Origin of the sequence: Kitasatospora sp. NPDC088134 (genome assembly GCF_044741705.1) — a bacterium.
Classification (GTDB): Bacteria; Actinomycetota; Actinomycetes; order Streptomycetales; family Streptomycetaceae; genus Kitasatospora.
On sequence record NZ_JBIUTD010000026.1, the window covers coordinates 1 to 56186 of the forward strand.

At 74.2% G+C, this 56186-nt stretch carries 48 protein-coding genes and 1 tRNA gene (1 of these 49 running past the window's edge); 19 read left to right on the forward strand and 30 right to left on the reverse strand.

Going from position 1 to position 56186, the window contains the following annotated elements; all coding sequences use genetic code 11:
- The first annotated feature begins 265 nt into the window (after window positions 1-265).
- Window positions 266-1240: a tyrosine-type recombinase/integrase gene (locus ACIOHG_RS29985; protein WP_400955215.1), complete on the forward strand. Its 975-nt coding sequence runs from the start codon at window positions 266-268 to the stop codon at window positions 1238-1240.
- Window positions 1241-1288: 48 nt separating this feature from the next.
- On the opposite strand, the gene ACIOHG_RS29990 is transcribed toward ACIOHG_RS29985, so the two are convergent.
- A complete protein-coding gene (locus ACIOHG_RS29990; protein WP_400955217.1) occupies window positions 1289-2425 on the reverse strand; it encodes a barstar family protein in 1137 nt (378 codons plus the stop codon).
- 654 nt (window positions 2426-3079) lie between these two features.
- On the reverse strand, window positions 3080-6136 hold the full coding sequence (locus tag ACIOHG_RS29995; protein WP_400955220.1) for a Tn3 family transposase: 3057 nt from the start codon (window positions 6134-6136) through the stop codon (window positions 3080-3082).
- A gap of 157 nt (window positions 6137-6293) precedes the next feature.
- On the opposite strand from ACIOHG_RS29995, the gene ACIOHG_RS30000 reads away from it, so the two are divergent.
- Window positions 6294-8225 carry a hypothetical protein gene (locus ACIOHG_RS30000; protein WP_400955222.1) on the forward strand — a complete coding sequence of 644 codons (1932 nt, stop codon included), beginning with the start codon at window positions 6294-6296 and terminating at the stop codon, window positions 8223-8225.
- Between the two features lie 115 nt (window positions 8226-8340).
- Window positions 8341-8700, forward strand: coding sequence for an ATP-binding protein (locus ACIOHG_RS30005; protein ID WP_400955224.1), 360 nt, complete (start codon window positions 8341-8343; stop codon window positions 8698-8700).
- A gap of 78 nt (window positions 8701-8778) precedes the next feature.
- Here the strand turns inward: ACIOHG_RS30005 and ACIOHG_RS30010 are convergent, their stop codons facing one another.
- From ACIOHG_RS30010 to ACIOHG_RS30020, 3 genes are all read right to left on the reverse strand, one after another.
- The gene (locus ACIOHG_RS30010) at window positions 8779-9174 is read right to left on the reverse strand and encodes a hypothetical protein (RefSeq protein ID WP_400955227.1); all 396 of its coding nucleotides are present in this window, start codon (window positions 9172-9174) and stop codon (window positions 8779-8781) included.
- A gap of 72 nt (window positions 9175-9246) precedes the next feature.
- Window positions 9247-10116: a DUF3592 domain-containing protein gene (locus ACIOHG_RS30015; RefSeq protein ID WP_400955371.1), complete on the reverse strand. Its 870-nt coding sequence runs from the start codon at window positions 10114-10116 to the stop codon at window positions 9247-9249.
- 2 nt (window positions 10117-10118) lie between these two features.
- Window positions 10119-11222, reverse strand: coding sequence for a hypothetical protein (locus ACIOHG_RS30020; protein WP_400955228.1), 1104 nt, complete (start codon window positions 11220-11222; stop codon window positions 10119-10121).
- Between the two features lie 191 nt (window positions 11223-11413).
- Between ACIOHG_RS30020 and ACIOHG_RS30025 the strand changes: the two genes are divergently transcribed.
- Both ACIOHG_RS30025 and ACIOHG_RS30030 read left to right on the forward strand, forming a co-directional pair.
- A complete protein-coding gene (locus ACIOHG_RS30025; RefSeq protein WP_400955230.1) occupies window positions 11414-11884 on the forward strand; it encodes a cation:proton antiporter regulatory subunit in 471 nt (156 codons plus the stop codon).
- Window positions 11885-11888: 4 nt separating this feature from the next.
- On the forward strand, window positions 11889-13109 hold the full coding sequence (locus ACIOHG_RS30030) for a cation:proton antiporter (protein WP_400955231.1): 1221 nt from the start codon (window positions 11889-11891) through the stop codon (window positions 13107-13109).
- Window positions 13110-13163: 54 nt separating this feature from the next.
- Here ACIOHG_RS30030 and ACIOHG_RS30035 read toward each other — a convergent pair whose 3' ends face one another.
- The 4 genes from ACIOHG_RS30035 to ACIOHG_RS30050 all read right to left on the reverse strand — a co-directional run bounded on the left by ACIOHG_RS30035 (window position 13164) and on the right by ACIOHG_RS30050 (window position 16175).
- Window positions 13164-14042 (reverse strand): class I SAM-dependent methyltransferase, encoded by an 879-nt coding sequence (locus tag ACIOHG_RS30035; RefSeq protein ID WP_400955233.1) that lies wholly within the window; start codon window positions 14040-14042, stop codon window positions 13164-13166.
- A gap of 91 nt (window positions 14043-14133) precedes the next feature.
- Window positions 14134-14207, reverse strand: a tRNA-Met gene (locus ACIOHG_RS30040).
- Between the two features lie 129 nt (window positions 14208-14336).
- Entirely contained in the window at window positions 14337-15878 is a 1542-nt protein-coding gene (locus tag ACIOHG_RS30045) for a hypothetical protein (RefSeq protein ID WP_400955235.1), read from the reverse strand.
- A gap of 42 nt (window positions 15879-15920) precedes the next feature.
- Window positions 15921-16175, reverse strand: a complete 255-nt coding sequence (locus ACIOHG_RS30050) for an RICIN domain-containing protein (protein ID WP_400955237.1) — start codon at window positions 16173-16175, stop codon at window positions 15921-15923.
- A gap of 210 nt (window positions 16176-16385) precedes the next feature.
- Between ACIOHG_RS30050 and ACIOHG_RS30055 the strand changes: the two genes are divergently transcribed.
- Complete coding sequence (locus ACIOHG_RS30055) at window positions 16386-17348, forward strand: site-specific integrase (RefSeq protein ID WP_400955239.1); 963 nt, start codon at window positions 16386-16388, stop codon at window positions 17346-17348.
- Between the two features lie 21 nt (window positions 17349-17369).
- On the opposite strand, the gene ACIOHG_RS30060 is transcribed toward ACIOHG_RS30055, so the two are convergent.
- From ACIOHG_RS30060 to ACIOHG_RS30070, 3 genes are all read right to left on the reverse strand, one after another.
- On the reverse strand, window positions 17370-18074 hold the full coding sequence (locus tag ACIOHG_RS30060; RefSeq protein ID WP_400955240.1) for a flavodoxin family protein: 705 nt from the start codon (window positions 18072-18074) through the stop codon (window positions 17370-17372).
- A gap of 123 nt (window positions 18075-18197) precedes the next feature.
- Window positions 18198-19886 (reverse strand): flavin monoamine oxidase family protein, encoded by a 1689-nt coding sequence (locus ACIOHG_RS30065; protein WP_400955242.1) that lies wholly within the window; start codon window positions 19884-19886, stop codon window positions 18198-18200.
- A 43-nt stretch (window positions 19887-19929) separates the two neighbouring features.
- Window positions 19930-21363, reverse strand: coding sequence for an APC family permease (locus ACIOHG_RS30070; protein WP_400955372.1), 1434 nt, complete (start codon window positions 21361-21363; stop codon window positions 19930-19932).
- Window positions 21364-21730: 367 nt separating this feature from the next.
- On the opposite strand from ACIOHG_RS30070, the gene ACIOHG_RS30075 reads away from it, so the two are divergent.
- Window positions 21731-22225, forward strand: coding sequence for a glutathione peroxidase (locus tag ACIOHG_RS30075; protein WP_400955243.1), 495 nt, complete (start codon window positions 21731-21733; stop codon window positions 22223-22225).
- 71 nt (window positions 22226-22296) lie between these two features.
- On the opposite strand, the gene ACIOHG_RS30080 is transcribed toward ACIOHG_RS30075, so the two are convergent.
- Window positions 22297-23046, reverse strand: a complete 750-nt coding sequence (locus ACIOHG_RS30080) for a GNAT family N-acetyltransferase (RefSeq protein ID WP_400955374.1) — start codon at window positions 23044-23046, stop codon at window positions 22297-22299.
- 441 nt (window positions 23047-23487) lie between these two features.
- On the opposite strand from ACIOHG_RS30080, the gene ACIOHG_RS30085 reads away from it, so the two are divergent.
- Together ACIOHG_RS30085 and ACIOHG_RS30090 are read left to right on the forward strand one after the other, a co-directional pair.
- Window positions 23488-23901 (forward strand): YkvA family protein, encoded by a 414-nt coding sequence (locus tag ACIOHG_RS30085; protein WP_400955245.1) that lies wholly within the window; start codon window positions 23488-23490, stop codon window positions 23899-23901.
- A gap of 169 nt (window positions 23902-24070) precedes the next feature.
- Complete coding sequence (locus ACIOHG_RS30090) at window positions 24071-26173, forward strand: glycosyl hydrolase family 28-related protein (protein ID WP_400955247.1); 2103 nt, start codon at window positions 24071-24073, stop codon at window positions 26171-26173.
- A gap of 67 nt (window positions 26174-26240) precedes the next feature.
- Here ACIOHG_RS30090 and ACIOHG_RS30095 read toward each other — a convergent pair whose 3' ends face one another.
- Window positions 26241-26849, reverse strand: coding sequence for a GNAT family N-acetyltransferase (locus ACIOHG_RS30095; RefSeq protein WP_400955248.1), 609 nt, complete (start codon window positions 26847-26849; stop codon window positions 26241-26243).
- Window positions 26850-27169: 320 nt separating this feature from the next.
- On the opposite strand from ACIOHG_RS30095, the gene ACIOHG_RS30100 reads away from it, so the two are divergent.
- The gene (locus ACIOHG_RS30100) at window positions 27170-27895 is read left to right on the forward strand and encodes an alpha/beta hydrolase (RefSeq protein WP_400955250.1); all 726 of its coding nucleotides are present in this window, start codon (window positions 27170-27172) and stop codon (window positions 27893-27895) included.
- A 67-nt stretch (window positions 27896-27962) separates the two neighbouring features.
- On the opposite strand, the gene ACIOHG_RS30105 is transcribed toward ACIOHG_RS30100, so the two are convergent.
- Together ACIOHG_RS30105 and ACIOHG_RS30110 are read right to left on the reverse strand one after the other, a co-directional pair.
- On the reverse strand, window positions 27963-29189 hold the full coding sequence (locus ACIOHG_RS30105) for a DNA glycosylase AlkZ-like family protein (protein ID WP_400955253.1): 1227 nt from the start codon (window positions 29187-29189) through the stop codon (window positions 27963-27965).
- An 87-nt stretch (window positions 29190-29276) separates the two neighbouring features.
- On the reverse strand, window positions 29277-30155 hold the full coding sequence (locus tag ACIOHG_RS30110; RefSeq protein ID WP_400955256.1) for a metallophosphoesterase family protein: 879 nt from the start codon (window positions 30153-30155) through the stop codon (window positions 29277-29279).
- Between the two features lie 293 nt (window positions 30156-30448).
- Here ACIOHG_RS30110 and ACIOHG_RS30115 point away from each other — a divergent pair, with 293 nt between their 5' ends.
- Window positions 30449-31330, forward strand: coding sequence for a lysozyme (locus ACIOHG_RS30115; protein ID WP_400955258.1), 882 nt, complete (start codon window positions 30449-30451; stop codon window positions 31328-31330).
- Between the two features lie 45 nt (window positions 31331-31375).
- Here the strand turns inward: ACIOHG_RS30115 and ACIOHG_RS30120 are convergent, their stop codons facing one another.
- The gene (locus ACIOHG_RS30120; RefSeq protein WP_400955260.1) at window positions 31376-31930 is read right to left on the reverse strand and encodes a GNAT family N-acetyltransferase; all 555 of its coding nucleotides are present in this window, start codon (window positions 31928-31930) and stop codon (window positions 31376-31378) included.
- Between the two features lie 229 nt (window positions 31931-32159).
- Window positions 32160-33110: a GNAT family N-acetyltransferase gene (locus ACIOHG_RS30125; protein WP_400955261.1), complete on the reverse strand. Its 951-nt coding sequence runs from the start codon at window positions 33108-33110 to the stop codon at window positions 32160-32162.
- 249 nt (window positions 33111-33359) lie between these two features.
- Here ACIOHG_RS30125 and ACIOHG_RS30130 point away from each other — a divergent pair, with 249 nt between their 5' ends.
- On the forward strand, window positions 33360-34277 hold the full coding sequence (locus tag ACIOHG_RS30130) for a hypothetical protein (protein WP_400955264.1): 918 nt from the start codon (window positions 33360-33362) through the stop codon (window positions 34275-34277).
- An 89-nt stretch (window positions 34278-34366) separates the two neighbouring features.
- Here the strand turns inward: ACIOHG_RS30130 and ACIOHG_RS30135 are convergent, their stop codons facing one another.
- The gene (locus ACIOHG_RS30135) at window positions 34367-35173 is read right to left on the reverse strand and encodes a HEAT repeat domain-containing protein (RefSeq protein ID WP_400955266.1); all 807 of its coding nucleotides are present in this window, start codon (window positions 35171-35173) and stop codon (window positions 34367-34369) included.
- A 281-nt stretch (window positions 35174-35454) separates the two neighbouring features.
- Here ACIOHG_RS30135 and ACIOHG_RS30140 point away from each other — a divergent pair, with 281 nt between their 5' ends.
- The 3 genes from ACIOHG_RS30140 (at window position 35455) to ACIOHG_RS30150 (ending at window position 38595) form a co-directional block, all read left to right on the forward strand.
- Entirely contained in the window at window positions 35455-36153 is a 699-nt protein-coding gene (locus ACIOHG_RS30140; protein WP_400955268.1) for a hypothetical protein, read from the forward strand.
- The gene (locus ACIOHG_RS30145; protein ID WP_400955270.1) at window positions 36144-37232 is read left to right on the forward strand and encodes a hypothetical protein; all 1089 of its coding nucleotides are present in this window, start codon (window positions 36144-36146) and stop codon (window positions 37230-37232) included. Before ACIOHG_RS30140 ends, ACIOHG_RS30145 begins: the two co-directional genes overlap by 10 nt.
- A 154-nt stretch (window positions 37233-37386) precedes the next feature.
- Complete coding sequence (locus ACIOHG_RS30150; RefSeq protein WP_400955273.1) at window positions 37387-38595, forward strand: methyltransferase domain-containing protein; 1209 nt, start codon at window positions 37387-37389, stop codon at window positions 38593-38595.
- Between the two features lie 27 nt (window positions 38596-38622).
- Here the strand turns inward: ACIOHG_RS30150 and ACIOHG_RS30155 are convergent, their stop codons facing one another.
- The 3 genes from ACIOHG_RS30155 to ACIOHG_RS30165 all read right to left on the reverse strand — a co-directional run bounded on the left by ACIOHG_RS30155 (window position 38623) and on the right by ACIOHG_RS30165 (window position 41071).
- Window positions 38623-39519, reverse strand: coding sequence for a Gfo/Idh/MocA family protein (locus ACIOHG_RS30155; protein ID WP_400955274.1), 897 nt, complete (start codon window positions 39517-39519; stop codon window positions 38623-38625).
- A gap of 5 nt (window positions 39520-39524) precedes the next feature.
- Window positions 39525-40208 carry an O-methyltransferase gene (locus tag ACIOHG_RS30160; protein ID WP_400955276.1) on the reverse strand — a complete coding sequence of 228 codons (684 nt, stop codon included), beginning with the start codon at window positions 40206-40208 and terminating at the stop codon, window positions 39525-39527.
- Between the two features lie 188 nt (window positions 40209-40396).
- Window positions 40397-41071 (reverse strand): DedA family protein, encoded by a 675-nt coding sequence (locus ACIOHG_RS30165; protein WP_400955278.1) that lies wholly within the window; start codon window positions 41069-41071, stop codon window positions 40397-40399.
- Window positions 41072-41446: 375 nt separating this feature from the next.
- Between ACIOHG_RS30165 and ACIOHG_RS30170 the strand changes: the two genes are divergently transcribed.
- On the forward strand, window positions 41447-42388 hold the full coding sequence (locus ACIOHG_RS30170; protein ID WP_400955280.1) for an aldo/keto reductase: 942 nt from the start codon (window positions 41447-41449) through the stop codon (window positions 42386-42388).
- 33 nt (window positions 42389-42421) lie between these two features.
- Here ACIOHG_RS30170 and ACIOHG_RS30175 read toward each other — a convergent pair whose 3' ends face one another.
- The 3 genes from ACIOHG_RS30175 to ACIOHG_RS30185 all read right to left on the reverse strand — a co-directional run bounded on the left by ACIOHG_RS30175 (window position 42422) and on the right by ACIOHG_RS30185 (window position 46977).
- Entirely contained in the window at window positions 42422-43396 is a 975-nt protein-coding gene (locus ACIOHG_RS30175; protein WP_400955283.1) for an ADP-ribosylglycohydrolase family protein, read from the reverse strand.
- Window positions 43397-43484: 88 nt separating this feature from the next.
- Complete coding sequence (locus ACIOHG_RS30180) at window positions 43485-44312, reverse strand: alpha/beta fold hydrolase (protein ID WP_400955285.1); 828 nt, start codon at window positions 44310-44312, stop codon at window positions 43485-43487.
- A gap of 217 nt (window positions 44313-44529) precedes the next feature.
- Entirely contained in the window at window positions 44530-46977 is a 2448-nt protein-coding gene (locus ACIOHG_RS30185) for a glycoside hydrolase family 2 protein (RefSeq protein WP_400955288.1), read from the reverse strand.
- A 635-nt stretch (window positions 46978-47612) separates the two neighbouring features.
- Here ACIOHG_RS30185 and ACIOHG_RS30190 point away from each other — a divergent pair.
- Window positions 47613-48668, forward strand: a complete 1056-nt coding sequence (locus ACIOHG_RS30190) for a LacI family DNA-binding transcriptional regulator (protein WP_400955290.1) — start codon at window positions 47613-47615, stop codon at window positions 48666-48668.
- A gap of 3 nt (window positions 48669-48671) precedes the next feature.
- On the opposite strand, the gene ACIOHG_RS30195 is transcribed toward ACIOHG_RS30190, so the two are convergent.
- Window positions 48672-50306 (reverse strand): serine/threonine-protein kinase, encoded by a 1635-nt coding sequence (locus ACIOHG_RS30195; protein WP_400955293.1) that lies wholly within the window; start codon window positions 50304-50306, stop codon window positions 48672-48674.
- 211 nt (window positions 50307-50517) lie between these two features.
- On the opposite strand from ACIOHG_RS30195, the gene ACIOHG_RS30200 reads away from it, so the two are divergent.
- Entirely contained in the window at window positions 50518-52347 is a 1830-nt protein-coding gene (locus ACIOHG_RS30200) for a hypothetical protein (protein WP_400955295.1), read from the forward strand.
- An 8-nt stretch (window positions 52348-52355) separates the two neighbouring features.
- Here ACIOHG_RS30200 and ACIOHG_RS30205 read toward each other — a convergent pair whose 3' ends face one another.
- Both ACIOHG_RS30205 and ACIOHG_RS30210 read right to left on the reverse strand, forming a co-directional pair.
- Complete coding sequence (locus ACIOHG_RS30205; RefSeq protein ID WP_400955298.1) at window positions 52356-52811, reverse strand: hypothetical protein; 456 nt, start codon at window positions 52809-52811, stop codon at window positions 52356-52358.
- 75 nt (window positions 52812-52886) lie between these two features.
- Complete coding sequence (locus tag ACIOHG_RS30210; RefSeq protein ID WP_400955299.1) at window positions 52887-53909, reverse strand: LacI family DNA-binding transcriptional regulator; 1023 nt, start codon at window positions 53907-53909, stop codon at window positions 52887-52889.
- 128 nt (window positions 53910-54037) lie between these two features.
- On the opposite strand from ACIOHG_RS30210, the gene ACIOHG_RS30215 reads away from it, so the two are divergent.
- Window positions 54038-54715 carry a hypothetical protein gene (locus tag ACIOHG_RS30215; protein ID WP_400955301.1) on the forward strand — a complete coding sequence of 226 codons (678 nt, stop codon included), beginning with the start codon at window positions 54038-54040 and terminating at the stop codon, window positions 54713-54715.
- Between the two features lie 7 nt (window positions 54716-54722).
- On the opposite strand, the gene ACIOHG_RS30220 is transcribed toward ACIOHG_RS30215, so the two are convergent.
- The gene (locus tag ACIOHG_RS30220) at window positions 54723-55760 is read right to left on the reverse strand and encodes a LacI family DNA-binding transcriptional regulator (RefSeq protein ID WP_400955302.1); all 1038 of its coding nucleotides are present in this window, start codon (window positions 55758-55760) and stop codon (window positions 54723-54725) included.
- Window positions 55761-55818: 58 nt separating this feature from the next.
- Window positions 55819-56186: the 3' portion of a GDSL-type esterase/lipase family protein gene (locus tag ACIOHG_RS30225; RefSeq protein ID WP_400955304.1), read on the reverse strand. Its footprint extends 361 nt past the window's final position; 368 of the gene's 729 nt are visible here — the last part of the coding sequence; its start codon lies off the right edge, out of view; the stop codon is at window positions 55819-55821.

Genomic DNA, 56186 nt, shown 5'->3' on the forward strand with positions numbered 1-56186 from the left:
GAGCTACCTCGCCGGCCTCCACCTTCGAGGCGCGATGATCTGGATCAAGGACCTCACCAGAATCGCCACTTGATCACGACCAAATACGCGCCCTAAGCCCGGATCGCTGCTGGTGGGCACCTGATGGGTCGTCGGCGCCGGCACGGTCGTGAAGTCGTTCCACAGATAACGCCCTATTATCTGCGGTGTTACTGAACGCGACCTGCGAGGACGTTCTCCGCACACTGCGTGAAGCAGCCCTGTTATCTGTGGCAAGGGGGAAGCGGTGTCGACCGTCGTCCAGCTGCCGATCGGGAAGGCGGTGACCGTCCGAACGGCGGCCGACCTGTTCCTCGACTCGCTCGGCAACCCGAACACCGTCCGGAATTACGGCATCGCCGTCTCGAAGACCGCCGAGCGCCTGGGCGAGGGTCGGCCGTTCGCCTCGGTGGAGGACGACGAGATCGGCGAGGCGCTGGAGCTGTTGTGGGGCAGCTCGGCGGTGAACACCTGGAACGCCCGCCGCGGTGCGGTGCTGTCCTGGACCGGCTGGTGCGCGGAGCGAGGGTACGACGGCCCGGTGGTCCCGGTCTGGGCGAAGCGGCTGCCGCCGCCGGACTCGGATACGCCGGTGCGCTCGAAGTTGGCGATTGACCGGCTAATCGCCCGCCGGGACGTCCACCTGCGGGAGAAGACGCTGTGGCGGATGCTCTACGAGACGTGCGCCCGCGCGGAGGAGGTCTTGGGGGTCAACATCGAGGACTTGGACTTGGCCGGCCGCCGCTGCCCGGTGAAGGCGAAGGGCCCCAAGCCGAAGGTCCGCCGCCGTGGCGGCGCCCGCGAGGACTACGTGCTGGAGACGGTCTACTGGGACGCTGGTACCGCCCGGCTGCTGCCCCGGCTGCTCAAGGGCCGCACCCGCGGGCCCGTGTTCGTCACCCACCGCCGTCCCGGCCCCGGCAAGGTGGTCAGCCCGCGCGACGTCTGCCCGGACACCGGGCTCGCCCGCCTCTCCTACGGGCAGGCCCGCGCACTGCTGGACGAGCACACGGCAGTGCGCGGGCCGGGCACGGGCTGGGACCTGCATGAGTACCGCCATTCCGGCCTGACCCATCTTGGTGAGGCTGGGGCCAGCCTGCTGATGCTTATGGCGAAGTCACGGCACAAGAAGACGGAGAACGTCCGTCGCTACTTCAAGCCGTCCCCGGAGGCGATCGCCGAGGTCACCAGCCTGCTCGCGCCCGGCAACAGCAGGCGCTGAAGTCCGCTCAGCCTGTCCCCGAGGCGCATTCGCTCGGGCGCCGGCGGCTCACCGGAGCACGACCGTGACGCCGCTCCGTTCGAGGAGCCGCACGATGTCCTCGAAGTAGGAGAGCCCGTCATCCGGATCCTCCACAACGTCCGCCAGTGCGCGGGATGCGATCTCGGAGTCGTGCCAGGTCAAGGTGAAGGGCGGGGCTACTCCGAATCCACCGCCCAGGCAGTCCTTGAACGCGTTCCACTCCCGGCCGAAGTAGCGGCCGGGCCCGAGCAGGGCCTCGGCGATCGCGCAGTGCAGTCCGGGTATGTCCGTGACGAACCGGCCGTCGAGATGGTGCTCACCTCCGGACCGATCCGGCTGGGGCGCGGGCACCCGCCAGGCACGAGTGGTGAGGTCCAACCACGCGGCCCTGCCCTGCAAGTCGTACGGCGCCCACAGGTTGGGCTCTGACGGCGGGCCCTGATGCCACTTCGCCCAGATCGGGCGGGCCGCCGGCGATGGCCGATCGTCGCCACCATCGGTGAGGGTGATGTCGAGGAGCGTGCCGCCGAGCACGGACGGGCGCGCTCCGGTGATGGCCAGGCCCACGGTGCGGGAGGCCATCACGGAACCATGGTGATCCAGAACCAGGAGGTAGGCCCAGTCCCGCTCCGACCGACGGGGTCGCCGCAGCGCCGCGAGCAGGGGCTCCGCAGGCTCGCAGCCGATCAGCTCCATCGGCACGGGGGCCGGGTCCGCTCGCGCCTCGAACAGGCCGTCGACGGCGGAGCACCGGCCTGCACTTGCCGCAGCGACCGTCGTTCCCGCGAAGAGCTCGAAGCGTGGTTCCGCAGGCAGTTCGAAGAAGCTCTCCTCGTTCTTGACGCCGGCGCCGAGCACGATGTCGTACTGTGCCGGATCGGCTGGGTGGGGCTGATGGGCCACCACGACCGCATCGACGAGAGTCCACCACTGCATGGGCTGCTCGTCGTCCCAGACCTCGACGCACACGTCGCCCAGACCCCGTAGCGAGACGTCGGGCTCAGCCAGGACCTCGCTCAGGAGACCGTCGGGGCGGCATCCGCGAAGGGTGAGGACCTCCCGTGGCGGCGGGACTGGGTCGACGAAGAATCCTTCGACGCCCGCGAACCTCCCCCAGAGCTGTTCCACGCCATCTTCGTCCTCTTGAACCAGGACGTACTTCACCGGAAAACCCCGGTCCCACGTGGCATGATCTGCGATGCGCACCCAGCCCCCGAACATGTGAGCAACCTTCACCGAGGTTACGAGCCAAAGAGTCAATCCGTGATCAAGCGCACCTGGCTGGGGTCTAGGTGCAGTTCATACGCGGTGTTGCAGTCGTTGATGAGGGTGCCTACGTGCGCGCCGCAGGGGCACTGCTGGTTCATGCCTGCCTCACCGTGGAGCCCGCAACATCCGCTGCAGTGCCTGAAGACGTCGGAGTCTTCTCGAAGACCGCGGGCGTCACCCGGATGCAGAACCACGGTGTTCCGAGGGCCTGCGGACACCAGGAACCCGTCCCCGTCCGGGTCTGAGACGCACGGGCCTCCAGGGAAGACCGCTCGACCCTCGTCGGCGGGCACGGGCACGAGTGGTGCACCCCACGGCTCGGGTTCCAGAGCGAAGAAGCCGAGCGGCATAGTCGCGGTGGCACGACGTGATCCGTCGGCTTTGGGGTAGCCCTGATCCCCTGGGCGGGCGGGCATCTCGGTCAGCTCGGTCAGCGGTCCAGTGATGGCAAGCCCGCAGGCCGAGCACACAAACACAGTCACTCCGTGTTCATAGCACTCGACCAACGGCGTACCAAACGGATTATCGAATCGCTGCCGGCGGCGCGTCTCATACCTCGTTCGTGGCATCCGGGTTGCGCAGGGGCCTCAATCCTCCGGGCATCTCGGGCAGTAGGAAGCTGTACCGGCCGAGCATGTTGACGTGGTGCCGGACAAACGGCGAGAGCCGGGCGACGTCCTCCTCGCGGACCTCGAAGCCGACGGCGCGGAGCTGGTCCAAGGCGGCGTCCATGTAGCGGGTGTTGAACAGCACCAGGGCGTTGAGGACCAGGCCGAGCGCGCCGATCTGGTCCTCCATGCCCTCCTGGTAGTGCTGGTAGAGCTGGCCGGCGCGGCCGTGGAAGATCTTCCGAGCGAGCGCGTGTCGGCCCTCCTGCAGGTTCGCCTGGGCCTTGATCTGGCGGCGGTAGGACGGCTCGTCGGCCAGGCGCAGGATGTGCAGGGTCTTGGCGATCCGGCCGTAGTGCGCGATGGCGTCGCCGAGCACGGTGGGTCGGCCGTCGCGCGAGAGCATGCGGATCACGTCGTAGGCCCGCACCGCGCCGGTGTGGATGGAGCCGATGATCCGCAGCACGTCCTCCCAGTTCCGCTCAATCCGGTCCAGGTCGACCCGGCCGCGTGCGGCGTCGTTGAACGCGCCGTAGTCGGCGGCGCGGTCGATGCGCCACAGCTTCTGGTCGGGTAGGTCGGCCAGCTGCGGCGCGTAGGCGAACCCGGCCAGGGTGAGCAGGCCGAAGACGATGTCGGAGTACGAGGCGGTGTCGGTGACCACCATCTCCGGGCGCCGCCCGCCGTCGCGGTCGTAGAGGACGTCCAGCACGTACAGGGAGTCGCGCGGGGTGCCGGCCACCACCTTCCCGCCCAGACCTGCGGCCTGGTCGTTGATCAAGTTCAGCCAGGTCGCCCCGCCCCGGCGCCCGAAGTACTTCGGGTTCGGCCTGGCGTACACCGACGGCACCGGCACGACGAACCGCATCCCGTCGACGGAGGCGACCAGACCGCCGCCCCAGGCGCGGGCGAGCGGGATCAACGCCTGAGCGTCGATCAGCGCGGCGTTCGCGGCCCGGTAGGTCTCCAGCCGCAGGTAGGTCTGATCGACGTGGGACAGCCGGCCGTACCGCAGCGCGTCCGCGCCGCCGATTACCGGGGTGTAGCCGACGTTGCAGCCGTGCGCGACCAGCAGCGCCGCGATCGTCACCGGCAGGTCCCTCAGCCGGGCCTCCCCGCCGGTCACCGAGGTGAACGCCTGGTCCGCGCCGGTCCAGGAGAACACCTCCAGCAGCACCTCCGGCAGGTCCACCCTCGGCAGCATCGCGTTCACCGCCGCCCGAAGCGCCACCAGCGAAGCGGGTTCGGCCTCCGGCTCCAGCGCCGCGAAGTGCAGCCGCCCCTCGCCGTCGGCGCTGATCTGCGCGTTCGCCGGAAGTCGCCCAGCGACCTCCCGGTAGGTGCCGTCCAGCAACGCGGCCCGCGCCGCCAGGTGCTCGGCGGCATCGGCCGGCAGACCGAGCGAGGCCAGTACGGTGGGCTTCACCTGCTCCCACGCATCACCAGCCAGCAGCTTCGCCCGCGGGTCGCTCCACTTCGAGGAGTTCACCGCGAAGACCTCCTTGCGCCGCAGCAGCCGGTGCACCTGCTCCAGCACGCAGAAGCTGTACGCCTTCCAGTCCACCTCGCCCGGCTCCAGGTGCGGCGCCGAGAGCACCAGCCGCTTCCACGACCCGGCCAGCAGCCCGGTGTCGATCTCGGCCTGACCCACCTTCTTGCGGCCCATTAGCCCCGGCAGCAACAGGAACGCCCGCAGCGCCGGCGCCCCTTCTGCGGTCGCGTCGAAGTCCACCACCTCCACCAGCAGCTTCAAGAACGGCCGCACCGTGGAGAACCGGCTGACCAGCATCCGCCGCCACGCCTCGTCGGCGTCGGAGTCCAGGGGCGGCGCCAGCTCGACCATCGCCGCGACCGCCGCGGCGAGCTCCTTTCGCGGTACGACCGCCTCGATCGCCTCCCACATCGCCGCCAGCGTCGCCACCTTCGGCGCGGTGATCTCCCCGGTGGAGGTGTCCACCTGCTCGGCGGTCTCCTCCAGCACCACCTGCAGCGCGGCGGCGAGCTTGGCGCCGGCCCGCTCGACCTTCGGCAGGGTCTTCAACTTCTCCTTCGCCGTCTCCCGCTCCGCCCGCGCCAGCAGCCTCGTTGCCACCAGCACGTCCAGCAGGTCCAGCGCGTCGTCCACCGCCCTGGTGGTCAGGTGTACCGCGGTGGCCAGCAGTGTTGCCAGGCGCCGCGCGTCGCCGTGCCGACGCAGCAGCGACGCCTTCCCGTCCACCCCGTACCGGGACAGCTCCGCCAGCCGGCGCGGCGGCACCCCGGCCACGTCCACCTCGCCCATCCCCAGCCGGGCGATCTCTTCGGCCCGCTCCAGCGCGGCCTTCATCTGCGGCCCCGACACCCGCACCGGCCCGCGCCGCAGCCGGTCCAGCTCCGAGACCCGCGCCCCGGTCGGCACCGTCAGCAGCTCGTCCAGCGCCGCCCGCTGCCCGGGCGTCAGCAGGCCGTGTAGCGTCTCCCACAGCCGCTGGTTCGCCGCCTCCCGCACCGACGCCACCAGCCGGGCCAGCGTCGTCACCCCGGGCAGCAGCACCCGCCGCTCGCGCAGCCACCCCACCGCCGCGTCGAACAGCGCCTTCGGTCCCTCCCCGGTCGTCCAGGCCCGCGCGTCCAGCCACACCACCAGCTCGTCCCGGACCTCGGCGAAGTCCCGCCAACCGCCGTCCTGCTGGATCTCTCCGGCGTGCGAGCGGGCCGTACCGTCCCGCTCGCCGTACTCCGCCAGCACCGAGACGTCCGCGATCCCCAGTTGCTCGGCCAGGTACTCCGCCACCTCCACCGGCACCTGCCGCGGGTCCGGCATGAACCGGCCCAGGAAGCGCACCGTCGTCAGCTGCACCGCGAAGCCCAGCCGGTTGTGCGCCCGCCGCTTCACCCGCACCTTCTCCCGGTCCGCGTCGTCCAGGAAGAAGAACCGCTCCAGCTCCGCCCGCGCCGGGGCGCCGTAGAACGCCCCGTACCGGGACGCCTGCTCATCCGTCAGAAACTCGACCGCCACAACGGCCCTCCGAAGATCGACAACATCGACCCGCGAAGATTCGGGCCCGCGATCAGCCCAGGTCAACGGCCTCCCACGGCCGGCCCGCCCTTAGCGCACGATCTGGCATGGATGTTCCTCAACCCCCTACGCCCGCTACACGCTGCCCCGGATCGCCGTGACCACCGGCGACCGGGTCGAGGTCGCTTTCCGCTCCGGCGACGCCTGGGTCAACGTCGACGACGTCGCACTGGCCGTCTCCGGCCCCGCCGTCACCGACCCCGGCTTCGAACTGGGCGGCGCGGGCTGGCAGTTCACCCCCCGCACCGGCACCGCCAGCAACTACCCGCACAGCGGCAGCCGCCTCGCCTACCTGGACGCGGGCGCCGGGAAGAAGGTCTCGCAGGCCCTCACCGCCGCCGGTCCCGGCCGCTACGACGTCTCCGCCTGGATCGCCACCGGCGGCCCCGGCGGCGCGTTCACCGTCCGGGTCAACGGCGCCGTGGCCGGGACGGTCGCCCTGCCCGCCCGGCCGACCTACGCCCGGTACACCGTCCCCCGGGTCGCCCTGAACGCCGGGGACCGGATGGAGATCGCCCTCGAGTCCGGCAGCGGCTGGATCAACGCCGACGACCTGATGCTCTCCCCCGCCGACCCCCGGGTCAGCTCCTCCGACCCGAAGATCGCCGCGCTCTTCGACTGGGCGAAGAACAAGGCCGGCAGCTGGGTCCAACTCCCCGGCACCACCGGCCCGTTGAACGCGGACGAACGACAGAACGGCGGCGGCGGCAGCACCACCTATGAGGCGTCCTACTGGGCGGGCTACGCGCACCGCAGCGCCTTCTACGGCCGCGACACCGCGCACCAGGTCGAGGGCGCGGCCGTGCTCGGCCTGAACGCCGAGAACCGCACCATGCTGGGCGCGTTCGCCGCCACCGCCACCGCCGAGCACGGCTACTACCCCGTCTGGTCGCTGAACTTCGACGACCGCAGCAACCTGTCCATCGACTACAACGGCCCCACCGACTTCGTCCGCGAGGTCCCGTCCACCTTCGAACTGGTCGAGAAGGCCGACAAGGCGTACCGCTGGAGCGGCGACAGCGCCTACGTCACCGACCCCGTGCTGTGGTCGTCCTACCAGCACGCCACCGGCGAGTTCGTCGCCCAGCACGACTCCGCCAGGCCCAACGGCGTCGCCGAGGGCACCGGCCTGGGCATCTTCGCCGGCTCCGCCAGCTACGACGAGACCGGCGACGACCACTTCGCCGAGGCGGGCGACTCGATCGCCGCCCAGTACCAGGCGCTGCTCGCCGCCGCCGACCTCGCCGCCGGACGCGGCGACACCGCCCGCGCCGCCCAGTGCGCGCAGCGGGCCGCCGACCTGCGCGGCTACTTCAACTCGACCTGGAGCGGCACCGGTTCGGGCGCCGCGATGGTGCGCGGCTACCGGACGGACGGCACCGCGGTCACCGGCTGGGGGAAGGAGAACAGCTGGTTCATGCCGATGAAGAAGATCCTCGACCCCGGCCCGCGCAACGACGCCTACCTCGACTACATCGACCAGCAGGCGAGCGGCGCCGACCGCCCCGCCAACATCGAGGCGTACACCTACCTCCCCGACACCTTCTTCTTCTTCGCCCACCACCGCGACGACACCGCCTGGAAGTGGATGCAGTACGTCTACGACCACCGCGACGACCAGCACGTCGTCACCCGGCAGGGCCCCAACGGCGACTACCCCGAGGTCTCCTTCACCCTGGTCTCGCAGACCGTCGAGGGCCTGCTCGGCGTCGACCCGAACGCCCCCGCGCACGCCCTCGCCACCCTCCCGCACCTGCCCACCGGCACCGGCTGGCTGCAGATCGACGACCTGGCCGTCGGCCGGAACACCTTCGCGCTCCGCCACGACGGCGCCACGAAGTCCACCCTCCGCAACACCGGCGGCACCGACACCTACAGCTGGGAGGCCCGGCTGCCCGGCAGCTACCCGTCCCTGAAGGTCAACGGCACCGCACGGCCCGCCACCACCAGGACCGTCGACGGCACCACCTACAGCTACGTCACCGTCCCGCTCGCCCCCGGCGCCACCACCACCGTCCAGGCCCCCTGAGCCCGGACCTCGGGCCGGGGACTTTTGGGGATACCCAAAGTCCCCGGCCCGCATTGTTCCCCGCACCGTTCCTGACCAGGGTGGGAGTCCACCGGCTCACCTCGGGAGTCCCCCTGTGCACAGCACCGCGCCCGCGCTCACCCTCTCGCCCCGCACCCTCAGCACCGGCGAACTCGATGCCTGGCTGACCGCCCACCTCCGCCACTGGCAGCTCGACGCCCTCGCCCCGGCCCTGCGCACCGTCGCCCGCGAACTCGCCGACAACGCCCTCCGCCACGGCGCCACCCCCGCCCGCGCCACCCTCACCCGCCTCCCCAGCGCCCGCCTCCGCCTGGCCGTCACCGACGCCGGCCCGGGCTTCGACCCCACCACCCCGGGCCCCGGCCTCCGCCGAGTGGCCGCCCGCACCACCGCCTGGGGCGTCGACCCCCTCCCACTCGGCCACCGCGTCTGGGCCGACCTGACCCTGGCCTGACGCCGGAGCAGCGCGTTCCCGCACCCGGCCGACCTGACGGCGGTGCCGCAGCGCTCCCCGCTACTGCCCTGCTCCGGCTCACGGGGCGGCGGCGGGCGGCGTTTCGTCCCGGAGTTCCGGCGTGGCCGGGTCGCGCCGGGCCAGCGTCACCGCGAGCGGGAGGCCCGTCGCCCGCGCCGCCCGCTGCCGGGCCCGCAGTTGCGCCCTGGTCCGGGGGCGGAAGGACGGGAGGTGCGTGCAGCCGCAGCCGGGGCGGTGGTCGTAGGTCAGGCCCTCGGCGAGGACGGCGGCGACCACCGACCAGGCCCGCACGTCCCGCCGCCGGGGGGCAGCGAAGTCGTAGCCCGCGAAGGCGAGTTCGCCCCGGCACTCGGGGCAGGTCCGCCGGGCCGACAACGTGCCGCCCTTGAAGGACAGCCGGCACCCGACGCACACGTAGTGTCGGAAGGCGCCGTTGAACGCGTGGTAGCACATGGCCGTCCAGCCTAGCGGGGCGTCACGTCAGCTCGCGCAGTACCACCGTCGACGGCTTTTCGGTGCTCCCCGTCAGAGCAGCAGGACGCCCGCCACCGCCGTGCCGGCCAGCAGCAGGACGGTGACGACCAGGACGGGGACGTTGGAGCTCTGGGCGCGGCGGTCGGCGTCCGGGTCGAGGGTGAAGTCGGCGGGGTCGGCGGGGTCGTGGTGGACGGTGACCTCACGGCCGCGGACGCCCTCGGCGCGGGGGAGGTGGCGGGTGCAGTGGGCGGTGACGGCCTGTCCGGCGCGGGTGGTGAAGACCAGGACGGGGGTGAGGGCGGTCATGGCCCCGCCGTCCTCCGGGTCGACGTCGACGTCGCGCAGGACGGCGGTGATTCGCCCGGGGACGGTCTCCATCCGGTCGAGGCGGCGCAGCCGTTCGCTCTTCTCCCGCACCATCACCGGGAGTTGGACCAGGCCCCAGAGCGCGAGCGGGCCGCCCGAGCCGATCAGCGCCCAGGGCCAGGCCACCTCGACCGCGACCAGGGCGACCGCGCCGGCGCAGGCGAGGAAGAGCGCGAAGGCGGCCCGGCCGAGGCCCCGGCCGGGCGGTTCGGCGGAGGTGGTGAAGCGATAGGCGTGCGGGCGGCGGGGCGGGTGGACGACGCCGAGTTCGCGGCCGACCCAGGCCGCGGTGATCGGTTCGCCGCGCTCGGCCCGGGTGCCGTCGTTGGTGACGGTGACGGGCGGGGCGTCGCCGTAGGTGACGATCACGGGGATGCCACCCTCGGCGGAGCCGCCGTGCCGGAGTTCGCCGACCCGTTCGATCCGGCCGGTGTGCCGGACGGCGCGCTGCTCCGCAGTCAGGCCGAGCAGCGACTGCAGGGTGCGGCCGAGGGCGACCGCGAGCCACAGGCCGCACCACAGCTGGAGGAACCGCTCCCAGCCCAGCTCCATGCTCAACTCCCCACCACCTGAAGGATGTTGCCCTGGGCGTCGGCGGTCAGCACGGCCGTGCCGGTGTCGCCGGTCGCCACGATCCGGAGGGTGAGCGGGCCGGTGACGGCCTCGGCGGTCAGCTGCCAACTGCGCAGTGCGCCCAGGCCGTTGGCGGCCCGCCGGACCAGGTCGGGGATGCGCTCGCAGGGCAGCGCGTCGAGTGCGAACCCGCCGACCGGCTCGCCCTCGGGGACGTACACCACGGTCAGCGTCTGCTCCTGCGCCACCACGGTGAGCGCCCGCTGCCCGCCGCCGTCCCGGGTCAACGCCTGGACGGTGAGCCGGAGTTGGCCGTCGGTGAGCATCGAGCCACCCGGGCCGAGGGTGGCCGTCCCGGTGGCCGAGACACTGGTGGTCGTGGTGCTGCTCGTGCTCGTGCTGCTCGTGCTCGTGCTCGTACTGCTCGCGTTCGGCGCCGACTCCCGCCCGGGGCCGAAGAGTTCGGCGCGGCAGAGCAGCAGCAGGGCGGCCGCGCCGAGCAGTACCCCGAGCAGGGTGAGCCAGCCGGCGGCGGCGCCCTCGTCCGCGTCGTCCTTCAGCGCCGGGCCAGGCGCGGAGTCCAACCGGGCCTCGGCGGCGCGCTGTTCCCACTCGGGGGTGGGGCGGGTGACGATCCGCACCTGCCAGGGGCGGTCCGGCGGGTACCTGACCACCACGATGTCGCGCGGCCGGTGGTCGGGGAGGGCGGAGACGTGGACGTCCTGCCGGATCTCGACCCGGCGGGCGGGGGCGTCGTCCGGGGCGACGGTGAGGACGAAGCGGACGGGCACGGCGGTGCTCCGCTCGTCGCGGCCCGGTACGGGGGCCAGCTCCTCGATCATCGCCAGCGCGGTGTGCGGGGCGATGGCCCGTTCGCGGGCCCGGCCCGGCGCGGTGGCCAGGAAGAACAGCAGCGCATAGCCGAGGGACAGTCCGAGGCCGAGGAACAGCAACCGGAAGCTCTCCACGACCCCGGCGCCGACGAACGCGGCCAGCGAGGCCCCGACCACCCCGCCGGTGAGCAGCCCGATGCCCAGCCGGGCGGGCGAGTTGGGCTTCGGTGGCAGGCCCCCGCTGATCGTCATGGTCCGATTGTGCCCGTCGCCGCCGACGGCCGACAGCCCTTCGGCGCACACCCGTCCCACGTGGGGAAAGTCACCCGACTTGCCCGATTCTTTACCTTTGATTGACCTTTACCATTCCCGCCCCGTCCTGAAAGGGTGGGGGGACCGCCCCGACCCGCGCCCCGGAGGGATGCCCCGTGCCCGTACCCCGCATGCAATCGACCCCGCTGCCCGGCATCGGCGTCCAGTACGACCTGACCACCCGAGAACGCCAACACCTCTCGGTGATCGCGCACCGGGACGGCACCCGCACCCTGAACACCTACCGCCGCGAGGACCCGGACGCCTGCGCGCACTCGCTGCACCTGACGGAGAGTGAGTCGGCGGCGCTGGTCGACGCCCTGACGCCGGCCCACCACAGTCCCAACGTGCTGCACACCTCCGGCCTCGGCCTGGTCGCCGAGCGGATCGAGCTGTCCGGCGCCTCGCACTGGAACGGCCGGGCCCTCGGCGAGACCCGGATGCGCACCGACACCGGCGTGTCGATCGTCGCCGTGCTGCGCCGCACCGGCGCTGTCCCGTCGCCCGCGCCGGACTTCCGGCTGGCCGGCGGCGACACCCTGATCCTGATCGGCACCCGTGAGGGCGTGGACGCCGCGTCCCTGATCCTCGGACGGGAGTGAACGCTTGCACACCGCCACCGTCTTCATCGAACTCGGCGCGATCGTCCTGACGTTGGGGCTGCTCGGCCGACTGGCCTCCCGCTACGGCTTCTCGCCGATCCCGCTCTACCTGCTCGGCGGCCTCGCCTTCGGCCGGGGCGGCCTGCTGCCGCTGAGCGCCAGCGGCGAGTTCGTCGCCACCGGCGCCGAGATCGGCGTGGTCCTGCTGCTGCTGATGCTCGGCCTCGAGTACACCGCCGCCGACCTGGTCACCAACCTGAAGACCCAGTACCCGGCCGGGATCGTCGACTTCGCCTTCAACGCGCTGCCGGGCGCGGCGATGGCGCTGCTGCTCGGCTGGGGGCCGGTCGCCGCGACCGTGCTGGCCGGCGTCACCTGGATCTCCTCCTCCGGCGTGATCGCCAAGGTGCTCGGCGACCTGGGGCGGCTCGGCAACCGGGAGACGCCGGTGATCCTCAGCATCCTGGTGCTGGAGGACCTGGCGATGGCCGTCTACCTGCCGATCCTCACCGCGCTGCTGGCCGGGGCCGGGCTGCTGGTCGGCAGCGTCACCCTCGCCGTCGCGCTCGGCACCGCCGGGGCGGTGCTGTTCGTGGCGCTCCGCTACGGGCGGCTGATCTCCCGGTTCGTCTCGCACGACGACCCGGAGAAACTGCTGCTGGTGGTGCTCGGCCTGACCCTGCTGGTCGCCGGGATCGCCCAGCAGCTCCAGGTCTCGGCGGCGGTCGGCGCGTTCCTGGTCGGCATCGCACTGTCCGGCGAGGCCGCGGAGGGCGCGCACACCTTGCTCAGCCCGCTGCGCGACCTGTTCGCCGCCGTCTTCTTCGTCTTCTTCGGCCTCAACACCAACCCGGCCAGCATTCCGCCGGTCCTGCTGCCCGCGCTCGCGCTGGCCGTCTGCACCGCCCTCACCAAGGTCGCCACCGGCTGGTGGGCCGCCCGCCGGGCCGGCATCGCCGCCCCCGGCCGCTGGCGCGCGGGCGGCGCGCTGGTCGCCCGCGGCGAGTTCTCCATCGTCATCGCCGGGCTCGCCGTCACGGCGGGCATCGAGCCCTCGCTCGGCCCGCTCGCCACCGCGTACGTCCTGCTCCTGGTCGTGATCGGCCCGCTCGCCGCCCGCTGGACCGAGCCGATCGCCACCGGCCTGAGCACCCGCCTCACCACCCGCCGGACCCGGACCCCTGCCCCGCTCCCCGCCCCGGACGAACCCGAAGTCCGGGTCTGACCCACCGCCCCAGCCCGTCCCCGCCGTACTTGCCGCCCCTGCCCGGTGCCGGGTTCAGGCGTGCACGGCGACGGCGACGCGACCGGAGCGGAGGGAGGCAGCTGCGGCGGTGGGGGTGTCCAGGTCGGCGGCGAGGGTGCGCAGGTCCTGGTCCGACTCGGTCCGGAAGCCGTGCCGGGCGAGCGCGGCGGCCCACTGCCGCGACCGCCACAGCGAGCGCCAGGGCTCGCCCGCCGTGATCGAGTCGCCGAGCAGGCCGGTCAGCAGCCGACCGACCCGCGCCCGGGCGGACGGCGCCTGGTAGTTGGCGACGAGCGTGCTGCCGGGCGCACTGCGGGCGGCCAGCGCCGCCAGCGTGCCGTGCACCTGGTCGCGGGTCAGGTACGGGACCACGCCCTCCCACAGCCAGGTGGTCGGGGCGGCGGCGTCGTGCCCGGCGGCGGCCAGCTCCCGCCCGAGGTCGTCCAGCGCGAAGTCCACCGGCACGAAGCGCACCGACCGTGCCAGCACCGGCAGTTCGGCGTCCTGCTCGGCCAGCCGGGCCCGCTTGTCCTGCTGCGAGGCGGGGTGGTCGACCTCCCACACGTCCGTCCCGGCGAGGGCGGCCAGCCGCCACGCCCTGCTGTCCAACCCGGCGCCCAGCACGACGAGTTGACCGGCCGGACGGGCCCGCAGGGCATCGTCGACGGCGACCGTCCGGGGCGCCATGATCTCCGCGCAGGCCCGCACGCTCTCGTACCCGGTGCGCGCCCGCAGGCCCTCCGGCGGCGTCCCGGCCCGGACCTCGGCCACCGGCCCGCGCTCCTCGGCCCGCAACAGCCGCACCGCCACCGGGTCGGCGAACCGCCCCACCGCGAACCGCCCGTCCGCCGCGGCCCGCCCCTGGCAGACCAGCACCGCCGTCCGACTCGCCGCCCGCCCGCTCCCGCTCATCGACCACGCTCCCAGCAACCCGGCGGGGCCCGGTGAGGGCCCAACAACAAATCCGGCCCGGAGAGTTGAACTCTCCGGGCCGGACTCTTCGTAGCGGGGACAGGATTTGAACCTGCGACCTCTGGGTTATGAGCCCAGCGAGCTACCGAGCTGCTCCACCCCGCGTCGGTGAACACGACCTTACCCCACTCCGGCCCCAGGACAAATTCGGTTTCCCCACCGGCGCGCCCCACCGCCCCACCGCCCCCGGTCACTCGCACGGCCGGGGGCACGGATGCGCGGGCCCGGAGGGTGTCAGGCGACCGCGCAGTCCAACAGGCGGCCGCACTCGGTGCCGACCAGCAGCCGGCCGGGGCCGGTGACGGTGAGGGCCGTCGGCACCAGCGGGGCCCCGCGCAGGGTGAGGCGGCCCCAGCCGCGCAGGGTGCCGTCGACCGACGAGAGGGCGAGCAGTTCGCCGCTGTCGTACCCGGCGTACGCGTGCGTGCCGTCGGTGTCGAGGACGACGGCGGGCCGGTCGGTGCGGAACACCCAGCGTGCGGTGCCGTCGACCGGGTCGCGGCGGGTGACGTAGCAGTCGCCCGGGCGGCGCCCTTCGCGGCGCCACCGCGCGCCGGCCTGCAGCAGGTCACCGCCGGGGAGTTCCGCGCCCGGGCCGCCGTCGTGGTCCTCGCCGGGCAACGGGGAGAGCGGGAACAGCGGACGGGGCGAGGACCGGGCCGGGTCCAGCAGCGGCCCGGGTTCGCCCAGCGGGGGCGCGTCCGGGGCGAGGGGCAGCGCCGCGCCGGGCACCGGGACGGGTTCGGCCGCGCCCACCCAGCACTGGTACGTTCCGTCGGGGCCGCGGGACGTTCCGACGCTGCAGAAGAACGTCCCGCTGCCGCGCCGGAGGTGCAGGTCGGCGCGCCGGACGTAGCGGCTGCCGCGCGGGACGAGGACCGGGAGCCCGTCGGGGCCCGCGTGCAGGTCGGCCGGGGCGGACAGCCGCACCCGGGCGGTCCGGGTGCCGGTCGACAGGTCGATCCGGCTGACCGAGTCGGGCAGGTCCGGCACGTACCACGGGCAGACGTGCACCCAGGCCGAGCGCTGGTCGGGCGCCACCACCAGTCGCGCGCCGCCGTGCGGGGCCGCCGGGACCGACCAGGACACCTCGCCGGAGGGCAGCCGGCACTCCAGCAGGGCGCCGTCCGAGGACACCAGCACCCTTCCGTCGTCCAGCAGCCGGACGTCGTGGACGAGCCCGCCGGGGCCGCGGCCGGGGCGGTGCCGGTCGAGCACCGGACCCGGGTCGGGGAGCGGGTGCGCCGTCAGCGGTCGGGTCGTCGAGTTCCCCAGCTCCGCCCCGCGCACCGAACGCGGCTCCAGGCGGCGCCAGTCCGCCCGATGGAGGTCCACCAGGTGTTCCACCTGCGGGTACCAGGCGTCCTTGCTCACCGGCTCCATGGACAGGCGCAGCGTGTGCCCGTCCCGCCACTCCGTCCCGCGCACGGTGCGCCCGGTCGGGCCGTGGAACGCCGACACCGTCCGCCCGGATTCGAGGTCCAGCAGCAGGAGTTCGCCCTCGTTGAAGTACCCGCCGTCGTACGCGCCGGTGCCGACCGCGAGCAGCGGCAGCTCCGGGTGGAAGGCCAGCGCGTGGACGTGGTGCCGCGAGCGCAGCAGCGCGATGCAGGTCAGGTCCGAGGTGCGGTACACGGCCGTGGGCGCGGGCCGGCCGTGCCCGACGGCCCCGGTCACCGCGAGCAGGCCGAGCCGTTCGTCGGTGACCGCCAGCCGTGGGTCCCCGGCCTCGGCGAACGGGCGGTCCGCGTGGACGCGGTCGATGCGCAGGATCACGGGGCGGATCGTCGCAGATGCCGGACGGTTCGTCAGTCCGTTTTATCGGCGGCCCCCGCCCGGGGTGGTTCCGGGCGGGGGCCGGTCGGCCGTCGGGGCTCGGCCGAGCTTCCACTGCTGGTTGGGCCGGCCGTTGCAGGTCCAGATGATCGCCTTGGTGCCGGGTGCGGTCTGGTTGTCGTACGCGTCGAGGCACAGCTGCGTGCCGCCCGAGTGGACGGCCGGCTGGTCGGAGGCGGTGTGCGTCCGGAGATGCCGCCTCCGAAACTCGCCACGCTGCCCGCGCGATTCCTGCACGGGAAATTCCGCGCGCGGGGTTCACCGCCTCTGCCGGCTGCCGAAGAACGGCTCCCACCGACCCGGGACGGGTTCGAGCGGACGGCAACCACCCCGTCGGCTTCGTGCGGACGGTCCCGCTTCAGGCCAGTTATTCATACATACACACTTCTATGGGACTGTGGGGCCGACCGCCCGGAGGGCTGTCCGGTCCGGCGCTAGGGTGGCCCCATGGCGGACACCCCGACGGCAGCGGCACCCTCCCTCGATGCCCTCGACGTCTTGGTCGACCGCGCCTGCGAACCGCCCACCGGCCCCTCCCGTGCCAAGCAACTGCGGTGGGTCGCCGGGGAGTTGCGCACCGCCCTGGAACGCGGCGCGATCCCGCCGGAAGCCGCCGCCTCGCTGAACGCGCTGCTCGCCCCCGCCGCCCTCGCCGCCTACCTCGGCGCCGCCGAACAGGGCCTGCTGCGACGCAAACCCGCCGCCCGACCCGACCAGCCCTCCCCCGCGTCCATGCGGGTGCGCGAAAACTGCCTGCGTATCCTCGGCGCGGAGGCGGGCCTCACCCTCGCGCTCCCCGAACGCGAGCGGCCCGCCGTCGAACTCCGGCCGGTGATCACCGCCCGCCCCCGCAGCATCCTGCTCGGCCACCTGGAGAGCGCCACCCGCCCCGGCCAGGACGACGCCCGCACCCGCATCCTCGCCGTCATCGGCACCGTCCTGGACACCGGCTGCCGCGCCGGCGAACTCTGCGCCCTGCGCACCGGCGACATTGACCTCCGCCACGGCACGATCCGCCTCACCCGCCTCCCCCAGCACCGCGACCCCAGTGCCCCGCCCGCCACCGAGACCGTCGCCCTCTCCCCCACCACCCGCGCCGCACTGCGCCACTGGCTCACCGCCCGCGCCCGCCTCACCCTCCGCGACACCACCAGGCCCCCAGGCCCCGGCAACGAGACCACCGACGCCCTGTGGGTCAGCATCGCCCCCAGCGGCCACCCCCGCCCCGGCCTCCCCCTGCACGTCCGCGGCCTCGCCCGCGCCTACGCCCGCACCGTCCACGACCTCAACACCGACATGGCCGGACAACCCGGCTGGCACCCCCTCCCCCGCCGTATGGAACCCCTCCGCCGCGCCGTCGAACTCCGACCCGACGACACCACCGGCGCGACCGTCCTGCGCCGGACCTGAGCGGCGGCGGGGTCAGCGGCGTCAGCGGTGCTCGGGGTTCTCGAAGTCGAAGCGGCAGCCGGCGTCCCAGGCGGAGCGCTGGTTGCCGTGCGCGGGGATGCCGCCGGCGTCTTTGAGCATCCGGGCCAGGTGGAGCTGGTTCCAGGTCATGAAGGTGGTGTTCCGGTTGGTGAAGTCGTTCTCGGGCCCGCCCGAGCCGGGGTCCAGGTAGGACGGGCCGGGCCCGGCCGGGCCGACCCAGCCCGCGTCGGCCTGCGGCGGGATCAGGTAGCCGAGGTGCTGCAGGCTGTACAGGACGTTCATCGCGCAGTGCTTGGCGCCGTCCTCGTTGCCGGTGATCAGGCAGCCGCCGACCCGGCCGTAATAGGCGTACTGGCCGCGGTCGTTGAGCAGCGACGAGCAGGAGTACAGCCGCTCGATCACCCGCTTCATCACCGAGGAGTTGTCGCCCAGCCAGACCGGGCCGGCCAGGGTCAGGATGTCCGCGTTCATGATCTGCGAGTAGAGGACCGGCCACTCGTCGGTCTCCCAGCCGTGCTCGGTCATGTCGGGCCAGACGCCGGTGGCGATGTCGTGGTCGACGGCGCGGATCTCCTCGACCTGCACGCCCTGGTGCCGGAGGATGCCCGCGCTGATGTCGATCAGGCCCTGGGTGTGGCTGCGCTCGGGCGAGCGCTTGAGCGTGCAGTTGAGGAAGACCGCCCGCAGGTCGGTGTAGTCGGTCATCGCCGTCCGTCCGTTCGCCGTCGCCCCCCGCCGTCCCGCCCATCGCAGCACCCCGGGGCCGCCGCGCCCGGGACCGTCCACCGTCCGGCGGACACCCGGGCGCGGCGGCCCCGGGGGGGCGGGTCAGGCGCCGATCGCCGCGAGCACCTCCGCCGCGGCCCGGGCCCCTTCGACCGCGCCGCCGTTCATGTAGCCCTGGAAGTCGTACGAGGTGTGCTCGCCCGCGAAGTGCAGGTTGCCCTGGGCGGTGCCCTCGTAGCCGGCGTAGGTGGTGAGGTAGCCCACCGGCCAGTACGAGTAGGCGCCGTACGAGTACGGGTTGAGGTGCCAGGCGGAGAGCGTGGCCTTGCCGTTCCAGGCGGCCTTGGTGCCGGGCCACACGCTGTCGATCTGGCTCAGGTAGTCGTCCACCAGGTTGCGGGTGTACGCGGTGGACGCGGTGCTGAAGGCGGTCGGCGGGGTGAGGCCGCGGGCGAGGCTGCCACCGCCGTACTGGACCAGGATGCCGTTGCCGCCGGCCTGGCCGCGGGTGACGTCCCAGGCCTGCTGGTACGGCAGGTCGGCGAAGCACTCGCCGTTCGAGACGCCGTCCCACGCGCCGCTGCCGGACCACGAACGCCGGTTGGTGAACTGCATGTTGAGCTTGGTGCAGGCGCCCATCCGCATATTGGCGAGGACGCCCTTCATCATCGGGTCGAGGCCGGCCTTCGACAGGTCGACGCGGCCCTGCAGGATCGGCAGCGGGACGGCCAGGATCGTGTGGTCGGCGACCACGGTCTTCGTGCCGCCGCCGTCCAGCGCGAAGGTGAGGGTCTGGCTGCCGTCGGCGTTCTTGACCACGGCCTGCAGGGTGTGGCCGAGCTTCACGGTGCCGGCCGGCAGGGCGTCCGCGATGGCGTGCGGCACCTGGTCGTTGCCGCCGGTGATGTGCCAGCGCTCGTCGGAACCGCCCCAGATGGAGAAGTTCCCGGGGCTGGACTGCCAGGAGATCATCACCAGCATCGCGTACGAGGACTGTGCGGTGGTGTCGGCGCCGTACTCGACGGCGTAGGCGCAGTCGAGCAGCGCGCCGAGGTCGCTGGAGACCCCGCCCGGCACCCGGGAGTTGATCCAGTCGCGGATCGACATGGTGTCGAGGGCGACCGAGGCGGCGTTGTGGCTGTTCCAGGTGGGGGCGGAGCCGCCGGCCTGGACGTCGTTCTTGACGGCCTGCCAGATCTGCTTGAAGTCGTTGTCGACCTGGGTCTTCGGGTAGTAGTGCCCGTTGAAGTGGAAGACGCCCTCGGCGCCGGGCGGCAGGTCGGCGGCGACGTCGGTCAGGCCGAGGCCGAAGCGCCGGCAGAGGTCCTTGATCGCGTGGTGGCCGGTGTCGACCAGTTCGCCGCCCCATTCGGAGACCTGGCCCTGGTTCCACGGGCCGGGGTTGGCGGGGCTGCCGCCGGAGAACATCCGGCCGCCGATCCGGGTCGGGTTGGCCTCGTAGACGGTCGCGGCGACGCCCTTGTCGGCGAGGGTGAGGGCGGCGTTCAGGCCGGAGATGCCGGCGCCGATGATCGCGATCCGGGGGTTGCCGGTGATCGGCTTGGTGACGGTGGCGGCGTGCGCCCGGGGAGCGACCCCGGAGGCGGCGGTCAGGCCGAGGCCGAGCGCGGCGGCCCGGCCGAGCAGGGTGCGGCGGGAGACGCCGTCCGGTTCGGCCCGGGCCTCGTCGCGCAGGCCCTGGTACTCGGCGACCGGCATCCGCAGGCGCTCGGCTGCGGCCCGGTCGGCCATCAGCTGCTTGAACCGTCCGGCGTGGGGGGTGCGTGCCATGGGGGGAAGGCCCTTCTCTGCAGCAGGTGGGGGTCGGGTCGGGTCAGGCCTGGGCGGGGACGGGCTCGTCGTCGTCGCTGCGCTCCTGGGAGTTCTCGACCACCAGGCGGCCCATCACCTCGTACTTCGCGGGGTGCTTGGCCCGCATGTAGAGGGCGAGCGCGATGCCGCCGAGGAAGACCGCGGCGACGATCCACGGGATCAGCCGGAAGAAGAGGGTCTTCGAGGCGGCGCCGGCGGCGGTGTCCAGGTTGATCACCAGCAGGGCGATGGCGGCGAGCATGCCGAGCCCGCCCAGCAGCGGCGCGGTGAAGGTGCGGAACCAGTGCCGGGAGCCGGGGTGGTGGCGGCGGAAGTACACGATCACCGAGAAGGAGCAGAGCGTCTGCACCACCAGCAGGGCGAGGGTGCCGAGGATCGCGGTCAGCGTGTACAGGCTGGCGTACGGGTCCTGGCCGGCCGCCCAGAAGCCGCCGACCACGGCCAGCGCGATGCCGGTCTGGGTGAAGGAGGCGACGTACGGGGAGCCGTGCCGGGGGTGGGTGCGGCCGAGCGCCGGGTGCAGGAAGCCCTCGCGGCCGATCGCGTAGAGGTAGCGGGAGGCGCACTGGTGGAAGGCCATGCCGCAGGCGAACGCGCTGGTGACCATCAGCCACTGGAAGGCGGTGACGGCCCAGCCGCCGAGGTACTGCCGGGCCGGGTCGAGGAACAGGTCGAGCGGGTTGGCGGAGACGGCCGTCCCCAGCGCCTTCTCGGCGCCGTTGCCGGCCAGCACCATCCAGGCCACGAAGGTGTACAGCACGCCGAGCACCACCACGGCGAGCAGGGTGGCCCGGGGGATGATCCGCTTCGGGTCGCGGGACTCCTCGCCGTACATCGCGGTCGATTCGAAGCCGATCCAGGACCAGAAGCAGAAGAACAGGCCGACGCCGGCGTTGACGCCCGCGAACGCCCCGGTCGGGTTCAGCGAGGACGCCTCCAGGCCGTGCGGGCCGCCGCCGTGCACCAGCACCGCGCCCGCGAGCAGGCCGAGCATCAGCACCTCGCCGACCAGGAACACGCCGAGCACCTTGGAGGCGACCTCCAGGTCGAAGTACGACAGGACGGCGGTGACCGCCAGCATCAGCAGCGCGTACACCTGCCAGGGCAGGTCCAGGCCGAGTTGGGCCTCGACGGCCTGCTGGGCGAAGTAGGCGAAGATTCCCACGATCGAGGCTTCGAACACCACGTAGGCGAGGACCGCGAGCAGGCCGGAGGCCATGCCGACGACCCGGCCGAGGCCGTGCGAGACGAAGCCGTAGAACGCGCCGGCGGTGGTGATGTGGCGGGCCATCGCCACGTAGCCGACGGTGAAGACGACCAGCACCAGCATCACGAACAGGAAGCCGGCCGGGGCGTGCGCGCCGTTGCCGCCGCCGACGATGACCGGCAGGTTGCCGGTCATCGCGGTGATCGGCGCGGCGGTGGCCAGGGCCATGAAGATCACGCCGACCAGGCCGACCGAGCCGGCTTTCAGGCGTTGGACGGCGGGGGCTTCCTGGATCTCTGCGGACTGCTCGACAGCGGGCACGGGCAACTCCCGGGAGGGGCGGGCTGACGGGTCGGGGCTCCGCCCTGCGGCGGAGTCGGCCCAGTGTGGGGCCCGTCACAGCCGGCCCGGAGGATGCAGGGTGTAGTCAGGGCTGTTTCGTGATTGACGGCCTGTCAATTGCGTGCGCGCACCGTTCGTCCTCCTGGGCGCCCGCGTCCGGGAGCGGGTGGGAGTAGGTTCGGGGGCGTTGGTTGTTGATCGTGCGGGTTCCGGCCGCGGGGTCGGGACATGGTTCGGGAAGGCAGGGTCCGGCATGGCGGATTCGTTGTTCGAGGTTCCGATCGGCACGCTCGCGGGCGAGGCGTCCTCGCTGGCGGCGTACCGCGGAAAGGTGCTGCTGCTGGTGAACGTGGCGTCGAAGTGCGGGCTGACGCCGCAGTACACGGGGCTGGAGAAGCTGCAGCAGACGTACGGGGAGCGCGGGTTCACGGTGCTCGGGTTCCCGTGCAACCAGTTCATGGGGCAGGAGCCGGGGTCGGCGGAGGAGATCCAGGAGTTCTGCTCGACCACGTACGGCGTGTCGTTCCCGCTGTTCGAGAAGATCGAGGTGAACGGCGCGGGCCGGCACCCGCTGTACGCGCGGCTGACCGAGGTCGCGGACGCCACCGGCGAGGCCGGCGACGTGCAGTGGAACTTCGAGAAGTTCCTGGTCTCGGCGGACGGCGAGGTGGTCGGCCGGTTCCGTCCGCGCACCGAGCCGGAGTCGGCGGAGCTGGTGGCCGCGATCGAGGCGCAGCTGGCGGGCTGAGCCCCCGGAGGGGCCCGCCGGGCCCCCGGGGCGCCGTTGCCGTTGCCCGGCTCGGCGCCCCGGAGGGGGCCTCAGCTCTCCAGCGAGAGGTAGAGCCGGGTGCCCTCGGGGCGGAAGCCCACCCGCTCGTAGACGCGGCGGGAGCCCTCGCCCGAGTACTCCAGCCAGACCGACCGGGCCCCGCGGGCGAACATCGTCCCGGCGAGTTCGGCCGTGACCGCGGCGGCGATGCCCCGGCCGCGGTGGGCGGGCCTGGTCCCGACGCCGGCCAGTTCCGAGGTGCCGACCGCCGGTGCGGAGCAGCACGCCCCGCCCGCGCAGCCGCCGTCGGGGGCCCGGACGAAGCGGACCGCCCCGCCGTCCCGCTCCAGGCGGCGCAGCCGGGCCGCGCCCTCCGGCGAGGAGGCGAACTCCCCGCTGAACGCCTCCGCCAGGGCGGCGTCGACGGCGGTGAAGTCCTCGTCCGTTCCGGGGGTCTCCACCACGGGTGCCGACGCCGGGACGACCAGCGTGGCCGGGGTGCAGACCAGGTACTCGTGGACCGCCTCGGTGCCGAAACCGGCGGCGCGGAGGGCGGGTTCGACGGCGGGCGCCGCGTTCGGCGCGAACTCCAGCCGGGGCTTGAGCCCGCGCTCGCGGAAGGCGGCGACCAGGGCGGCGACGTCCCCGCCGGTCGGGACGGCCCCGGGCAGCGGGGTCGCGTAGTTGATGTACGGGCTGGTGGTGTCGGGGTCGAATCCCGCCACGAAGCCCCCGGTCTCGACGACCACGGGTCGACGGCGGAGGTTAGCGACGGCGAAGCTCTGGACCTGGGTGTCCATGGTGGTGGTGACCTCACGTGGTGACATGGTGGAGCGCGGTCCCGCCGTTCGGGACGGATCGGGTGGTCGCGCGTGCGTTGTCGGGCCGTCCCCGCTCAAGGCAGGGGAGGGCGGCGGTGCGTGGCGCACCGCGTCGTGGGGCCGCCGTGGGGCGTGGCGAACGACTGCCGGGAAGGGGCAGGCCGTTCAGTGCCGCCGGCGGCCACTGGGGGACGCCGAGTTCATGGACTTCGTTCCTTCGGTGCGAGCGTGTGCGCACGTGGTGTGCGCGACCGGACTCTCCCACGGAGACCACCGGGGGTGCAACGGGTTTTCCGCCGCCCCGAACGGCTTTCGACCCGGTCTCGTCACGACCGGGTCGCGGTCCGGCACGGAACCCGGCCGGAGCCGCGCGCTCCCGTACCGTGGAGGAAGTCGCAGGGTGGGGTTCGGGAGGACCGCGTGAGCAGCAAGGGCAGGACGTCGAAGGGTTCGAAGGCGTCGGCGCGGGTCAGGGGGCTGGACGGGGTGGCGGTGGGCCGGTCGGCCTGGGGGCTGTACCGGGAGACCAGGCGGCCGGGGGCGCCGGGCCTGGCGGCCCGGCTGTGGGCGCTGCCGCGCCTGCTGCGGGACGCGCTGACGGGGCGTTACCCGGGCGTGGGGCCGGGCAAGTTGCTGCTGCTGGCGTTCGCGGTGGCGGTGTACTTCGTCAGCCCGATCGACGCGGTGCCGGACTTCATCCCGGTGCTGGGCTGGGGCGACGACACGGCGGTGGTGCTGTGGTTCCTGATGGGGCTGACCCGGGAGTCCGGTCGGTACGTGGAGTGGGCGGCGGGGCGTTCGTCCGAAGCGGCCGAAGCGGCCGAGCTGCAATGAACGGCATCAGCTCCGCAAAAATCTGACATCGGCGAGAAATTTCCGCGCAGCGCCTCTTGTGGGGCGCTGTGCGGCCTTCTACTGTCGGCTCACCTTCACCGTGTCGTGCCGCCACCCGTGAGCGTCCGGGCCGTCCACCTCCGCCACGCCCCAGAGAGCCGAGCCCCCGATGACTTCTGCCGCCGTGCCCGCGTCCCCGCCCTCCCCCGCCGGACCTGTCGGACCTGTCGGACCCGCCCGCCGGGTGCCGTCCCGGGCGACCCGGGCCGGGTCGGTGGTGGTCGCCTCCGTGCTGGGCCTGGGGGTGGCGCTGTGCGGCGCGCCGACCGCGCGGGCCGCCGCGTCCTCCGCCGCCGGGGGCCCGGCGGTGACCCGGGCCGGGATCGACCCGGCGCTGTCCGCGGACCGCGGCGCGCCGGTGGACTTCCAGGAGCAGGAGGCCGAGCGGGCCGCCACCACCGGCAGCGTGCTGGCGGCCGACCGCACCGCGTACACCCTCGCCGCGGAGGCCTCGGGTCGCAGCGCGGTGAAGCTGGCGCCCGGCCAGTACGTGGAGTTCACCCTCCCCCGGGACGCGAACGCGATCACCGTCCGGTACAGCCTGCCGGACGCGCCGGACGGCGGCGGCACCACCGCGCCGCTGGACGTCACCGTGAACGGGAAGGGCCGGCAGGCGCTGCCGATGACCAGCAGCTTCTCCTGGCTGTACAACCAGTACCCGTTCACGAACGACCCGAACGCCGGCCTGCTGCACCCGGACTGGTGGATCACCGAGTGCGGTTGCGTCCCGGCCGCGACCACGCCCGCGCCGACGATCGCCAAGCCGTTCCGGCCGGGGCACGCGTACGACGAGCAGCGGCTGCTGCTGGACCGCACCCACCGGGCGGGCGACAAGGTGCGGCTGACCCTGCCGTCCGGGTCGAAGGCGCCGTGGGCGGCGATCGACCTGCTGGACTCGGAGCTGGTCGCGGCCCCGCAGGTGGTGGCGCGGGCGGTCGACGTGCGGGTGCTCGGCGCGGATCCGACCGGCCGGCGGGACTCGGCGGACGCCCTCGACCGGGCGATCGCGCTGGCGAAGCTGCTGCGGGTACCGGTGTACCTGCCGCCGGGCGTCTTCCAGGTCGACCGGCACCTGGTGGTGGACGACGTCACGGTGGTCGGCGCGGGCAGCTGGTACACCGTGCTGAAGGGCAGTCAGAAAGCGCTTTCCGCACCCGCTCCGGACGGGTCGGTGCACACCGGTGTCGGCCTGTACGGCAAGGACGCGGCGCACGGCGGCAGCCACGACGTGCACCTGTCCGGCTTCGCGATCGAGGGCGACGTCCGGGAACGGATCGACACCGACCAGGTGAACGGCGTCGGCGGGGCGTTCAGCGACTCCACGATCGAGAACCTGTACATCCACCACACAAAGGTCGGCATCTGGCTGGACGGCCCGATGCGGAACCTGCGCATCACCGGCAACCGGATCGCCGACCAGATCGCGGACGGCATCAACCTCCACACCGGCGTGACCGACGCCGTGGTCCGCGGCAACTTCGTCCGCAACACCGGCGACGACGGGATCGCGCTCTGGTCGGAGAAGACCGCGGACGCCCGGGTCGTCGTCGACCGCAACACGGTGCAGTCGCCGACCCTGGCCAACGGCATCGCCGTCTACGGCGGCACCGACATCACCGTCTCGGGCAACCTGGTCGCCGACCCGGTCCGGGAGGGCTCCGGCCTGCACGCCGGCTCCCGGTTCGGCGCGGAGCCGTTCGCCGGGTACCTGCACTTCACCGACAACACCACCGTCCGGGCCGGGACGTACGAGCTGAACTGGAACATCGGCCTCGGCGCGATCTGGTTCGAGGTGCTGGACCGGGACATCGACGCCGACGTCCGGGTCACCGGCGACCACTACCTCGACTCCACCTACAACGCGATCATGGCGGTCGCCGACTGGGGCGTGAAGGACCGGTACCGGCTGGCGAAGCTGGCGTTCGAGGACGTGCTGGTCGACGGCACCGGCACCTCGGTGCTCAGCGCCCGGACGGCCGGCTCGGCGAGCTTCCGGAACGTCCGGGCCCGCAACGTCGGCGCGGTCGGCGTCAACAACTGCGGCACCTTCCACTTCACCCCGGCCGGTTCGGAGTTCTCCGTCACCGACCTCGGCGGCAACTCCGGCGGCGGCACCACCGGCGACTGGCTGGCCGCCTGGGAGCTGCCCAACACGCTCACCTGCGACGACCGCCCGCCGGTCGTCCCGCCGCCGGCCCCGTCCCCCTGGTGACGATCCGTCAGCCGCCTTGCTGCCGAAGCAGCCGAAGCGGTGGAGGCGGTGGAGGCAGTGGAAGCGCCTACAGCGCCTTGGCGAGCTTGGCGAAACGCAGGTCGGGGCGGCGCGGGATGCCGAAGCGCTCGTTCCCGTAGGGGAAGGGCTCGAACTCGCCGGTGCGGGCGAAGCCCCGCCGCTCGTACCAGGCGATCAGGTCGGCGCGCTGCTCGATGACGGTCATCTCCATCCGGTCGGCGCCCCACTCGGTCCGGGCCCACTCCTCGGCCCGGGCCAGCACCCGGCGGCCCAGTCCCCCGCCCTGCGCGGCGGGGGAAACCGCGAACATCCCGAAGTACCCGGCGCCGCCGCGCCGTTCCAGGTGGCAGCAGGCCACCAGGACGCCCGCCAGCTCCGCCACCAGCACCAACGAGTCGGCACGGCCCATCAGTTCGGCCACCCCGTCCTCGTCGGTGCGCCGCCCGTCCAGCAGGTCCGCCTCGGTGGTCCAGCCCGCCCGGCTGGCCTCGCCCCGGTACGCCGACTCCACCAGCGCGACCAGCGCCGGCACGTCCGCCGCGACGGCGGCCCGGAAGTGCGGCTCGGCCGAGTCGGCGGCGGTGGTGGCGGCGGTGGCAGCGGCCGTCACCACAGGGGGCGTCACGGCGGTGGGCATCGGGTCGGCGGCGGTCATCGGCGCGCTCCTCGGGGCAGTACCGGGGTCTCCTGGCACCGCCATCGTGCCACAGCCGCCGCCCCGCGCCGGACGCCCCCGGCACCCTCCTGACCAGCGCGGTCGGCCCCGGGCCGGGGGCCGGCCGCGCTTCCCCACCCCCCGGTCCGGGCCGTCCGTCCGACCGGCAGTCCGACCGCGGGCGGAGGGCCCGCACGCTCCCGGCATGACATTTGTCCTGCCCCGTCATGGAGCGGAGACACTGGGTGAGGCCCGGTGTTCCTTTCCAGAATGGAGCCCGACGGAACAACGGAGCGGAACCGGACCCAGGGAGACGGACCATGGACACCACCAAGAACCACCGACGCACCCCCGAACTGCGCACCCTCTCGGAGCACCCGGTCGGGACGCCCGTGCGGGCCGTCGTCCTGCTGCTGCCCGGCGGCGCGGTGACCGGCCACGGACGGGCCTCCCGGCTGGCCGCGCTGACCCTGCACTCCCCCGCCCGCCGCCTGGTCGAGGGCGGCCGGGACGCCGGGGTGCAGGTGGCCCGGCTCCGCTACCGGTACCGGGGCTGGAACGGCGACGCGGCCGACACCCTGGTCGACACCCGGTGGGCCCTGGAGGAACTGCGCCGCGAGCACGGGGACGTGCCGGTCGCGCTGTTCGGCAACTCGCTCGGCGGCCGGGCCGCGTTCCGCGCCGCCGGCCACCGCAACGTGGTCGCCGTCACCGGCGTCGCCCCCTGGCTCCCGATCGGCGAACCCGTCGAACAGCTCGCGGGCCGCAACGCGCTGATCATCCACGGCGACCGCGACCGCAGCGACGCGGGCGCCGCCGAATCCCTCGCCTACGCCGAGCGGGCCCGCACGGTCACCGCGCTGCGCCGCTACGAACTCGCGGGCGCCGGGCACTTCCTGCTCCCGCGCGCCGAGGACGCCTGGGCCGCCGCCACCGCCTTCACCCTCGCCGCCCTGACCGGCACCGGCCCCGCCGACCTCCCCGCCGAGGACGGCGTCGCCCCGCTGCGCACCCTGCTCCCCGTCGGCTACGCGACCGGCCGGTGAGCCCCGGCCACCACCGCAACTCCCTTGCCGCCCTTACGACTTGCCCCACCAGTACCATCGGGGGCGCTCAGCCCTCCCCGGCCACCCGCATCCGCACCTCGGTCACCGGCGCTCCCGCCGCAGCCGCCAGCCGCTCCACCGCGGCCGTCAATTCCCGCTCCTCCGGCGCCCGTTCCCCCGGGGCCCGTTCGAAGGGCGTGACGGTGAGGACCGCACCCTCCTGCTCCCAGGTGCCGGCGATCCGGCCGTCCACCAGCAGCAGGGGCGCGATCCACCCGCCCGCCCGGCTGACCTTGGCCCGGTGCGCGGCCGGCAGCAACTCCGCCGCCTTGGTCCCCGGGCCCAGCACGTACTGGTCGAAGGCGCCCACCAGGTGCACCGAGGGCGACGGTTCGACGGCCGCCAGCTCCTCGACGTGCGCGGTCAGCGCCAGCGCCGGTTCGCCCGCCACCCGGACCTCCGCGACCCGGTCGCCGAGCGCGGCCACGAAACCCTTCAACACGGCTTTGCGCAGGCTGTTGCGGGACAGCCAGGCGTCGAACCGCTCCGGCGTGGCCGGACCGTACGCGCCGAGGTAGGCCGCCAGCAGGCGCGGCCCGGCCTCCTCGACCGGCGGCAGTCCCGGCCAGTGGGGGACCAGCGCCCCGGGGTGGGTGAAGGCGGCCCGGCCGCCGCCTGCCGGGGCGTGGCAGAGCACCCCCTGCCAGGCCAGCGGCTTCAGCAGCGCACCCCACCCGGACTTCAACTGTCCCTCCAGCGCGGCGAATCGGGTGTCGGCGACCAGCGCGGCCGTCAGCTCCTCCCGGGTGAGCACCGCCTCCCGCAGCAACTCCCCCACCGTCTCGACCAGTTGGGCGACCTGTTCGGGCGTGGCGCCGAACTCCCTGGTCCAGGCGGGCTTCTCCCAGGTCCGGGCGGAGCCGATCAGCGCCAGCGCGTCGGCGGCGGCGGCCGGGGTGAGCAGGTGCAGGGTGCCGCGCTGGGCCCAGGTGCGCAGTAGCCGGCCGTCGGCGAGCGCCCGCCGGGTCCGCTCGACGGCGGCGGGGCCGCCCGCGCGCAGCGCCAGCGCGAGTTCGGCGGCGGCCGGGACCTGCGCCTGCACGCCGGCCAGCCGCTCCACGGCGGCGACCGCCCCGTCCGGCCCGGGCGCCCCGCCCGAACCGGCTGCCCCGTCCGGCCCGGCCACGCCGTCCGAACCGACTGCCCCGTCCGAACCGACCCCCGTCAGGAACTGCCTGCGCAGCCGCCAGTCCAGTACCTGGCGCACCGTCAGTTCTGCCGCGCTCGCGCCCACGCTCCGCTCCCCCTCCGTGCCGGCCGTCGTGCGCCGACCCTAACGCGAGGGTCCGTCAGCCCCCGCTCGCGGTACGGGCGGTGGGGCTCACGTCGCGGCCGGTGGCGGTGCGGGGACGGGCTGCTCCGGCGGGCCCGGGTAGGGCAGGATCTGGCGGAGCAGTCCGCGCGGGTGGCCCCGGTGGCGCCACTCGCGGGGGTAGCCGAGCGAGACCTCTTCGAAGCGGACGCCCTCGTACCAGGTGGTGCGGGGGATGTGCAGGTGGCCGTAGACGACGGCGGCGACGTTGAAGCGGCGGTGCCAGTCGGCGGTGAGTTCGGTGCCGCACCACTGGGCGAAGTCGGGGTAGCGCAGGATGTCGGTGGGCCGGCGGTCCAGCGGCCAGTGGCCGACCAGGACCAGCGGCAGTTCCGGATCGTGGGCGGAAAGCGCTTTCTCGGTGGCCGCGACGCGCTCCCGGCACCAGTCGTCGATGCCCGCGTAGGGGGCGGGGTCGATCCGGTACTCGTCGGTGCAGACCACGCCGGCCTCGTGGGCGCGGGCGAGCGACTGCTGCTTGTCCGTCACCCCGGGGACGCGGAAGCTGTAGTCGTAGAGCGTGAGGACGGGGGCGATCGCGCAGGGGCCGCCGGGGCCGGTCCAGACCGGGAACGGGTCCTCGGGGGTGACCACGCCGGCGGCGCGGCAGCGTTCGACCAGCTCGCGGTAGCGGGCGGGCGCGGCGAGGGCGACGGGGTCGTTCGCGGTGGTCCACAGTTCGTGGTTGCCGGGCGTCCAGATCACCTTGGCGAAGCGTCCGGCCAGGAAGCGCAGGGCGGCCTCGACCACCCGGACCTGCTCGGCGACGTCCCCCGCGACGATCAGCCAGTCGTCCGGGCCGGTGGGGCGCAGGTCGTCGAGGACGGCCTGGTTCTCGGCGATGCCGAGGTGGAGGTCACTGACGGCCAGCAGGCGTCCCTCGGCCAACGCGTCCCCGCTCCCTCGCCCCGTCACCGATCGCACGTGTACGCATCCCGGCTGCGGGACGCGCGTCGACACGCTACCCCGGGCCGGTCGGGAGCGCCAGACGCCCCCGGTCGCCCGGCGCGGCGTCACCATCGAGCGGAACCACAGGAGTTCGATTGTCACATGTATGGCTGTTCGCTCTACATGCATTCATACGATGTGTGGTTTCAACACTCTGTTGACTGACGGGGCCATGACTATATCTTCTCCCGCAGCGGCCGCCCCGGCCGCCGCACCCGGACCGAGGAGTCGTCATGCGCACTTCCGGCACCACCCGCCTGCTCCGCAACGCCGCCACCGCCGCGGCCTCCGTCGCCCTGCTGGCCGGCAGCCTCGCCCTGGCCGCGCCCGCTCAGGCCGCCGTCGACAGCGCCACCGCCGCCGGGACGACCGCCCGCCCCGGCGAGCCGGCCGGCTTCCACCCCGAGCAGGACCACGCCGGGTCCACCGTCGCCCGCCACGAGGGCCGCGGCGCATCCGCCGCGGACACCTCCGCCGCACTGGCCGTCACCCAGACCCCCGGGCTGGACGTCTCCAGCTACCAGGGCAACGTGGCCTGGAGCACCGCGTACGCCAACGGCGCCCGGTTCGCCTACGTCAAGGCCACCGAGGGCACCACCTACACCAACCCGTACTTCGCGCAGCAGTACAACGGCTCCTACAACGTCGGCATGATCCGCGGCGCCTACCACTTCGCCCTGCCGAACGTCTCCAGCGGCGCCACCCAGGCCGCCTACTTCGTCTCGCACGGCGGCGGCTGGTCCCGGGACGGCAGGACCCTGCCGCCCGCCCTGGACATCGAGTACAACCCGTACGGCGCGACCTGCTACGGCCTCAGCCAGGCCTCGATGGTCAACTGGATCCGGGACTTCTCCAACACCGTGCACACCAGGACCGGCCGCTACCCGACCATCTACACCACCACCGACTGGTGGACCACCTGCACCGGCAACAACGGCTCCTTCGGCGCCACCAACCCGCTGTGGATCGCCCGTTACTCCTCCTCGGTCGGCACCCTGCCCAACGGCTGGTCGTACCAGACCATCTGGCAGTACGCCGACGCCGGCACCTTCCCCGGGGACCAGAACCGCTTCAACGGCGCCTTCGACCGCATCCAGGCCCTCGCCAACGGCTGACGCCCCGGCACCGCACCCGGCCCGCCCGGCCCGCCCGGGCGGGCCTCACCCCTCAGCGGCGCGCTCGGAGCGGAGCAGCGAGAACATCACCTGGTCGTGCCAGCGGCCGGCCCGCCACTGCGCGGAGCGCAGCACGCCCTCGCGGGTGAAGCCGGCCTTCTCCAGGGCGCGCTGCTCGGCGAGGTTGGCGAGGTCCGTCCAGGCCTGCAGGCGTTCGGCCCGGGTGTGGTCGAACAGGTAGGCGGCGAGCAGGCGTTGGGCCTCGGTGCCGATGCCGCGGCCCTGCGCGGCGGGCAGCAGTCCGATCGCCAGCGTCCAGCAGGAGGAGGTCTCCGGCCGTCCCCAGCTGCCGGGGAACCATTCGACCCGGCCCACCGTCCGGCCCGCCTCCGCCACCGCCAGCACCCCGCCGTCGGGGCCGAGCAGCCCGTTCTCGGCGAAGCCCCGTCGCAGCCCGGCCGCCGACCGGTAGCCGAACCACTGGTACGGCCCGACGCCCTCGGGACCGGCGAACTCCCGCTCGTACAGGTCGAGATCGGCGGCGGCGACGGGGCGCAGCGCGATGCCCGCGCGGGCGGGGGCGGTGGCGGGCTCGGACACGTGGCGGACTCCTGACGGTCGGTCGACGGCGGCCGACGGCCCGGGGTGGGACCTCCGGCGGCCGGCACCGGGCGAGCCTCCCACACTCCGCCGTCCACCGCGGTCGGCCCGCAGCGGTCGGCCGTCGCCACCCTTGTGCAATGTCACACCTCAGCCATAGGGTGTGGCCGCTGCGCCGCCCCGGTGAGTCCCCCTGGGCGGCGCAGCCCGCAACCTTCCCCGGCGGGGCTCAGTTCCCGACCGGGAGGGTCAACTCCCAGGTATCGACGGCGAAGTCGAGCTCCATGCCGTGGTTGCGGTAGAGCGCCGGGGCGCCGGTGGCGTTCGCGGTGTCCACGCCGAGGCCGACCTTGGTCCGGCCGAGCGCCGCGTAGTGCGCGAAGAAGTGCCGCAGCAGGTGGCCGCCGAGGCCGCGACCGCGGGCGGCGGGCAGCACGCCGATGTTCGACGCCCAGGCCGGACCGCCGCGCTCGTCCCGGGTGCGGAGCACGGCGACGTCGCCCGCGCCGTCGAGGTGGGCGACCCAGACCAGCGACCAGTCGAGCGAGTCGCCGTCGATGTCCTCCAGCCACTGCTGGTAGCTGCGCGGCTTGAAGTCGAAGTGCTCGGCGAAGCTCTGTTGGATCAGCCGGTGCGCGATCCGCCGGTCCTCCTCGGCGGTGCAGTCCCGCAGCCGCACCCCGGCCGCGGGCTCGGGCCGCAGGTCCTTCGCCGCGTCGACCTCCCGGGTCAGCACGTGGTGCCGGCGGACGGTCCGCCAACCGCGCCCGCGCATCGCCCCGGTGTCCACCGTCGGCTCGGAATTGAGCAGCAGGTGCAGCACCGCCCGCTCGGCCCCGTTGCCCCGCGCCAGCTCGACGGCCCGGGCCTCCATCAGGTCGAACAGGTGCTGCCCACCGTCGAGTTGATCGGGCAGCAGGTACTGGTCCAGATCGATCCGCTCCCCGCCCGACGGGTCGCGCACCAGCCCGTAGCCGACCAACTCCCCCTCGGCGTCGGCCAGCAGCCAGCTGTCGCGCGTCAAGTCCACTCCCGCGCGCCCCAGTTCGTCCTCGATCTCGCCCACCGTGAACTCGGCCCGCCCGATCTCGATCTCGTCCACCTTGTTCAGCAGCACACAGATCGCCACCGCGTCGGCCGGCACCGCCGCCCGCACCGTCATGCCCTCCGGAAGCGCCATCCCGGCTCCCCCTCCTCCGTCTCGTTCCCGCTTCGCAAACCCGCCCTTTCTACCCGGCCCGCCGGTCGCCCCCAACCGGTTTTCCGACCACCCGGAGTCGGCGCACTCCGCAGGACCGATCGGCGCGGACCCTCGCCACCGCTCCCGGCGCTCGGGGCCGGGGGCCGGTCGCAGCACTGCGGCTGCCGCCCGGTAGGGTCGACCCCTTCGGGCGCCGTCGGGGCCCGGAGTCCGAAGTGGTGAATGCCGATGACAGTTGGCGAACTGCCGGTCGTGTGGAGCCTGTCTCCCGAGGACGCCCGTGCCGGTCGGCGGGCCCTGTGGTGGAGCGTCGGGCCGGGCGGCGAACTCGCGGTACTGCTGGTCCGGGAACGCGACCTGAGCCGTTCCCCCCACGTCAAGGGATGGGTCGGATGGAGCGTGGCGGCTCCCTGCGACGGCGTACTGGTCGTGTTCTCGGACGGGACGGAACGCCGCGTCCCCGCCACCGGCATCCCTGAATGGACCGGCCACCTGGCCCTGCTCCCGGGGTCGCGTTTCCTGCTGGCGTCGGGCCGGACCCGCCGGGACCGGGAGGGGAACTGGGAGCGGAACGCGGTCGTGTACTCCTCCGGGGGACACGCGGTGAGCAGCTTCTGCATCGGCGATGACATCGACTACCTCCTCGCCGACCGCGACGGCGGCATCTGGACCGCGTACGGCGACGAGGGCATCTACGGGGACCACCCGGAGACCGTCCCCGGCCTGGCCCGCTGGGACGCCTGCGGCGTCCACACCTGGAGCCCCGGGGGCAGGCTCCCCGTCTGGCCGCTCGGCGGAAGCGCGGGCGCCACCGAGGGGGCCGCGGCCTGGCTCGCCTGGTACAGCCACCAGGGCGCCTTCCTGTCCCGGGTCGATCCCGCCACCGGCGACGTCACCAGCTACCGCAACCCGCTGAAAGGCACCGACGGCATCGCCGTGCGCGGCACCCGGGCGGTCCTCACCCGCCGGTTCCACCACCGCCCCGCCGTCGAGCTGAGCCGCGCGGAACTCGTCGACGACACCTGGGAGATCACCGCCCGGGAGAAGCTGCGACTGCCGGGCCCGGTCGTCCTGCGCTGCGCCCAGGGCCGCGACGGCGTCCTGTGGCTCCGCGCCGGCGACAGCTGGCTGCAGGCCGAAGCCTGAGCCGACGACCCCAACCTGCTTTCCCGTGAACCGAGTTGACTTCACACTGGTACGAGTCGACTTCCCGGGGGGACGGTCGGCCGGTCCGGTCAGTCGGTGCGGACCTCCGCCACCGCCTCCCGGACGTCCGGGTCGGGGTCGGCGGCCAGGGCGTCGAGCAGGGCGGCGGTGCCGGGGGTGAGCCAGCGGCCGACGGTCCACACCAGTTGCTCCCGGATCGCGGGGTCGGGGTGGGCGGCGAGGCGGGCCAGCCGGTCGAGCGGACCGCGTCGGCGGCGTCGGCGGGCGAAGCCGTGCAGGACGTCGAGGAGTCGGGCCGGATCGCCGGGGTCACCGGCCGCCGCCATCCCGGCGAGCAGTACCGCGACGGGCGGCGGCGGTCCGTCCAGCGGGTGCGGCAGGCGCTCGCGCAGGCGGCGGGAGCCGTACTCGCCGCGGCTCACGCAGCCGTCGCAGGTGCACGGCCTGGTGCCGTGCGCGCCGGGCCAGTACCGCCAGCCCGTCACCTGGGGCACGGACCGGACCCGGCGCACCTCCCCCGCCCGGACCGCGCGGGGGACGAACACCTCCCAGCCGCGCGGGTCGTCCTGCAGCATGATCCGCCGCACCGCCTCGGCCGCCGGCACCTCCCGCTGCTTCCCCTGCCGCCGGTCCCCGTACCGGCCGACCAGCACCGGCAGTTCGTCGTCCAGCCGCAGGTGCACCGCGACCATGCCGCCCCGGCTCCCGGACCGGGACAGCTCGCGCAGCCACTGGTGGGTCAGCGTGTACGAACGCAGCACCGGGAAGCAGTACACGCCGCGCGCGCCGCCCTGGCCGCGACTGTCCGCGCGAATGCCGGCACGGCGGATGCGCGGCGCGTTCGCCGCCGAGGTCAGATGCACGAAACTCGCCACACCGGGGCACGCTACGCGAGCAACGCCCCGCCCTCCACCGGGTATCGGCCGTCGACCGCGCTGCCCGCTACGGCAGCCCGGGAACGTCGTCCCCGTCCCGCCGGCCCCTCACGTGGACGGAACGCCTGGCCCCGATCGAGCAACGCCGCTACCGTCGCATCGGCCACCTGGTCGGCGGGCCCACCGTCGACACCGTCCACCGCAGCGCCGCCGAGGACGCCCTGGCCGGCTCGCCCGATCACCTCCTGACGGACCGCCGCAACTCTCACCAGGAGCGTCAGTTGATCTCTCCCGACACCGAACTCGCCGCCGCGCTCGACGCGTTCTGCGCGCTGCTGGAGCAGGCCGCGCAGGAGGATCCGGACCAGGAGGATCCGGACCAGGAAGCGTACGAGCGACGGGAGCAGGCCCGCCTGGTACTGGCCCGGGCGCTGGCCGCCGAGCCGGCGGCCACGGCCCGCCTGGCGGACCGGGTCTTCCGGGCCCTGACGCTGGAGCACTCGATGACCCACCAGCTGACCGATCCGCTGATCGCCGCGATCGGACACCGCGCCTTCCTGGAGGGCCTGGTCCCGCTGGTGCGCACGGGCGGGTGGACGGAGCGCCGGAACGCCGCCGCGGCCGCGTACCACCTCCGGGCGTACCGCGACCCGGCACCGATCGTCGCCCTGCGCGAGGAGCACCGGCGCAGCCCGATCCCCCCGGAGGAGCAGCGCGAGCGCGCCGAGCAGGCCCTGCGACTCGCGTACCAGGCCGCCGAGCCGTACGAGGACGTGTGGCCGCGGTTCTGGCTGGCCGTCCTGGAATGCTTCACGGCCTGCCCGGACGCCGAGCTGCGGCGTGACCTGGCAAGCGCTTTCCCGTTGGAGCACCCGGACCACCTGCCGACGGCCGCACCACTGCTCGCCACGGCCCGCCGCCGGCTGGCACAGGACTCCTCCCAGGGTGCGCGGGCGGCAGAATGGGGCGCATGGGAGTGATCTTCACGGTGGCCGGTGCGGCCCTGCTGGTGGTGACGGCGGCGAGCATCCTGCGGACGCTGGTGGTGCCGCGCGGGCTGTACTCGGTGCTGGTGAACCGGCTGTGGGCGGTGCTGCGTCGGGTGGTGCGGACGGTCGCGGCGCCGTTCGGCGGCTACCGGGCGATCGACCGGGCGCAGACCTGGCTGGCGCCACTGATCCTGCTCGGCATGTTGGGCTGCTGGCTGACGTCCACGCTGCTGGCGTACACGCTGCTGCTGCGCGGGACGTCCGACCTGCCGTGGCGGGTGGCGTTCCGGGAGGCCGGGTCCAGCCTGTTCACGCTCGGCTTCGCCAGCGGCGAGCGACTGCACCTGTCGGTGATCGACTTCCTGGCGGCGGCCAACGGCCCGCTGATCATCGCCCTGCTGATCGCCTACCTGCCGACGCTCTACAGCGCCTACAACCGGCGGGAGTTGGAGGTGACGCTGCTGCAGTCCCGGGCGGGCGAGCCGGCCTGGGGGCCGGAGCTGCTGGCCCGGCAGGCGCTGGTCCGCACCGAGAGCGAGCTGGCGGACCTGTACCGGGACTGGGAGCGGCTGGCCGCCGACCTCGGCGAGGGCCACTCCAACTACCCGGTGCTGATCTCGTTCCGCTCCCCGCAGCCGTACCGCAGCTGGGTGGTCGGCCTGATCGCGGTGCTGGACGCCGCCGCGATGCAACTCTCCCTCACCCCGCGCTCCGCGCCCCCGGAGGCCCGGCTGCTGCTGCGGGCGGGCTTCACCGCGCTGCGCGACATCGCCACGGCGCTGCGCATCCCGTTCGACCCGGACCCGGACCCGGACGCGCCGATCCGGCTCAGCTTCGACGAGTTCGACGCGGCGGTGGCCCTGATCACCGCCGCGGGCCTGCAGCAGGAGCGCCCGACCGCCGACGCCTGGCCGCACTTCCGCGGCTGGCGCGTCAACTACGAGGCCGTCGCGTACGAACTCGCCCGCCGCGCCGACGCCGTCCCCGCCCTCTGGACCGGTCCCCGCGACTTCCCCGCCACCCCCGTCCCGCCCCGCCGCCCGGCCGACCGCCGCCCCTCCGTCCCCTGACGGACCGTCACTCCCCCTTCGGCCGTTGCCCGTTGTCCGTCGCCAAACCCGCCGGAACCGACACGTTCCGCCGCTCCCCACGCCACGATGGGCCCGGCCCCGCACCGGGGCCCGCCGACCCGTGGTCGGCTGCCGGTCGTCGCAGGGAGGAACGATGAGCTTTCGAGCCGAGGACCCCGAGGACGACGGGCCCGCCGACCGTCCGCCCGGCGCCGCCCCGCCACCCGGCCACGCCCCGCCGCCCGGCCACGACCCGGCCGCGTTCGCTCCGCCCGGCTGGGCGGCGACCTTCGCGGCGGTTCCCCGGGCGGCCTTCGTGCCCGACTCGGTGTGGGCCTGGGACGAGGTGCGGCGGCACAGCGCCCTGGTGGAACGGGGCGTGGACGAGGCCGGGTGGTGGGCGGCAGTCGGGGCGGACGTGCCGTTGGTGACTCAGTGGGACGGCGGGGCGCGCACCGGGGGCGGGCCGGCGCCGGTGGCGACGAGCAGTTGCAGCCAGCCGAGCACGGTGGCAGCGATGCTGGCCGCGCTGGACGTCCGACCGGGGATGCGGGTGTTCGAGGGCGGTACGGGCACGGGCTGGAACAGCGGGCTGCTGGCGCACCGGGTGGGCCCGGCGGGGCGGGTGGTGAGCGCCGAGCTGGACCCGGCGGTCGCGGCGGAGGCCCGGCGCGCCCTGGCCCGGGCGGGGCTGGCGGCGACGGTGGTGACGGGGGACGCCGGGCGGGGGTGGGCGGCCGGGGCGCCGTACGACCGGATGGTGGCCACGTACGGGGTGCGGGCGGTGCCGGAGCCGTGGCTGCGGCAGGCGGCGGCCGGGGCGGTGCTGGTGCTGCCGTTCGGGACGGGGTACGGGCACCGGGACGCGGTGCTGCGCCTGGTGGTGCGGGCGGACGGCGGGGCGCAGGGCCGGTTCGTCCGGCTGGTGGAGTTCATGAAGGACCGGCGCGACCGCCCGGCTTTTCCCCTGCACACCGACTACGCAAGGGAGTTCCCGGGCGGCCCGGAACGGACGGCGCGCCACCCGGAGGACCTGGGCGGCCCGTGGGACGTCCGGTCGTTCTACCTGGGCCTGGCCGTGCCGGGGGTGGCGCACGTGCTGCACCGGCAGGACGACGGCACTGTCACGGCCTGGTTCTACGGCCTCGCGGACCGGTCCTGGTCGGCCGTGGTCTGGCGGAACGGGGTGGCGACCGTCCACGGGGCGGGGCCGCGCCGGCTCTGGGCGGCCGTCGACCGGGCCCTCGGCTGGTGGGAGGAGAACGGCCGCCCCGGGATCGGGCGCTTCGGCCTGACGGTGGCCGACGGGCGGCACCGGCCGTGGCTGGATGCGCCCGACCGGCCGGTGCCGCAGCAGCTCTGACGGTCCGTCAGGGAGAGCCGTGAACCGTCAGGCGGCGCCGTCGCCGCGCAGCAGCTGCTCCTCGGCGGCGGCCAGCACCTCGACGACCTGGCGGCCGAAGCGGACGTCGCGGGCGTCCGCGGTGCCGGACTTCGCGGCGGCGAGCAGCGCGTCGATCGCGTGGGCGAAGGCGGCGACGGGCTGCGCGTCGCGGTCGGGGAGGGTGGTGACACCGGCCGTGCCGCGCAGTTCGACGGCGGCGCCGCGCGCGGAGGCGGCCGGCGGGGCGGTCAGGCTGAGCGTGACGGTGGCGGAGGCCCCGCCGGCGTGGCGCAGGACCAGGTGGACGGTGTCGGCGGGGCCGGGGGCGGCGGTGACCCGCTCGACCTCGCCGAGGACCGGCAGCAGCACGGAGAGCGCGTGCGGGCCGACGTCCCACAGGGCGCCCTTCTGCTGGCGCCAGGGGGAGGCGGCGAAGGGGCTGTCGGTGGTGAAGACCGAGCCGATCCAGTGGCAGTGCGCGGTGAACCAGCCGCCCGCGGCGGCCTGTTCGGCGACCCAGGCGTCCTGCCCGGGGGTGAACCGGGTGGTGAAGAAGACCACCGAGGCGACCCCGGAGGCGGCGACCGCGTCCTCGACGGCGCGGGCCGCGTCGACCGTCGCGGCGACCGGCTTGTCCAGCAGCAGGTGCTTGCCGGCCTGCGCGGCGCGCACCGCGAGTTCGGCCTGCACGTCGGGCGGCAGCGCGACGGCGACCGCGTCGACGTCGGCGAGCAGCGCGTCCACCGTCGGGTGGGCGGGAACGCCGTGCACGGCGGCGAGTTCGGCCGCGGCCTCGGGGCGGCGGCCCCAGATGCCGGCGAACTCGACGCCGGGGTGTGCGGCGAGGGCGGGGGCGTGCACGAAGCCCGCCCAGGGGCCGGTGCCGAGGAGTCCGATCCGCATGCCGCTCAGCCCTCCACCCGGATCAGCGTGAACCCGTCGTAGCCCTTGGTGCCGACGGTCTGCACGGTGGTGGCGTCGAACTTCGGCTCGGCGGCGATCAGTTCGTGCATCTCGCGGACGCCGCGGACCGCCTCGTCGGTGCTGTCGGGGTCGGCGAGCCGCCCGCCGCGCACCACGTTGTCGACCACGATCACCGAGCCGGGCCGGGTGAGCGGCAGCACCGCCCGCAGGTAGTGCGGGATGCTCGCCTTGTCGGCGTCGACGAAGACCAGGTCGTATGGTTCGGTGCCGGCCGCGGCGAGCTGCGCCAGGCTGTCGCGGGCGGCCCCGACCCGGACCTCGACCAGGTCGGCGAAGCCGGCCCGGGCCAGGTTGCCGGTGGCGACGGCGGCGTGCGCCGGGTCGAGTTCCAGGGTGGTCAGCGCGCCGTCGGCGGGCAGGGCGCGGGCCAGCCAGATGGTGCTGTAGCCGGCCAGGGTGCCGATCTCCAGGACCCGGCGGGCGCCCTGCATCCGGGCCAGCAGGTTGAGCAGCTTGCCCTGGTTGGGGGCGACGGCGATCTGCGGCAGCCCGGCCGCGTCGGCGTCGGCGAGCGCGGCGGCCAGCACCTCGTCCGCGCCGATCAGCCGTTCCTCGGCGTACTCGTCCACCGCGGCCCACTGCTGCGGGCCGGTCTGCTGCGTGGTCATCCCCACCTCCGTGATCGACTCGCGTGCGACCCTACTCCCCCGCCCGCGCGATCGGTGCGCCCGGCACGGCGCGGGGCCGGACGGACGCCGGAACGGGCCGGACGCGGGAACGGGCCGGGCCCGGAACGCGCGCGGGCCGCCGCACCGGACGAGGTGCGACGGCCCGTGACTGCTCGACCGGCGGGGCGTCAGTCGGTGCGCTCGCCGAAGGTCTCGGCGAGCGGTTCGCCGCTCGGGCCGCCGGACTGCTCGGGGTGCGCGGCGCGGGACTTCTTCGCCTTGTGCTTGAGGTACAGCGCCGAGCCGACGCCGAACAGCGCGGCCGCGCCCAGGCCGATGTAGGACGCGCCCTGCAGGTACCGCTCGGCGACCTTGCCGACCTGGTACACCAGCAGGGTCGTGCCGCCGGCCCAGACCACGCCGCCGAGCACGTTGGCGATCAGGAACTTCCAGTACGGCATCCGCAGGGTGCCGGCCAGCGGGCCCGCGAAGATCCGCAGCAGGGCGATGAAGCGGCCGAAGAAGACCGCCCACATGCCCCAGCGCTCGAAGGCCCGCTCGGCGGTGGCGAGGTGGTCGGGTCCGAAGTGCTTGGGGAACCTGCGGCCGAGCTTGGCGAACAGCGGCCGCCCGCCCTTGTGGCCGATGGCGTAGCCGATCGAGTCGCCGATGATGGCGCCGGCGATGGCGCAGCCGGCCACGCCCCACGGGCTGACGACGCCCTTGGCGGCCAGCAGCGCGGACGTGACCAGGGCGATCTCGCCGGGCAGCGGGATGCCGAGGCTCTCCAGGCCGATGATCAGCCCGATGATCACGTACACCGAGGTCGGTGGAACGCTCTCGATCCACTGGTCGAGGTGCAAGGCGGAGTACCTCCGTCTGGGCGGGGACAGGCGGCCGACACTCGTCCGGCGCACGGGAAAGTTTCGGTAAAGGACCGAGTTCGGCCAGCCTAGCCTCTCCCGCCCCCCGGCTCCCTTCCCGTCCCCGCCAACGGCCACCACCACCCCCGGGTTCCCGCCCGGAACCCCGACCGGCCGCCCTCGGCCCGACTGCCCCCGGCGGTCCGTCCGGCACCTGATCCAACTCCGGCCGGGCACCGGTTCGTTCCCGATCCGGCTGTGAGAATCCGCGCACCCGGCGCGCCTGGCCGTCCGTTCCCCGCGCACCCCATACTCCGTCACCGGACAGCGCTGGACAGCACCGGACAGCACCGGCACGGACGGACGGGGACGCGGATGAACACTTCGGCAACGGCAACGGCGGCGGCGGCAACGGCAGCAGCGGCGGCAGGCACCTGGCGGCTCGGCGACCTGACGGTGAACCGCCTCGGCTACGGCGCGATGCGGCTCACCGGCAACGGCATGATGGGCAACTCGGACGGCGCGCCGATCGACCGGGCGCACGCCGTCCGGCTGCTGCACATCGCCTTCGACCGGGGCGTGAACCACGTCGACACGGCCGCGTTCTACTTCTCGCCGCTGCGCTCCGCCAACGAGCTGATCAACCGGGCGCTCGCGGACCGGCCGGACGGCGAGGTGACGGTGGTGACCAAGGTCGGGCCGGGGCGGCTGCCGTCCGGCGAGTGGCAGACCATGGCCCGGCCCGAGGAGCTGCGCGGCCAGGTCGAGGAGAACCTGCGCCAGCTCGGCCGCGACCACCTGGACGTGGTCAACCTGCGCCGCAACGGGCCGGACGTGGACGACGTCAGCGAGCACTTCGGCGCCCTCGCCGAGCTGCGGGCGGCCGGGCTGATCCGGCACCTGGGACTCTCCAACTGCCGTCCCGAGCACGTCCACCAGGCCCGGGCGGTGGCTCCCGTGGTGTGCGTGCAGAACTCCTTCGGGCTGGACAACCGTCGCTCCGAGGAACTGGGCGTGCTGGACCTGTGCCGTGAGCTCGGCATCGCCTTCGTCCCGTTCTTCGCCGTCTCCGGCCCGGCCCGGGAGGGCGTCCCGGCCGGCGAGCGGGACGCCCGGGTGCAGGCCGTCGCCGCCGCGCACGGCGCGACGCCCGCCCAGGTCCGGCTGGCCTGGACGCTGCACCGGGGCCCGCACGTGCTGGCCATCCCGGGCACCACGAACCCGGCCCACCTGGCCGAGAACCTGGCCGCCGCCGCGCTCCGCCTCACCCCCGCCGAACTCGCCCTGCTGGAGCCGGACAGCAGCATCGCCTCCTGAAATCCACTGCCCAGCAAGAGATATGACGTAGCGTCAGCCCTCCTCCGCCACCCACGCGGGGAGCGGTTCGCGGCGCTCCAGCCACTGCGCCGGCACGCCGGCCAGGCCGGTGCGGGCGGCGACCACGCCGCCGGTGATCGCGCAGGTGGTGTCGACGTCGCCCAGGCCCTCGGCGGTGGTCCAGAGCGCGTCGGTGAGGCTGTCCAGGTGGCGGGCGGCCGACCAGAGCGCGAACGGGACGGTGTCGGAGGCGCGCATCCTCCGCCCGCTGCCGAGCAGCTCGGCGGCCCGCCCGGGCGCGGTGGCGGGTGACAGGTCGGCGGCGGCCCGGACGCCGTCCCGGACCGGGCCCTCGGGCGTCCGGTCGGCCACCTCGTGCAGCAGCTCGGCGCCCGCCGGGGCCCCACCGGGCACCCCGGCCCGGTCAGCGGATTCCCCGGCCCGGTCGGCGGGCTCCCCACCCCGGGCGGCGAGCGCGGCGGCCACCGCGACGGCGACCGCCCCGGCGATGCCCTCGGGGTGGGCGTGGGTGACCTCGGCGGAGTACCGGGCCTGCTCGGCGGCCTCGTCCAGGTCCGCGGCGAACCAGGCGCCGAGCGGGGCGACCCGCATGGCCGCGCCGTTGCCCAGGCTGCCCTCGCCGTCGAAGAGTTCCACCGCCTCCTGCGCCCAGCTCCCGGGCCGCTCCGCGAGGACGGGCAGCAGGCGGTACATGCCGTGCCCGTAGCCGCGCGCCGGGTCGGCGAGCAGGCCGGCGCCGAACATCGCGGCGAGCCGATTGCGGTTCACCCCGCCGTCGTCGAGCAGCGTCCGGTACACGCACAGCGCCATCGCGGTGTCGTCCGTCCAGCGCCACTCCGGCTCCTCGGGGGTGCGGCGGCGCCCGATCTGGTCGAGCGCCTCCTGCGGCGGACGGAACCGCTTGAACCAGCGCTCCCCGAACGCGTCCCCGAGGGCCAGTCCCTCCAGTGCCCGGCGCGCGGCCCGCCGCGCGGTGATCGTCGTCATGCGCCGATCCTGCCACCCGCCCCCGACGGCGGCGCTGACGGGCGTTCAGGCGATCGGGCGGCGCTCAAACGCTCAGGCGGTCAGGCGGTCAGGCGTTCAGGAACTCGATCAGGTCCCGGTTGAAGCGCTCCTTGTCGCCCGGCACCATGGCGATGCCGTGCGAGCCGCCCTCGTACACCTTGAGCACCGCGCCGGGGACCAGGGCGGCGGTCTTGCGGGCGGTGGCGTCGATCGGGACGATCTGGTCGTCGTCGCCGTGCACGATCAGCAGCGGGATGTCGAACTTCGCCAGGTCCGCGTGGAAGTCGGTGTAGCCGAAGGCGTCCACGCAGTCGACGCCGCCCTCGATCGCCTGGGCCATCGCCATGTACCAGAAAGCGTCCTTGTTGCCCTCGGTGGCCCGGCTGCCGGGGCGGTTCGCGGACAGGAAGCCGACGGCGGTGTCCTTCCAGAACTGCGAGCGCTCGTTGAGGATGCCCGCCTTGATGTCGTCGAAGACGCTGCCGGGCACGCCCTCGGGGTTGTCGGGGCCCTGCACCATCAGCGGCGGGATCGCGGACAGCAGGACGGCGGACCTGAGCCGGGAGGTGCCGTGCCGGCCGATGTAGCGGGCGAGTTCGCCGCCGCCCATGGAGTGCGCGACCAGGGTGACGTCGCGCAGGTCGAGGCCGGTGAGCAGGTCGTTCAGGTCGTCGGCGAAGGTGTCGAAGTCGTAGCCGTCGTAGACGGGGGTGGAGCGGCCGTGGCCGCGCCGGTCGTGCGCGAGGGCGCGGTAGCCGGCGTCGGCGACGGCCTTGAGCTGGTCCTGCCAGGCGTCGCCGTTGAGCGGCCAGCCGTGGATGAAGACGACGGGGCGGCCGCTGCCCCAGTCCTTGTAGAAGATCTCCACACCGTCGCGGGTCGTGCAGCTGGGCATGCGTGGCTCCGTCCGGAGGGCCGGGCGGCGGGGCCTGCCCGGCGGGGAGGGTGGCGGTGCCCCGCGCGCACGGTTCGGGCGCGGTTCGGTGGCGGGCACCGCGACCATTCAAGGCACAGCCGGGCCGGGGCCGCACCCGGGAGCGTCCGGTCCGGGCCCGCCGAGCGGCGGACCCGGACCCGGTACGGGAGTCAACCCGCTTGGCACGCGGCCGGGTTCACGCCGGTTCGACGCAGAACACGGCCGCCCGGACCTGCGCGGCGGTGGGGGTGCCGGCGCCGTGCACCCGGATGGTGGTGCGCTCGCCGGGGAGCAGCGTGGTCAGGCCCCGGTCGGCGGTGGCGGCGGGGTCGATCCGGTCGGCCTGCAGCAGCAGGTCGCGGACCAGGGTGCGGGCGGTGACCACCACGTCGACCGCGCCGTCGCCGGCCTCCTCGACGGCGAGTTCGAACTCCGGCCGGGGGTAGGCGAACGCCTTGTCGGCGACCGCGAAGTGCACGGCGCGCAGGCCGTCCGCGTCGGCGACCAGGTACTCCTCGGCGCTCCCGGCGGCGGGCAACAGACCTTCTGGGACGGGGAGTTGACGGACCGTCCGGGCCTCGGCGGTCAGCTCGACGACGGTCTCGGCGAGCACCTTGCCGCCGGCGTCCAGGCGGCGCAGCCGCAGCGCGGTGGTCCAGGGCTCGGCGCCCTGGTTGACCAGGGCGATCCGGGGGTCGCCGGCGCGATCGGCGGGCTGCAGGGTGAGCAGCCGGTCGGCGTAGAGGCGGCGCAGTTCGTGGTGGAGCGGCTTGAGCCGGCCGTCGCCGTCGATCGCGGCCCAGGAGGAGACCGGCCAGCAGTCGTTGAGCTGCCAGACCACGGTGCCGGCGCAGTGCGGCCAGTGCGAGCGCCAGTGCTCGATGCCGGTGGCGATCGCGCGGGCCTGGATCAGCTGGGTGAGGTAGTGCCAGCGGTCGAAGTCAGCGGCTCCGGTGGGGAGTTCGAAGTGCCGGGCGACGCCGCGGTTCAGCTTGCCGTTGCCGTCCTCGGCCTTCTGGTGGTGCAGCATGCCGGGCGAGTCGGCGGCCAGGTCCTCGGTCGGCAGGGCGCGGCGCAGCGTGGCGTACGCGGGCGGGGCCTGCCAGCCGAACTCGGCGACGAAGCGGGGCACCGAGGCCCGGTACTCGGCGAAGTCCTGGCGGTTCCACACCTCCCAGGAGTGGTGGGTGCCGTGGTCGACGTCGTTGGGGTGGTGGTCCCAACTGCCGGACCAGGGGCTGCCGGCCGCGTACGGGCGGGTGGGGTCGAGTTCGGCGACGATCCGGGGCAGCACGCCGAGGTAGTAGCCCTCGCCCCAGGAGTCGGCCCCCGCGGAGCCGGTGCGCAGTTCCTCCTCCCAGCCCCAGTCCCGGAAGCCCCACAGGTTCTCGTTGTTGCCGTTCCACAGCACCAGCGAGGGGTGCGGCATCAGGCGGACCACGTTGTCGCGGGCCTCGGCCTCGACCTCGCCGCGCAGCGGCTGCTCCTCGGGGTAGGCGGAGCAGGCGAACGGGAAGTCCTGCCAGACCAGCAGGCCGAGTTCGTCGCAGGTGTCGTAGAACGCCTCCTGCTCGTAGATGCCGCCGCCCCAGACCCGGATCAGGTCGAGGTTGGCATCGGCGGCCTGCCGCAGGCGGTGGCGGTAGCGGGCGGGGGTGACCCGGGTGATCAGGGTGTCGTCGGGGATCCAGTTGGCGCCCCGGACGAAGATCGGCTCGCCGTTGACGGCCAGCGTGAAGGGGGTGCCGGTGGCGTCGGGGGTGCGGCGCAGTTCGACGGTGCGGAAGCCGATCCGGCGCTGCCAGGTGTCGAGCGGTTCGCCGCCGTCGGCGAGGGTGAGGGCGAGGTCGTAGCGGGGCTGTGCGCCGTAGCCGCGCGGCCACCAGAGGGCGACGTCGGCGGCCGCCAGGGTGAGCACGCCGGTGTCGCCGTCGAGCACGGCCTCGGCCTCGGCCACGACCTCGGTGCCGGTGGCGCCGCCGGCGACGGTGGCGCGGACGGTGAGCGGGCGGCCGGCGCCGGTGGCGGTGCGCTCGACGGTGACGTGCACCTCGACCCGGCCGGTGCCGCCGTCGACGGTCACCAGCGGGCGGACCTCGGCGAGCCGGGCGGTGGACCAGTGCTCCAGGCGGGCGGGCTTCCAGATGCCGGCGGTGGGCAGGGTCGGGCCCCAGTCCCAGCCGAAGGAGCTGGCCATCTTGCGGATGTACTGGAACGGTTCGGGGTAGACGTTCGGACGGTCACCGACCAGGGTGCGGACCCGCTCGGCCTCGGTGTAGGCGCTGGTGAACTCGACCTTCAGCTCGCCGGTCAGCCCGGTGGCGTCGAAGCGGTAGCGGCGGTGCATGTTGCGGGTGCTGCCCAGTTCGGTGCCGCCGAGGGTGACGGTGGCGGCGGTGTCGAGGCCGTCGAAGACCAGGTCGGTGCGCTCGTGGCCGCTGCCGTGCGCGGGCAGGTCGAGGGTGTAGGTCCAGTCGCGGCGGCCGACCCAGGCCACCTCGGTCTCGTTGGCGTCGAGGAACGGGTCGGGGATCAGTCCGGCGTCCAGCAGGTCGGTGTGGACGCAGCCGGGCACGGTGGCGGGCAGCCGGTCCCCGTCGTGGTGCAGGCTCCAGCCCTGGTCGAGCGGGGTGGTGTCCTTCATGCGTGCGGCTCCTCGGTGAAGTCGGCCGGACCGGTGGTCGGGCAAGCGGCGCGAGCAGAACCGTAACCCGCCGGAGCAGCGCTGTCCATAAACCGGTTATGTGGGTGCCTTGATGGGTTTCAATGGCCGTCAACTCCGGCTGCATGCTGGGCCTGAACCGGAAACGACACTGCTGCCCCGCCGTTTTCCGGGCAGGCTGGACGGAGTTTGAGATTTACCGGTTCACAAGCCTCGCGACGAGGCCGGGGTTCAGTCGCCGACAACCTGCTGCGCCTCGCCCGGCAGCGGTACCGAGGTCGGGGCGATGCCCGCCACCAGCCCCTTGAGCGGAGCGGTCGCGTGGCAGTGAGCGCGGCGGCGAGCAGGACGGCGGTGGGGGTGAGTCCGGGTGGCGGCGGGCCCGAGGGCCCGAGCGTCCGCCCGATCGGCTGGTTAACCGATTAGGCAAGAAGGGCCGTAAGAGCGACCCGATATCCTTCCCACCTGCTGGTTAACCGTTCGTTGCAGAACTCTTCCCGGAGGTGGCGCCGGGCTACAGCGGAGGGGGTGCGCGTAGTAGCTTGAGAGGGCACAGCAGGTCCGCGCCCCGCGTTCGCACCCCGGCCGGACAGTCGACGTACCGTCCGAAAGGTCCCGTGGAGCAGGTGTCCCAGCAGCAGAGCCCGCCGGCGAAGCGGCCGACCATCGCCGACATCGCCAAGATCGTGGGCGTGTCCAAGGTCTCCGTCTCCAACGCCTTGAACGGTCAACCCGGCGTCTCCGACGCCACCCGCGCCAAGATCGCCGCCGTCGCCGAGGAGTTGGGCTTCGTCCGCAACAGCGCGGCCCGCGCGCTCAGCGGCGCCAAGGCCGCCGCCGTCGGCCTGGCGCTCTGCCGGCCGGCCCGGATGCTGGGCACCGAACCGTTCTTCATGGAGCTGATCGGCGGCATCGAGAAGGTGCTCTCCGACGCCTCCTACTCACTCGCCCTGCAGGTCGTCTCCGACCACGAGCGCGGCCTGGAGGCGTACCGCCGCTGGTGGGGCGAACGGCACATCGACGGCGCGATCCTGGTCGACCTGCGCCGCGACGACGCCCGGGTCCCGGCCCTGGAGGAGATGGGCCTGCCGACCGTGGTCATCGGCCACCCCTCCGGTTCCGGGCGGCTCACCCCGGTCTGGTCGGACGACGCCGCCGCCGTCCGCGAGACCATGGAGTACCTGGCCGCGCTCGGCCACCGCCGGGTCGCCCGGGTGGCGGGGCTCACGGGGCTGGTGCACACCGCGATCCGCGACGAGGCGTTCGCCGCCGCCTGCGCCGACCTCGGCCTGGACGCGCTGCCCACCGCGCACACCGACTACACCGGCGAGGAGGGCGCCCGCGCCACCCGCCGCCTGCTGCTCTCCCCCGTCCGCCCGACCGCGATCCTCTACGACAACGACATCACCGCCGTCGCCGGCCTGTCCGTCGCCCAGGAACTCGGCCTCTCCGTCCCCCGCGACCTCTCCCTGGTCGCCTGGGACGACTCCCCGCTGGTCCAGGTGGTCCGCCCCCCGCTGACCGCCCTCACCCGCGACATCCACGCCTACGGCGCGCACGCCGCCCGCACCCTGCTCGACCTGATCGCGGGCCGCCCCGCCGACGGCTACGAGGACCTGGCCCCCCAACTCACCCCGCGCGGCTCCACGGCCGCACCCCCGCCCGTGAACTGACGGTCAGACGGGGCGCTTCGCGGGAGCCGCGCGGCGGTTGAGGAACAGCAGCAGGTTGACCATCAGGATCAGCGTGCCGCCTCCTTGCAGCGTCGAGCGCACCTCGTAGAGCGGATTGTCGTCAGTGGTCCAGAGGCCGCAGGTCATCACCAGCAGCATGCCGCCGACGAGGAGCACCGCGGCGAACCACACCGTGAGCAACAGGGCCCCCACCGTGCGGACGCCCCGCAGCACCGGGTGCCGGGGAGCGGTCCGCAGCCCGATCAGGAGCAGCAGCGCCGCCAGCGCGGTGCCGATGACCCCTGCTCCGACCACGACCGAGTCGGTGGACACTCCCTGGACACCGCTGGAGACGGCCTGCCACGGGTGGTGCCAGTCGAAGGACTCGGTCACCGCGCCCACCTCATGCCCGGTCTTCCGGACCCGCCACCGCTCGGTCATGAACGGAACCAGCGCCGCAACGAGCGGCCCCACCAACCCGGTGAACGCCACCACCGCCACCGGATCCTCGACGTCGAACCGGGCGAGCGCGGCGGACCACCTGCCGCCGTTCGGGGCCTTCGGCGGCCGGGCGTCCATCGGCCGGGTGCCGGCCGGCCGGGGCAGCAGCACCGTCGAGCCGGTCACCGGCGCCCCGCTCTCCGCTTCCGCCTCCTCTGCGCCCTGCCCGCCGTACTCCTCGTACTCCTCATCCTCTTCGTCCTCTTCACCGTCGGCTCCGATGACGAGCGCGCGCAGCGCGGCGGTGCGTTCCTGCACGGCCGTCAGCCCGCCGGTGACGTCCATCCAGGCGCCGGGCCCGGGCGGGCCACCGAGCAGTTCCTCGCAGCGGGCCCGGACCTCGGCCGGGGTGGGCCGGTGCCCGGGGTCCTTGGCGAAGCAGTCGGCGAGCAGAGCGCGCAGCGGCGCGTCGAGGTCGGCCAGGTCGGGGTCGTCGGCGACGATCCGGTGCGCGACGGCCCACTGGTTCTCCGCAGCGAAGGCGTCGCGTCCGGTGGCCAGCCGGTACAGGGTCGAGGCGAGCGCGAACACGTCGGAGGCGGGGCCGACGGTGCGGCCGGTCGCCTGCTCGGGCGACATGTACGCGGGGGTGCCGACCCGGGTCGACTGGCTGTGCTGGACGGCGGACTCGGTGAGCGACTTGACAATGCCGAAGTCGATGACCTTGGGTCCGCTCTCGTCCAGCACGATGTTGGCGGGCTTGAGGTCGCGGTGCACGACCTGCGCGGCGTGGATGTCGCCCAGGGCGTGCGCGATGCCCCAGCCGAGCAGGAGCACCTGCCCGGTCGGCAGCGGGCCGTTCCGGACCACCAGGTCGTGCAGCGAGGGCCCGGCCACGTACGCGGTGGCCAGCCACGGCTGTCCGCCGTGCGGGTCGGCGTCCAGCAGCGGCGCGAGGTGCGCGCCCCGGACCTTCTGCGCGGCGGCGATCTCGCGGGCGAACCGGTCCCCGAACTCGGCGTCCCTGGCCAGTTCCTCCCGGACCACCTTGACGGCGGCGAACTGCCCGCCGGGCGAGAGCGCGAGGAAGACCCGGCCCATCCCGCCCTCGCCGAGCCGCGCCGCCACCCGGAACCGTCCCAGCTGCTCCGGGTCCTGCGGCCGCAACTCCTGGAAACGGAACACCTCCGTGACCATGGCGCACCGTCCTCTCCGCGCACGTCGGTCCGTACGCCAACGCCCGATCGTAGGGCGCTTCCTGACCCACCACCAGGTGATCCGGCGAAGCGACCCGGCCCGGCGGGGAACAGTTCCGGGGGCCTCGCCGTCCACCGGCTTCCCGTGCTGTCCGGCGGCCCCGGTAGCCTCGACGGGCCAGGACGGATCACGACACAGCACGGAGCAGCGGATGAAGTCCCCCGACGCACTCGACGGGGTCGACTGGGGTGCCCTGACGCACGCGTACGGGGCGGCGGACGACCTGCCGGAGCTGATCCGGGGCCTGTACGGGACGGAGCCGGCGGCCGTCGAGGAGGTCCGCTACGAGCTGGTGAGCGCGATCTGCCACCAGGGCAGCGTCTACCCGGCGTCCGCAGCCGCGGTGCCGTTCCTCGCGCACGCCGCCCGGCACGCCCCGCTGCGGCGCGACCACCTGCTGGTGCTGCTGTTCCTGATGGCCGATCACGATGCCGAGTTCCTCGAATCCCGGCACTGGGCGGCGAGCGACACCGCCGCCGTGTGCCGCGAACTGTGCCGGGCGCTGCCCGAGTTGCTGCCCTGCCTGGACGACCCGGAGGTCGAGGTCCGGCAGGCCGCGCTGCGGGTGGTGGCCGCCGTCGCCGACCTGCTGCCCGAGCCGGAGCGCGCCGAATACGCCGTACGGGCAACCGACTTGTACGCCACGGACCCGGCGGCAGAGGTCCGGGCGGACGCCCTGGTGCTGCTCGACCGGCTCGGCCGGCCCCTGCCCGTGCCGGCGGACCACCCGCTCGCCCCGGTCCGCGCCGTCTCCGCCCTGCTGACCGCCGAACGGCACGGGCCGCCGTACCCGGCCGGGGCCGTCGCCGTGCTCGCCGCCGAAGGGCCGGATGCCGCACCGGAGATGCTCTGGCCCAACACCGGCTCCGCCGAGCAGCACCGCACCGACCTGCTGGAGCGGGACCCGGACGCCGCGCTGACCGTCGCCGCCCGCTGGATCGCCGACGGCGACCGCGGCACCCACGGCAGTTGGCTAGCCGAGGCGGTCGTGCAGACCTGGCGCGACCGCGAGGCCGAAGTCCTCGACCTGGTGCACGCCGCGCTCCCGCACCACGCCGAGGACCCGTCCGTCCAACTGCGCGTCCTCACGCACTGGATCGACCACCTGCCCGCACCGGACGCCCGCCTCCGCGACACCCTGTGCGCGCACGCCGCCACCGGCGACGACACCGCCCTGCTCGGCCTGGTCCGGGCCCGCGACACCCGCGCCCTCCCCCTGCTGGCCGTCCGGCCCGCACCCGAACTCCTCGCCGAGGCCGCCCGGTTGCTGCCCGCCGAGGCCGTCCGCCCGCTGGTCCTGCGCCAACTCGCCGACTGCGCCGACCCGTTCCGCACCAGGACGCTCCTCGGGGCGCTCGGCGCGGTCGGCGGCGGGGCCGTCCCCGAACTGGCCGCCTGCCTGCGCGAGGGCCGGGCCGCCGTCGAGGCCGCCCGCGAACTCGGCCGCACCGGCCGCCCCACCCCCGAGGTCCTGGCCCTGCTGCACCGCGCCACCACCGGCCCGGACGAGGCGCTGCGGGCCGCGGCCGCCGCCGCGCACCACCGGCTCACCGGCGACACCGCTCACGCCCTGCCGGTCTTCGCCGAACTCCTCGCCCTCCGCCACCCCGCCTTCCCACTAAGCCGGTTGGCGCACCTCGGCCCGGCCGCCGCCCCGCTGCTGCCGCTGGTCGAACCGCTCCTCGCGGCCCGTGACCACCACCTCCGGCTGGCCGCCGCGGTCGCGCACCACCGCCTCACCGGCGACGCCACCGCCGCGCTCCCCGTCCTCACCGGCCTGCTGCGCCCCGACGACCTCGGCCTCGACGCGCTGCGCGCCCTCACCGCGATCGGCCGACTCCCCGACGCGGCCCGCCCCGCCGTCCGTGCCTTCGCCTTCTCCCCGCACCGCCTGTTCCCCGACCACCCCCTGACCCCCACCGGCGGCGGCCACACCGACCGCGAGGCCCGCGCCCTGTCCTTGGCCCTGCTCCGCAACTGACGTCCCCGTCATCCCCGTTCGGCGCGCTCCGCCAGCAACACCCAGGCGGCGAAGGCCGGTTCGTCACCGGACGGCCAGTACGCGGCACAGACCTCGGCGGCCCGGATGGCGTCCTCGGCCGTCCCGGCCAGCCCGGCCCGCAGCAGGACCGGCACCCCGGCCCGGAGCAGCGCGCGGCACTCGGCGGACTCCGGTGCGGCGACGGCGAGTTCGGCCAGCAGTCGCAGGAACAGACTCCGGACGAGCGGCAGCAGGGCCCCGCCGTCCAAGGCCGCGAGCATCAGCCCGACCGCGGCGGGCGCGACCGGCGGAACGGCGCCCGCGCCGTCACCGATCAGGTGCGGGGCCGGGTCCTGCATCCGCATCCGCTCCGGCGAGTCGATCTCCACCAACTCCCCGAGCAGTTCGCCCAGATGCCCCGCCGACCCCCCGCACCCGCACCGCACCCCGCTCCAGTCCACCACCGGTTTCACCCTCCCGACGCACCCGCCCCCGGCCCGACAACTCCGCCCCCACCACAATCGACTTCCGCGCTTCCCCTATCGCGGCGCAGCCCCCGTCGTCCCCCGCGGCACCAGCACCGGCGTCCCCGCCGGACGCGACGGCGCCCGACCCTCGTCCAGCAACTCCAGCAAGCAGCGGGCGACTTCCTCCCCCACCGCGAAGGGGTCGTGGCTGAGGGCGGAGAGCTGGGGACGGGTGATGCGGCAGAGGTCGGAGTCGTCCCAGGCGACCAGGGAGACGTCCTGCGGGACGCTCAGGCCGAGTTCTTCGGCGACGGCGATGCCCGCGACGGCCATCAGGTCGTTGTCGTAGACGATCGCGGTGGGCCGGTCGGCGGTGGTGAGGAGGGTGCGGGTGGCGCGGGCGCCGGCGTGGGCGGAGAGGTCGGTGGGGAGGGTGCGGGCGGTGACGGCGGGGAGTTCGGCGACGGTGGCGGTGAAGGCTTCGTCGCGCAGCAGGGTGCGGCCGAGCGTCTCGGGGCCGGTGACGTGCGCGATCCGGCGGTGCCCGAGCAGGGCGAGGTAGCGGACGGCCTCGGTGATCGCGGTGGCGTCGTCCGTCCAGACCGCCGGGAACGGGCCGGAGAGCGCGGGCTGGCTGACCGCGACGGCGGGCATGCCGAGCTTGTGGACGGGTTCGAGCCGGGGGTCGTCGGCGACCACGCCGACCAGGACGGAGCCGTTGACCCGGCCGGACTGCCACCACTGCCGGTAGAGCGCGATCTCGGCGTCCCGGTCGGGGACGGTGTGCAGCAGCAGCGCGCACGGCCGTTCGGCGAGGACCTGTTCGATGCCGCCGATCAGCGCCATCTGGATCTGGTCGAGCCCGGCGGCGGCCGCGCCCCGGGTGAGCGCCATGCCGATGGTGTGGACGCGGTCGCCCTGGGCGAGCGAGCGGGCGGCGAGGTTCGGCGACCAGCCGAGTTCGTGGGCGGCGTCGACGATCCGCTGCCGGGTGGCCTCGGAGACGCCGGGCCGGTCGTTGAGGGCGAGCGAGACCGCCCCGGCGGAGACGCCCGCCCGCGCGGCCACGTCCCGGATCGTTACCCGGCGCTGCATACTGCCCCTCTCTCCGTCCTTGCCGCCCATCCTGTCAGGTCCCCGCCGCCCCGTGGCACGGCAGTCCCTGGTAGCGTCGCCATCTTCGCGGGGTCGGCCCCGGCGGAGTACCCCCTGGCAGGGACCTCATGACGACGAGTCAGGCGGCGCGGCGGCAACGCCTGTCCGACGCCCTGGACGCGCTGGACCGCACCGCCCGCCCGGGCCCGCCACCGGGCGGCTGCCCGCACTGCTGGTCGGCCGAGGAGCTGGCCGCGCTCGCCGGGCCGCCGGACGTGCTGCCCGAGGCGCTGCTGTGCCGGGTGGCGGCGAAGCGTCCGGAGCACTGGGACGACTTCCCGGCCCTGTACCGGCGGGTGGCGCCGCGCGTCCTGCGGCTGCTGACGGCGGGTCGGCTGGGGGTGGACGGCGCGCTGGTCGGGGACCGGCTGGCCGTGGCGGGCTGGCGGGAGTGGCACCGGGCCGAGCTGGTCGCGGAGGTGCTGGACGCCTGGTGGCCGGTGGCGCTGGAGTCGGCGGTGGGGAGCGCGCCGGGCGTGGCGGAGGTGCTGGAGACGTTGGCGCTGGCGACGGGCTCGGTGGAGCCGTGGCTGCGGGTGTGGGCGGAGACCCGTTCCCCGGCGGCGGACCGGCACCTCGCCGACGTCCTGGACGGCTGGCTGTCCTACGGCCGGCTGCCCGACCTGCGTTTCGGCTACGAGCGCCGACTGCCGGTCGGCCCCGCGGTGCTGGCGTGGCTGGACGGCCTGCCGGAGCACCGGATCGGCGCGGATCAGCGCTACTGGCTGAGCCTGCTGGCGAGCTGACGGACCGTCAGTTCCGGTGCGGCGGGGGCGTCTCGCCGGAGCCGCGCGGGATCAGCAGGGTGGGGATCTCCAGGCGGGCGGGGGGTGCGGTGTCGCCGGCCAGGCGGTCGAAGAGGCGGCGGGCGGCGAGGGCGCCGAGCGCGGTGGGGTCCTGGGCGACGACGGTGAGCGCGGGGGTGAGCAGGTCGGCGAGTTCGAGGTCGTCGAAGCCGACGACGGCGGGGCGGCCGGTGGCGGGGAGGTGGTGCAGGGCGGCCAGGGTGATCCGGTTGTTGGCGGCGAACAGGGCGGTGACGGCGTCGGGGCCGGTGGTGAGGCGGCGGACGGCGGCGGCGACCCGGGCCCGGTCGGTGGGGCCGCAGTCGATCAGTCGTTCGTCGACGGGGAGGCCGGCGGCGGCCAGCGCCTCGCGGTGGCCGCGGGCGCGTTCGGCGGCGGTGTGGATGGTGGGCAGGTCGCCGATGTAGCCGATCCGGCGGTGGCCGTGCGCGATCAGGTGGGCGGTGCCGGCCCGGGCGCCGCCCGCGTTGTCGCTGAGCACGGCGTCGGCGGCGATGTCGGTGCCGGGGCGGTCGAGGAAGACCACGGGCGTCCCGGACTCGATCTCGGGCAGCAGGTAGCGGTGGTCGTCGCCGGCCGGGACGACGACCAGGCCGTCGACCCGGCGGGCGCAGAACGCGAGCGCCAACTCCCGTTCGCGGGAGGGGTCCTCGCCGCTGGAGCCGGTGAACAGCAGGCAGCCCTCGGTGGCGGCGACCTGTTCGACGGCCCGGGACAGCGCGGAGGAGAACGGGTCGCTGATGTCCTCCAGCAGCAGGGCGACGCTGGCGGTGCGGCCGGTGCGCAGCAGCCGCGCGCTGTCGTTGCGCCGGAACCCGAGCGCCTCGATCGCGGTGCGCACCCGGGCGGCCATCTCGGGGGTGACGCCGCTCTCGCCGTTGACCACCCGGGAGACGGTCTTCAGCCCGACGCCGGCGGCCGCCGCGACGTCCTTCATGGTCGGGCGGGCGCCGGTGCGCGGGCTGCTGGCGGGGCTGCTGGTCATGTCAGGGAGGATAGTGCGGGTACGGCTGCTGCCGGCCCGGACGGGTCCGGCTCGTCCGCTACCGGCCGCGCGGCCGGAACGCGGCGCCCCCGGGAGCGCCCCCGGACGCGCCTTCCGAGGCGCCTTCCGAAGCGCCTTCCGGGGCACGGTCCGCCGGTCGGACGAAGGCAGCGGTGCCGGGGTCGGCGGCCTCGCGGACCAGCTGGAGCCAGGCGTCGGCGAGCAGGCGGTGCCCGAGTTCGGTGGGGTGGACGCCGTCGGCGGCGATCAGGGCGGGGTCGCCGGCGGTGCGGGCGGCCTGGTTGAGCAGGCCGTCGGCGGCGAGCAGCAGGGCGCCGTGCTGGGCGGCGAGGCGGCGGACGGCGTGGATGCGGGGGTCGAGGTCCTCGCGCCAGGTCCACTGCTCGGCGGTGACGGGGACCAGGA

Bases quoted from the DNA above. Each gene is read 5' to 3' on its own strand.
- ACIOHG_RS30150 (WP_400955273.1), top strand. From the start codon at position 37,387: ATGAGCTTTCGAGCCGAGGACCCCGAGGACGACGGGCCCGCCGACCGT.
- ACIOHG_RS30055 (WP_400955239.1), top strand. From the start codon at position 16,386: ATGGCGGACACCCCGACGGCAGCGGCACCCTCCCTCGATGCCCTCGAC.
- ACIOHG_RS30100 (WP_400955250.1), top strand. From the start codon at position 27,170: ATGGACACCACCAAGAACCACCGACGCACCCCCGAACTGCGCACCCTC.
- ACIOHG_RS30200 (WP_400955295.1), top strand. From the start codon at position 50,518: ATGAAGTCCCCCGACGCACTCGACGGGGTCGACTGGGGTGCCCTGACG.
- ACIOHG_RS30220 (WP_400955302.1), bottom strand. From the start codon at position 55,760: ATGACCAGCAGCCCCGCCAGCAGCCCGCGCACCGGCGCCCGCCCGACC.
- ACIOHG_RS30025 (WP_400955230.1), top strand. From the start codon at position 11,414: ATGCAATCGACCCCGCTGCCCGGCATCGGCGTCCAGTACGACCTGACC.
- ACIOHG_RS30060 (WP_400955240.1), bottom strand. From the start codon at position 18,074: ATGACCGACTACACCGACCTGCGGGCGGTCTTCCTCAACTGCACGCTC.
- ACIOHG_RS30210 (WP_400955299.1), bottom strand. From the start codon at position 53,909: ATGCAGCGCCGGGTAACGATCCGGGACGTGGCCGCGCGGGCGGGCGTC.
- ACIOHG_RS30115 (WP_400955258.1), top strand. From the start codon at position 30,449: ATGCGCACTTCCGGCACCACCCGCCTGCTCCGCAACGCCGCCACCGCC.
- ACIOHG_RS30180 (WP_400955285.1), bottom strand. From the start codon at position 44,312: ATGCCCAGCTGCACGACCCGCGACGGTGTGGAGATCTTCTACAAGGAC.
- ACIOHG_RS30215 (WP_400955301.1), top strand. From the start codon at position 54,038: ATGACGACGAGTCAGGCGGCGCGGCGGCAACGCCTGTCCGACGCCCTG.
- ACIOHG_RS30020 (WP_400955228.1), bottom strand. From the start codon at position 11,222: ATGACGATCAGCGGGGGCCTGCCACCGAAGCCCAACTCGCCCGCCCGG.
- ACIOHG_RS30035 (WP_400955233.1), bottom strand. From the start codon at position 14,042: ATGAGCGGGAGCGGGCGGGCGGCGAGTCGGACGGCGGTGCTGGTCTGC.
- ACIOHG_RS30075 (WP_400955243.1), top strand. From the start codon at position 21,731: ATGGCGGATTCGTTGTTCGAGGTTCCGATCGGCACGCTCGCGGGCGAG.
- ACIOHG_RS30170 (WP_400955280.1), top strand. From the start codon at position 41,447: ATGAACACTTCGGCAACGGCAACGGCGGCGGCGGCAACGGCAGCAGCG.
- ACIOHG_RS30070 (WP_400955372.1), bottom strand. From the start codon at position 21,363: ATGGCCCTGGCCACCGCCGCGCCGATCACCGCGATGACCGGCAACCTG.
- ACIOHG_RS30195 (WP_400955293.1), bottom strand. From the start codon at position 50,306: ATGGTCACGGAGGTGTTCCGTTTCCAGGAGTTGCGGCCGCAGGACCCG.
- ACIOHG_RS30175 (WP_400955283.1), bottom strand. From the start codon at position 43,396: ATGACGACGATCACCGCGCGGCGGGCCGCGCGCCGGGCACTGGAGGGA.
- ACIOHG_RS30160 (WP_400955276.1), bottom strand. From the start codon at position 40,208: ATGACCACGCAGCAGACCGGCCCGCAGCAGTGGGCCGCGGTGGACGAG.
- ACIOHG_RS30090 (WP_400955247.1), top strand. From the start codon at position 24,071: ATGACTTCTGCCGCCGTGCCCGCGTCCCCGCCCTCCCCCGCCGGACCT.
- ACIOHG_RS30155 (WP_400955274.1), bottom strand. From the start codon at position 39,519: ATGCGGATCGGACTCCTCGGCACCGGCCCCTGGGCGGGCTTCGTGCAC.
- ACIOHG_RS30125 (WP_400955261.1), bottom strand. From the start codon at position 33,110: ATGGCGCTTCCGGAGGGCATGACGGTGCGGGCGGCGGTGCCGGCCGAC.
- ACIOHG_RS30010 (WP_400955227.1), bottom strand. From the start codon at position 9,174: ATGTGCTACCACGCGTTCAACGGCGCCTTCCGACACTACGTGTGCGTC.
- ACIOHG_RS30015 (WP_400955371.1), bottom strand. From the start codon at position 10,116: ATGGAGCTGGGCTGGGAGCGGTTCCTCCAGCTGTGGTGCGGCCTGTGG.
- ACIOHG_RS30130 (WP_400955264.1), top strand. From the start codon at position 33,360: ATGACAGTTGGCGAACTGCCGGTCGTGTGGAGCCTGTCTCCCGAGGAC.
- ACIOHG_RS30080 (WP_400955374.1), bottom strand. From the start codon at position 23,046: ATGGACACCCAGGTCCAGAGCTTCGCCGTCGCTAACCTCCGCCGTCGA.
- ACIOHG_RS30145 (WP_400955270.1), top strand. From the start codon at position 36,144: ATGGGAGTGATCTTCACGGTGGCCGGTGCGGCCCTGCTGGTGGTGACG.
- ACIOHG_RS30065 (WP_400955242.1), bottom strand. From the start codon at position 19,886: ATGGCACGCACCCCCCACGCCGGACGGTTCAAGCAGCTGATGGCCGAC.
- ACIOHG_RS30095 (WP_400955248.1), bottom strand. From the start codon at position 26,849: ATGACCGCCGCCGACCCGATGCCCACCGCCGTGACGCCCCCTGTGGTG.
- ACIOHG_RS30185 (WP_400955288.1), bottom strand. From the start codon at position 46,977: ATGAAGGACACCACCCCGCTCGACCAGGGCTGGAGCCTGCACCACGAC.